The following is a 57671-nucleotide window of genomic DNA, read 5'->3' as shown; positions in this document are numbered from 1 at the left end:
AATCTCTTCTACAGGCTCTACCACACCTTCGAGATAAGGCTGGGTGCTAATGATATCGCACAAGCGGGCACGGCCAAGACCTTGGACAATCGTGGTAATATTTCCATTCGGAAGCGTCAGCAGCTTCATGACTTTAGCATACACGCCATATTCATAAAGATCGTCCTTCATGGGAACTTCTACATCGGGGTCACGCTGGGGAATAACGCAGATGACCGTCCCTTTCTTCTCTGCTTTCTTAACAAGGGCCTTACTTGATTCACGGCCAATGAGAATAGGGGTTACAACACCAGGGAAGAGCACGAGGTTGCGCACAGGCAGTATTGGTGCATTCTCTGGGGTCTGATTGCCTAACAGTGCGCTGAAATCACCGTCGATATCAGCTATCATCTGAAAGGCTGCATTCTTGTTTTGACTACTCATATTATAACTAATACACTATAAAATTCAAACTATACTTAAAAATTGGCTGCAAAGTTACTAATAATAATTAAGAAACAGGCACGATACAGCCAATAATTAACAATTATTGCTATCTTTGCAGCCGAAATGTCAAATAGTTACTTTGAATTTAAACAATTTACTATACATCAGGAGCGTACAGCGATGAAAGTAGGCACTGATGGAACGCTGCTTGGGGCTTGGGCTCAGGTTCCTTCAGAATCATCCGACGGCACTCCTTTAGACAGCCCTTTTATCCTGGATATCGGAACGGGCACAGGACTGATAGCCCTGATGATGGCCCAACGTTTTCCAAAAGCACAAATCACAGCGATCGACATCGATGCAGAAGCTGTGTCTCAGGCTCAGGAGAATGTGCTGGCATCGCCTTTTTCTCAGCACGTCAAAGTGATCATGGCTGATGCTCGTGATTTCCTTTCGTCAGAGGGTTCTCTCTTTGATGCGATTGTCTCAAACCCGCCTTATTTCGTCGATTCGCTTACTTGTCCAGACAATCAGCGAACAATGGCACGCCATAATTCGACGCTCACTTATCGTCAGCTGATGCATACGGCCTTCGGACTGCTTGCGCCTCATGGCATTTTCTCTGTTGTAATTCCTGTAGACTGTTGTGCCCAATTGGAGGCAGAAGCCCATTTGGCGGGGTTCTTTCCAAGTCGTATTTGCATGATAAAAACGACACCCAGAAAAGCGCCTAAGCGATGCTTGATGGAATTCAGTAAGCATTCTGTAAATGAATTAGTTAAGAACGAAGGAATTATAGAGATTTCGCCCAACGTCAGGAGCGATTGGTATCAAGAACTTACAAGAGATTTTTATATCAGATGAAGGTTACAATTCTACAGTTAGACATAGAGTGGGGAAGTCCCCTTGAGAATATCTCCAGAGCAGAGAGTCTGATGGCTCAGGAGCCTGATAGTGATCTGTATGTGTTGCCAGAAATGTGGAGCACGGGCTTTGCCACAGAACCTCATGGACTTGCTGAGTCGGAGACTACAAATGTTGCCCTTAAATGGATGCGCGATACAGCTAAAGAACGTCAATGTGCAATATCTGGTACGCTTGCCATTATAACTGAGGATCACAAGTATCTTAATCGTCATTATTTTATAGACGGGAGAAATGGTATCGAATCATATTATGATAAACACCATTTGTTCAGATACGGACATGAAGACCGTTACTACGAATCAGGAAATAATCATACAATAGTAGAGTATAACGGTTTCCGCATCTTGTTGCTGACTTGTTATGACCTGCGTTTCCCTGTATGGAGCCGTTATGCTGACGCACTTCAGTATGATGCCATTATCTGTGCGGCTAATTGGCCGGAAAGTCGCCAGAATGCATGGCAGATTCTAACCAGAGCCAGGGCTATTGAGAATCAGGCTTATCTGATTGGATGTAATCGTGTTGGCGATGATAAATATTGTCATTATAAAGGTATGAGTGCTATTATCAGTCCCATAGGCAAAACACTCGCATCTTGTCAGGCAGACAAGCAAACATCAGTTTCTTTTTCGCTAAATCTAGAAGCACTAAACCATCAACGTCAGAAATTCCAGGTTTTAGACGATCGCGATATCAGATGAAGTTTCTCGTAATGAAACTAGCAGTTAGTCGTAATATAACTATAGGTTTGTCGTAATGAAACCCAGGCTTTACTCCGGGCAAAGTCAGGGTTTATACGGCATTATCCTATATTTTACCACTTTATACTAGAATCAGTATTATGATAAATAACATAAATAAGAGTTCTCTCCTATAAAATAATATTTGCCCCCCGGATTTCTTGATCCAGAGGGCAAACTTCTATAATGATCATCTTATGCTTAGAATGGCAGATCGTCAGCAGAACCTTCTGCTACAGGCTCCTGTGCAGGAGGAAAAGCTGCATTAGCGCCGCCTGCTGGAGGAAATGGTGCTGCTGCACCACTCATTGGTGTAGCTACGGGCTGCTGACCACGAATAACATTATAAGCACGAATATCGTTAAACCAACGACCATTAAACTCGTGGGCATCAATATCAAACTGAACTGTGAGATCCTCGCCCTGCTGAATATTGAACTGTTTGATTCTATCCTCGCCAAAGATGCGGAAAAGACACTTGCGGGGATACTGACCAGGAACCTCAATCACATAATCCTGAGACATCCAGCTGTTTCCCGTACGTGCAGAAACTCCACTTTGTGCTGCCATAACAGCAATGATTTTACCTGTTAATTCCATGACTTAATTTGTTTTTATTTGTTGAATTTGTCGTTTTCAAGTGGCGAAATTACTAAAAATAGTTTGAATAGCGCAATTTTCTGCCGAAAATTTTGTTCAATACAACGTTTTTTTGTAATTTTGTGCTCAATTATATAATATGTATTTAAGAACAAAATAACTATAAAACTATGCGATTTACATTATCAAGTACAGCGCTGAGCACTAAGCTCGCTGCCCTCTCAAAAGTGATTAACAGTAAGAACGCCCTGCCTATTCTGGGTGACTTCGTGTTTGAAATCAACGACAACGTACTGTATCTGACTGCGTCAGACAGCGAAAACCTGATGAAGACACAGATGCCATTGACAGAAAGCGACAGCAACGGACGTTTCGCCATTGGTAATCACGATTTACTTGAAGCAGTAAAGGGTTTCTCTGAGCAGCCCATCACGTTCGACGTGAATCAGGAGCAGAACACCGTAAAGATATCCTATCAGAATGGTATGTTCTCTCTCCCCATCGAGAATGCTGACGAGTTCCCCATGCCCCAGCCTATCAGCGATTACGCTAATACGATAACCATTCCGAACGCTATTCTGGCTGAGAATATCAATCGTTCAATTTTTGCTACGGCTCAGGATGAGCTGCGTCCTGTAATGAACGGTATCTATTTCGATCTCACCACCGATTGCCTGGCTGTTGTTGCAAGTGATGGCCATAAGCTGGTTCGCAATAAGATCTTCACGATTAAAGGTGAGCAGCCTGCTGCATTCATCCTGCCGAAGAAGCCCGCTGGACTGCTGAAGAATCTGCTTGGAAAAGACGGTGGCGACGTAGTTATCCGTTTCGATGAGCGCAATGCAGAGATCAGCTATGGCGACGGAATCATTCAGTGTCGTCTGATCGAAGGCCGTTATCCCAACTATAACAGCGTCATTCCACAGGCTAATCCGAATGAGTTGCGTGTAGATCGTCTGTCACTCTTGGCTGCACTTCGCCGTGTACAGCCTTTCGCTAACGATTCAAGCAACCTGATTCGCTTCCACGTTGAAGGAACCACGCTCCAGCTTGATGCAGAGGATTACGATTTCTCAAAGACGGCTACAGAACGTATGACCTGTGAGTATAACGGTCAGCCGATGTCTATCGGATTCAAGGGCGCATCATTTATCGAGGTGCTCAACAACTTCGATTGCGCAGAGGTCATCATTCAGCTCGCTGACCCAAGCCGTGCCGGTCTTGTAATTCCTTCAGAGCAGCCGGAGAATCAGGATGTGCTGATGCTGATGATGCCAATGCTGATCAACGATTAAAGACTGATATAGATGAAGCTGAATCTTACCAAACCCCTTGTCATCTTCGACCTGGAGACAACAGGTCTTGACTTGGTTAAGGATCGTATCATACAGATTTCATATATAAAAGTCAATCCTAATGGCGTTGAGGAACGAGGCAATGAGCTGGTGAATCCGGAAAAGCCGATTCCTGAGGATGTGGCAGCCCTGACAGGCATCTCGAATGAGGATGTGAAGGACAAGCCCACCTTTAAGCAACTTGGTCAGCAACTGGCACAGAAGTTCACGGGATGCGACTTTGCAGGCTTCAACTCTAACCATTTCGATATACCTCTGCTGGCAGAGGAATTCCTAAGAGCTGGTATTGACTTCGACTTCTCGAAATGCCGTCTGATAGATGCCCAGACCATCTTCCACAGAATGGAACGTCGCAATCTGGCAGCAGCCTACAAATTCTATTGTGGCCGTAAGATGGAAGAAGACTTCGAGGCTCACCGGGCCGATCAGGATACAGAAGCGACCTATAGGGTGCTGATGGGAGAACTGGACAAATATGCTCCAGGCGCCAATGAGGATCCCGAGAAAGTGTTGGAAAACAATATGGACCAGCTGGCAGAGTTCTCTAAGATGAATAATAATGTGGACTTTGCTGGCCGTATTGTATGGGGCGAGGTAAAAGACCGTTCTGGGAAGCCTGTACTCGACAAGGATGGGAAACCTCAGATGACGGAGGTCTTCAACTTTGGTAAGCACAGAGGATTGCCTGTAGCAGATGTTCTGCACATTGATCCAGGTTACTATAGTTGGATCTTGGCTGGTGACTTCACGTACAACACGAAACAAGTACTGACGAGAATTCGTCTGCGCGAGGCTCAGAGAGGCTAATGAGAGTATTGAGGACTAACATATTAATTTTGTTTATGCTTGCAGTTTCTGGTTTAAAAGCCCAGGAGCTGCAAGTTAAGGTTAATGTGAACCATAGTCAGATACAAGGTACGGATGTAAGCGTGTTCGAGAATCTTCAGCAGACAATAGAGCAGTTCATGAATGAACGCCAGTGGACAGAACTTCAGTTTCAGAGAAACGAGCGTATTCAGTGTAGTCTGAATCTGACTGTTACCAAATATGTCAGAGAAGAAAACCGCTTTGAATGTACTGCACTTATCCAAGCCAATCGCCCAGTGTTCAATTCAGCCTATACCTCCACCTTATATAATAATAGAGACGGCAGCTTTAATTTCGAATTCCAGCAGTTCGATCAGTTGAATTTCTCGGATGAGAATATAGACAATCAACTCACTGCCCTACTCGCCTATTATGCCTATCTGATGATAGGTCTCGACCTTGACAGTTTCAGTCCAATGGGAGGTAGCGATATTCTGCAGCGTTGTATGTATCTTGTCAATAACGCTCAGAATCTGGGTTTCCCTGGCTGGAAATCCTTTGAAGACAGCCGTAACCGTTTTGCAATCATCAATGATTATCTCGACGAGGCATTGACACCTTTCCGTCAGTTGCAATACGATTATTATCGCAAGGGACTTGACGAGATGGCCAACAATCCTGAACGTGGACGAATAGAGATAACTACGGCTTTAGAGACACATCTTCAGAAAGCTCATAGTGACAAACCGCTCAGTCTGCTTCCGCAGATCTGGACCGATTACAAGAAAGATGAGCTGGTGAGTATCTACAAAGGCAAAGGTACGCAAAAAGAGAAAGAGCGGATTTACGAACTGCTCATGAGTATCAATGCCTCGCAAAGCAACAGTTGGGACCAAATAAAGAACTGATATGCTTAAACATTTATATATTAAGAACTTTACGCTGATCGATGAACTCGACATCGACCTGTTTCAAGGCTTCTCAGTGATTACAGGTGAGACGGGAGCCGGTAAAAGCATCATTCTTGGTGCCATCGGTCTTCTCCTTGGCCAGCGGGCAGACTCGAAGTCCATCAAACAAGGATGCGAGAAATGCGTGATAGAAGCTCTCTTCAATCTCTCACGATATGATATGGAAGACTTCTTCAGCGAGAACGACATAGAATACGATCCTGAAGAAACCATTATACGTCGTGAGCTGACGGCCTCAGGCAAAAGCCGTGCTTTTATCAATGATACGCCTGTTCAACTCTCAATGCTTAAAGAGCTTGGGGAACGATTGGTCGACGTGCATTCACAACATCAGAATCTCCTGCTCAATAAGCAGGACTTCCAGTTGAGCGTTGTCGATGTGATAGCCAATGATGCAAAGGAACTGGCAAAGTATCAGCAGACCTATCAGGCTTATCAGACTGTCAAGAAAGAACTCGACATGATGAAGGCGGATATTGAGCGTAATCGCCAGAATCTGGATTTCCTACAGTTCCAATGCAACGAACTCTCAGAAGCCAACCTGCAGTCTGGAGAGCAAGAAGAACTGGAACAAAAGAGCGAGACGATGGCACACTCGGAGGACATCAAGAGCGCTCTGTATACGGCCGACAATGCCTTATCGGCAGAAGATAATGGCGTTGTGGTGTCGTTGCGTAATTCTTTGTCGTCACTCAAGGCTGTTGAACATGTTTTCCCTGATGTCAGTGAATATGTACAGCGTATCGAGGAAAGTTATATTGAGTTGAAAGACCTTGCGCAAGACATCAACACCCAGTTAGAGAACATCGATTTCGATCCGTCTGAACTGGATATCATCAACAACCGTCTTGATCGCTTATATGATCTTGAGAAAAAATATCATGTTGAGACTGTTGATGAACTGATTGAGAAGCGCGACGAACTCAAGCGTCAGCTCAGTAATATCGAGAATAGCGACGAAGCCTTGACTGACTTGGAGTTGCGAATGGAGAAACTGGAGAAACAAGCCAGACAGGAAGCCGACATCCTCACGAAACTGCGAGTCAAGGCATCCAAACAGATAGAGAAAGAGATGCAGGCAAAGCTCGTTCCATTAGGAATGCCTAATGTCAGATTCAGTACAGAGATTGTAGAAACAGAGTTAGGTCATAGCGGACAGGATAAGGTTGCTTTCCTGTTCAGTGCCAATACCTCCACCCCACTCCAGCCAGTCTCACAGGTTGCTTCTGGAGGTGAGATTGCTCGTGTGATGCTATCCCTGAAGGCTATGATCAGCGGTGCAGTCAAGTTGCCTACCATCATCTTCGACGAGATCGATACAGGTGTCAGTGGTAAGATTGCAGAGCAGATGGCTCAGATTATGCAGGAGATGGGGCAACACGAGCGTCAGGTTATCAGCATTACTCATCTGCCCCAGATTGCCGCACTTGGCACTTCCCATTATAAAGTGGAGAAAGAAGAGACCGCCTCTGGTACAAAGAGTAGCATGAGACTTCTGACTACTGATGAACGAATAAAGGAAATAGCGCAGATGCTCAGTGGAAGCGAAGTGAGCGATGCTGCTATCCAAAATGCCAAACAATTATTAAGATTATGAAGAAAATGATTATGATATTCTGTCTGCTCATGATGGCAGGCAGTGCCTTTGCCCAACCAAGTTGGGTTAAGAAGGCCACTAAGTCCGTCTTCACACTGAAAACCTTCTCAGGCGACGGATCGTTGATAGCCAGCAGCAATGGCTATTTCGTAGGTTCTGATGGTGAAGCTGTCAGCAATTACACACCATTTAAGGGAGCTTCGCGTGCCGTCGTCATCGATTCGCAGGGCAAAGAGATGAATGTCGTCAGCATCCTTGGAGCCAATGACATGTATGACGTCGTCAAGTTTCGCGTCGACGGGAAGACACAGCCGCTTATTGTCAGTTCGTCAGTAGCCCCTGTAGGTAGTCTGGCGTGGCTGTTGCCCTATCGTGAGACAAAGAACATATCAAGTGGAGCCATTCGTAAAGCAGAGACGTTCCAAGAGGACTATGCCTATTATACCGTTGCTTTGAGTATGCCCCACAATACCATCAGCTGTCCGTTAATTAACGAGGCGGGCGAGGTGATTGGAATGATGCAGCAACCGGCAAACGATAAGGACACATTGAACTATGCCATCAGTGCCCGCTTTGTTGATTCATTGAAGATCTCTGCTTTCGGTATGAATGAGGCTACATTGAAGCTTACGAAAATCAAGAAAGAGTTGCCTGGCAGTCTGAAGGATGCCGTGTTAGCCCTGTTCCTTTCAGCGAGTCAGATGGATTCTGCCGAATATGTCACACTGGTTAACGATTTCATTCAGAAGTTCCCAAAGGCTCCCGATGGCTTTATGCAGCGCGCCCAGATGGCTGTGGTTGACGGAAACTTTGCCGATGCAGAGAAAGATATGGAGACTGCTCTGAAACTGGCAGAGAAGAAGGACGAAGCACATTACGCCTACGCCCGTATGATATATAACAAGGAGATATTCCAGAGTGCTCAGCCCTATGCCAATTGGAGTCTTGACAAGGCCTTGACGGAAATCCAGTCTGCCAATGCCCTCAACCCCCAGCCCTCATATCGTCAGCTGGAAGCCAACATCCTGTATGCTCAGCAGAAATTTGATCCTGCCTATACCATCTACGACGAACTGGCACAAAACGGACAGAAAACCGCCGAGGTGTTCTATGCAGCTGCTAAATGCAAGGAAATGCTGAAGGATACCACCGCTATGCTTGCCCTGTTGGATTCAACCATGAACACCTTCTCCAAGCCCTATCTGAAAGACGCGGCTCCTTATCTGCTGGCACGTGCAGAAGCTCGTAGAGCAGCAGGAAAGTCTCGTGATGCCGTGAATGATCTCAATGATTACGAAGCACTGATGCAAGCCGAAATCAATGATAACTTCTACTATCTGCGTCATCAGGTAGAAATCGAAGGCCGACTCTATCAGCAGGCATTGAACGACATCAACCGTGCCATCCAGATGGCTCCACAGGAGACATTCTATTATGCCGAGAAAGCATCGTTACAGGTACGTGTCGGTCTTCTCGACGACGCAATAGATACAGCTAATGAGATGATAGGTATCGATTCTAATGATAGCGACGCCTATATGTTCCTTGGTCTGGCACAGTGTCTGAAAGGAAATAAGAAGGATGGCATAGCCAACCTGCAGAAAGCCAAAGACATGGGAAATCTTCAGGCCGACACTCTAATACAGAAATATCAATAGAAATAAAAATCCCCGCCAGAACAGCGGGGATTTATTATTTTTAGAATGGTAACGGACCGTCTGCTGGTGGAGGTGGCAGCGGTGCATCGCCAAATGGGCTCATATCTCCGGCACTGCCCGAACCGTTGATTTTAGAGCCGAGAATCTCACCTCCTGACGAAGATCCACCACTACTCAAACTGCCTCTGTCATCAGGATTCTCAAAACGTGTGAACTCACCACGGAATGTCAACAGCACATCACCTGTCGCACCCTTACGGTGCTTAGCAATGATAATCTGCGCCATGCCATGCAAGTCACGTCCGTTGTCATCCTGATAGATATGATAATATTCCGGACGATGCACAAACAACACCATATCGGCATCCTGCTCGATGGCTCCCGACTCACGCAAGTCAGACAACTGCGGACGCTTACCCTCCAGTCCTTCACGACTCTCAACACCACGGTTCAACTGACTCAGTGCCAGAATAGGTATATCAAGTTCCTTTGCCAGTCCTTTCAACGAACGAGAGATGGTCGACACCTCTTCCTGTCGTGACGAGAAACGCATACCGTTGGCATTCATCAGCTGCAGATAGTCAATCATGATCAGTTTAACGCCATGCTCACGTACCAGTCGGCGTGCTTTTGTACGAAGTTCAAACACAGACAAGCCTGGTGTGTCATCAACATACAGCGGTGCTCCCAGCAGATTATTGATTCGTCTGTCCAGTCGCTCCCACTCATCACGTTGCAACTGACCGTTCAGAATCTTCGAACCTTGAATCTCACAGGCATTAGATATCAGACGGTTCACCAATTGCACGTTCGACATTTCAAGCGAGAAGAAAGCCATCGGTATTCTGAGGTCTGCTGAAATATTCTTTGCCATCGACAGTGCGAACGACGTCTTACCCATGGCAGGTCGTCCTGCAATGATCACCAGGTCGGAAGGCTGCCAGCCACTGGTAATGTCGTCGAGTTTCGTATATCCCGTCGATACACCCGTCAAACCGTTTGTATTCTTTGCAGCTTGCTGTATGCCCTTAATGGCAAGGTCAATCACAGGGTCGATAGCCGTATAGTCTTTTTTCATGTTGTGCTGCGACAACTCAAACAGTTCACCTTCGGCTTCCTGCATCAGGTCCTCTACATCAATTGTCTCGTCAAACGCCTTAGTCTGAATGCCGCTCGTAAACGAGATCAACTGACGCGCCAGCGACTTCTGCGCAATGATGTTAGCATGATATTCTATGTTAGCCGAAGATGCCACACGCGAGCTCAGCTCTGCTACATAGCCAGGACCACCCACCTCCTCGAGCGTACCCGATTTCGCCAGCTGTTCCGTTACAGTCAACACGTCAACGGGCTTTTCTGCCATGCTCAGGTCTCGGATGGCTGCGTATACCATTTGGTTACGAGGCTCATAGAAGCTCTCAGGGCGTAAGGTCTCACAGACGATGGCATACGCATCCTTGTCAATCATCAGAGCACCCAGAACAGCTTTCTCCACCTCTAACGCCTGAGGCTGTAAATGCCCGTAGGTATTATCCACAGGTTGCTGTTTCCTAACTCTTCGTCGGTTGTTTTTTTCTTGTTCAGGCATATCTTATATTACAATTTACTATTCGTTTCTTTCAGAACTGGGAGTGATATATGGTAGCGAACGGCAAGGAATCTGATGATACAGGTTACGAGAAAGCTGCTGATAGCACTCAGTTCCGTCGATAGTCCTAATGCAGCCATTCCCCAATACACCAGACCGCCCAATACGCAGGCCATTGCATAAATCTCCTTATGGAATATCACGGGCTCGTTGTTCAGCAACACATCACGAATCACACCACCAGCCGAACCTGTTATACATCCCATGATGATAGCCACCCAGAAAGGCTGTCCAAAGGCAAGGCTCTTCTGAATACCCGCTATCGTAAACAGAGCCAGTCCTAATGTATCGAAAACAAACCATGCATTCTTCAGCGGCTCCATCCATTTACCGAAGAAAGCCACTGTCAACAGTGCAACGGCCGTACATATCAGATAGATCGGGGTCGTCATCCAGAAAGGTGTTGTTCCCAGCATCACGTCACGTATTGTACCACCGCCTATAGCCACCGCCACACCGCACACATAACCGCCAAACCAGTCAAACTGCTTGGCAGCAGCATGTCGGATACCGGAAATTGCAAAGGCAAAGGTTCCCAGTAATTCTATGATTTTGATAATCAGTTCCTGATCCATCTGTAATATTATTCTAATCCTCGAATCTCTTTCCCCAGTAGTTCACCATCCGCTGATACAGCTTTTCTTCTGTCGGGTTGTGCTGTCCGTGCCATATCCGCTCATTCACCAAAGCGTCAGGCATATACTGTTGAGGTGTGAAGTGTCCGGGATAGTCGTGCGGATACTTATAACCATCATGATAACCCAGATCTTTCATCAGCTGTGTCGGCGCATTGCGTATGGGCAGCGGCACAGGCTGATTGCCTGTTTGTCTTACCAGTTGCAGGGCTGCATCTACCCCCAGATAGGCACTGTTGCTCTTAGGCGATGTAGCCAGATAGACCGTTGCCTCTGCCAGCGGAATTCTTCCTTCCGGCCAACCGATCTTCATAACGGCATCAAAAGCCGCATTAGCCAGTAAAAGCGCATTCGGATTTGCCAGTCCTATGTCCTCTGCCGCACTGATCACCAGTCTGCGTGCAATGAACTGCGGGTCTTCCCCACCCTCAATCATTCTGGCCAGCCAGTACAAGGCTGCGTCGGGATCCGATCCGCGAATACTTTTGATAAAGGCCGAGATAATGTCATAATGCATCTCACCTTCCTTATCATAAGCCAACGGGTTCTGCTGCAGTCGGTTCACTACGATCTCATCGGTTATCAGAACTTCATCCGACACTTCAGCTTCTACAACTAATTCCAAGATGTTCAACAGCTTACGAGCATCACCTCCACTATATCTCAGCAGAGCGCCCGTCTCCTTCAGCTGTATATTTTTCTCTTTCAGAACACTGTCTTTATGAATGGCTCTGTCAAGTAGTTTCAGCAGATCATCCTTCTCCAGCGACTTCAGCACATACAGCTGACAGCGCGACAGCAATGGTCGGATTACCTCAAACGACGGATTCTCCGTGGTAGCACCAATCAGCGTCACAATGCCTTTCTCTACAGCCCCCAAGAGCGAGTCCTGCTGCGACTTTGAGAAACGGTGTATCTCGTCGATAAATAAAATAGGTGATGCCTCGTTGAAGAATCTTCCCTTCTGGGCTTTCTCTATCACCTCTCTCACATCCTTTACGCCACTGGTCACTGCCGATAGCGTATAGAAAGGTGTTTCCAGCTTGTGGGCTATAATCTGTGCCAACGTGGTCTTTCCCACTCCTGGCGGTCCCCATAGTATAAAAGACGGAATGCGCCCTGCGTCTATCATTTTTCGCAGGACGGCTCCCTCACCTACCAGATGTTCTTGTCCGATATAGTCATCAAGCGTATGAGGACGAAGTCTTTCAGCTAATGGTTGTGCCATATTTGCCTGCAAAGTTACGCTAAAATGCGAAAATTACAAAAAATATCGCCTAAAAACTTGCGAATAAAAAATAAAGTGGTTACATTTGCAGAAAAATTAAGGAAAATATGGCAAGAACAAAACAACAACAACCCGAAAGTAATCCCTCTTTATCAATCAAGTCTATCACCAAGAGCAGCGTATGGGACATCCAGGAGAATGATGTCTTCCGTATGTGGGAAGCCGCTGTCAAAGATGCCGAGGTCAAGGAGAACGTCCAGCACTATCTCGACATCTTCAAGAGTGCCTTCCTGATTGAAGATATGAAAGAAGACGACACAAATGCGAAGAAGAGTTTTGAGAATCGTGGTTATAAGGTAACAACGATTAAGTTCGACGATAACCTGAAATTTCACTGGGCAGTCAAGAAGCGCCCCATCGTCCGTGTAACCGATCTTACCTACGAGAATATCCGCCACATCTCAGCAGCCAAGTTGCTTGAAGTGATCGACCGCAATTTCGGAGGCGGCTGGGATTCCCTGTCTCAGTCTATTCAGGATATCATCCTCAGTGGTTTCGACATCTCTACCACGACCCTTCCCAAAGACCGTTTGCACAAGAAGGGCGGCATGTACGACAAGAAGGTAGAAGACGGTTTTGAAGTGCTTGAGGTGCCTAAAGGCGGATGGGTTGAAGCTATCTTTGCGAAGCTGAAGCCCGAACAGGAGAAGCTCCGCATGCAGTTCTCCAAGTCTGGAGGTACTTCAGACGATGACCTCGAGAACGACGATGAGGATGTAGTAGTAGAAGACAACTACAGTTCACACGACGATATCGACGATGAAGTAGAAGATCCCAACGACGAGGATATAACCGAAGACAACTATTCAACGATGATGGATCTGGGAAGTGAGGATTCCGATGAAGAAGCAAGTGGCCTGATTGACTTTGTAGACGAATAAACAGAAACAAACCATAATTACCAATAATTTAAAAACCTATCTATGAATATTCCTACAGTATTTTGGCTCGTGCCTATCGCATCGGTTGTGGCATTGAGCATGGCATGGTATTTCTTCTCGCGGATGATGAAGGCCGACGAAGGAACGCCCCGCATGAAAGAGATTGCGCTTTATGTTCGTAAAGGTGCTATGGCCTATCTCAAGCAGCAGTACAAAGTCGTAACCATTGTGTTCGTAGTGCTTTGTGCGCTGTTTGCTTTTATGGCCTATGGTTTGAACGTCCAGAACCCCTGGGTTCCGTTTGCCTTTCTCACTGGTGGTTTCTTCTCTGGTCTTGCAGGTTTCTTCGGCATGAAGACAGCCACCTATGCTTCAGCCCGCACGGCTAACGCAGCCCGTGAGAGCCTTAATGCTGGTCTTAAGATAGCCTTCCGTTCAGGTGCCGTCATGGGATTGACTGTAGTAGGTTTAGGTTTGCTCGACATTGCCATCTGGTTCCTCGTGCTCAATCATTTCTATTCAGGCGACGAGATGGCCCTCATCACCATCACCACCACCATGCTTACCTTTGGTATGGGTGCTTCTACGCAGGCCCTCTTTGCCCGTGTAGGCGGCGGTATCTATACCAAGGCAGCCGACGTAGGTGCCGACATCGTGGGTAAGGTTGAGGCCGATATTCCCGAAGACGATCCCCGTAACCCCGCTACTATTGCCGATAACGTAGGCGATAACGTAGGCGACGTGGCAGGTATGGGTGCCGACCTGTATGAGTCATATTGCGGTTCTGTACTCTCTACCGCAGCCCTCGGAGCTGCCGCCTTCGGTGTGGCAGGTCTCGAGATTCAGCTCAAGGCCGTCATCGCCCCCATGCTCATCGCCTCTGTGGGTGTATTTCTCTCGCTCTTAGGTATCTTCCTGGTACGCACCAAGGAAGGCGCCACCATGAAGGATCTGCTGCATTCTCTGTCGCTCGGCACCAATGTCAGCGCCATCCTGATTGCCGTTGCCACCTTCGCTATCCTTTACTTCCTGGGTATCGAGAACTGGCTCGGCCTTTCCTTCTCCGTCATCTCAGGTCTGGCAGCCGGTGTCATCATCGGTCAAGCCACCGAGTATTATACCTCCCATTCCTACAAGCCCACACAGAAGATTTCCGAGGCCGGACAGACAGGTGCTGCTACCGTTATCATCAAGGGTATCGGTACAGGTATGATATCCACCTGCATCCCCGTTATCACCATCGGCGTGGCCATCATGCTCAGCTACCTCTGCGCTAATGGCTTCGACCTCTCCATGTCGTCCGAGTCGCTCTCACATGGTCTTTATGGCATCGGTATCGCCGCCGTAGGTATGCTGTCTACGCTAGGTATCACCCTCGCCACCGACGCATACGGCCCTATCGCCGACAATGCCGGAGGTAATGCAGAGATGTGCTCTCTGGGCGAAGAGGTTCGTCATCGTACCGATGCCCTCGATGCACTGGGCAACACCACAGCCGCCACAGGTAAGGGCTTTGCCATCGGTTCTGCCGCCCTCACCGCTCTGGCCCTGTTGGCATCATATATTGAAGAGATCAAGATTGCCATGACCCGTGCCGGACAGACGCTCACCAACGTGGCAGGCGACGTGATCAACGCCTCGAATGCCACCATCCCCGACTTCATGAACTATTTCCAGATCAACCTCATGAACCCGCGCGTCATCGTAGGTGCCTTCATCGGCGCCATGGCCGCCTTCCTGTTCTGCGGAATGACCATGGAGGCAGTTGGTCGTGCAGCCGAGAAGATGGTACAGGAGGTACGCCGTCAGTTCCGCGAGATTGCCGGCATCCTTGAAGGCACAGGTACGCCCGACTATGGCCGTTGTGTTGAGATCTCTACCCGTGCCGCTCAGCACGAGATGATCATCCCCTCGGTTCTCGCCATCATCATTCCTATCATCGTAGGAATCATCCTTGGTGTCGCCGGTGTTCTTGGACTACTTGTCGGTGGTCTGGCTGGTGGCTTCACGCTGGCAGTCTTCATGGCCAATGCCGGAGGCGCCTGGGACAATGCCAAGAAGAATATAGAAGAAGGCGCATTCGGTGGTAAGGGCTCGTTTGCCCATAAGGCCTGTATCGTTGGCGATACCGTTGGCGATCCCTTCAAGGATACCTCAGGTCCGTCGCTCAACATTCTGATCAAGCTCATGTCTATGGTGAGCATTGTCATGGCCGGTCTCACGGTAGCCTTCTCATAAAATAGTAAAATGAAAAAGAAAGAACTAATATTCATCATCTCAACCGTCCTGTGCATGAACCTCCATGCACAGGATGTTCCCAATGCCCCCGATTTCCTGCCGGGTCCGCCAAGCGAACTGTCCATGTGGTATGTCAACGACTATGCGCAGTACACCTGGGGCAAGAGTGTGCGTAATACCAGTCGGGGCGAACAGGCCATTAGTGATATGTCATTAGACCTGCCGAGCTATCTGACCATGTTCTCAAAAGTGCTGGGTATAGAACTGTCCTATTCCAAGACCCCTCAGATCTATTCCATTCTGGAGTACGGCATGCGCTATGGCGACTTAGCCACACAGGCTGGTCAGACAGCCTTCTTCAGTCGTCGCCCGTATACACGTCTCAACGAGTCCTCGCTCCTCCCGGGCAGTGAGAATCAGTATAGCTCCGTCAGTTCCTATCCCTCGGCTCAGGCACTCACCGGATGGCTCTGCGCCCTCATTCTCACCGAGGTGTGCAACGACCGCCAGGATCAGTTGCTCGCCCGTGGCCTTCAGTTCGGCACCAGTGCCGTCATCTCAGGCTACAGCTGGGACAGCGACACCTATGCAGGCTGTCTCATAGCCAGTGCTGTTCTGTCGCGCCTGCACACGCACGACGGCTTCAGTAAGATGATTACCGCCGCCAAGTCAGAGTACGAACAGATAACAGGCACCAGAACCCCTGCCACCACCCGTGCCGACGATGGTCCGTATATCGACACCAAGGACCTGCCCAGTTCGCTTACCTATCTCCCCGTTCCACCCGATTCGCAGTGCATCCGTTTTGCCTACGACATGATGGCCTATAACGACGGTAAGAGCATACGCTATAACGATCAGCGGGGACAGACGGCCATCGACGATGTAGAATACGATGCCCAGCATTTCTGTGAGATTTATTCCCAGATACTGGGAGTCAACATCTCAGCCTCTACGACCCCCGAGATCTACGAACTCATCAACCGTGTTCACCCCTCTGGCAATGCAGCCACTCAGGAAGCCAAGGCCTATTACATGCGCAAACGTCCCTATGTACAGCTGAACGAAGGCACATCATATCCCGACGATGAGGCCAGTCTTTACGATACAGGCTCTTACCCATCAGGTCACGCCTCAGGAAGCTGGCTCATGGCCCTGGTCATCTCCGAGATCACCCGCACCAGTCAGGATGCCCTTCTCAAGCGCGCCTACCAGTTCGGTCAGGGTCGTGTCATCACAGGCTATCACTGGCAGACCGACGTCGAGGCAGGTCGCCTAGTAGGCAGTGTCGTCTATGCCCGTCTTCACTCCAGCCGTGAGTTCCTCGAGCAGGTCGACAAAGCCGTCAAAGAGTTCAAGGGCCTCTCTTCCGGCATACGTGCCACGAGGGCAGATGAATCTATTAACACCAAATACTACACCATCGACGGCATCCGTCTCGATCAGGAGCCGGTTCGTCATGGTGTCTATATCGAAGGAAACAAAAAAGTAGCAAAATAAATGAGGTTGTACCGTTTATTGCTTTTATATCTATTAACCCTTATCCCTTTCCCTGCGCTCCATGCGCAGGAAGGTTTCACCGCTGAGTCGATTCCCGACAGCATATGGCAGAAGATGCAGGGAAAGACCTACGTGGCCAATCCCTATATCCAGCGCAGCGACCTGCGCTACTTGCGGGTGCTCCATTGGGACTACGACAATCAGCCCCATCAGGGCGAACTCATCTGTAACCGTCTGATAGCCTCCAAGCTGCTGTCCATCTTCCGTGAGCTCTACAAGGCCCACTACCCCATCCAGCGCATCCGTCTGGCCGACGACTACGATGCCGACGACGAGCGCCAGATGCGCGCCAACAACTCCAGCTGCTTCTGTTATCGCACCGTCTCGGGCACTCAGAAGCTGTCCTACCACGCACGTGGTCTCGCCATCGACATCAATCCCCTCTACAACCCCTACATCCGTTACGACAAACGAGGCCGTCAGATAGTAGAACCCGCCACAGGCAAACCCTATGCCGACCGCAGCAAGAGCTATCGCTACAAGATAGAGAAAGGCGACCTCTGCTACCGCCTCTTCCTCAAGCACGGCTTCAGCTGGGGTGGTTCCTGGCGCACGAAGAAAGACTACCAGCACTTCGAATACCATCCCCAATAAAAGATATCAAGACATCATCAATCTATTAACACTTTTAATTAAAAACAATTATGAAAAAGAACCTATTTGTTCTGCAGGCAGTTATCCTGCTGTTTTGCGTGAGTTATTCCCATGCCCAGACACTGCGCGGCACTGTTACCGACGCTATCAGCGGCGAACCCCTCATTGGTGCTACCGTCAAGATTACCGAACTTACCGACAAAGCCGGCATCACCGATATCGACGGCAACTACCACATTGGTAATGTCAGTCCCTCAGGTCGTTATACCGTCGAGGCTACCTATATTGGCTACGAGCCCAGCATCATGAAAGAAGTACTCGTGGCAGGAACCAAGGAGGTCGTCATCGATATAGCCCTGCGTGAGAACAGCCAGGAGCTGGGCGAAGTCATTGTACGTCCCCGTGTCAACAAGGCAGCCACAGTAAACCCCACGGCTCTCGTTGGCGGTGTCATGCTGTCTATGGAAGAGGCCAGCCGTTACGCAGGCGGCTATAATGACCCCGCACGTCTGGTGACCGCCTTTGCTGGTGTGGCAGGCCAAGGCGATGGCAACGGCATCTCCGTCCATGGCAACGCGCCCCAATTCATGCAGTACCGTCTGGAGGGCATCGAGATCTTCACGCCCAACCACTTTTCCGGCCTATACGATGCAGGCTACGGCATGGTAAGTGCACTGAACTCCAATGTCATCGGCAATTCCGATTTCTTCACTTCCACCTTCAATGCCAACTATAACAATGCGCTCAGCGGTGTGTTTGATGTTAAGATGCGCAACGGCAACAGTTCGAAACACGAGCATCTCATTCAGATAGGTACCGTGTCCGAAGAAATCACCTCCGAAGGTCCGCTGTCCAAGAAAAGCAACTCCAGCTACATCTTCAACTTCCGCTATGGTTTCACCAGTCTGGCCAGTAAGTTGGGTCTTATCGACATCGTGGACACCGACTACGACTTCAGCGATTTTTCGCTGAAACTCAACTTCCCAACTAAGCACGCAGGCACCTTCTCGGTCTTCTCCTTGGGTTTCTTCGACAAATCGGACGATACGGATATGGACATCGAGGACACACATACCATCTACGATGCTTCACGCCAGACAGGTCATCTGTATAATATCGTGGCAGGAGCCACCCACAAGATCCATTTCGACAACAAATGGGTCTGGCGCACCACCGTTGCCTATAACATGCAGCATAACAAGGTCGATATGAACTATGTAGGTCTTGTTTTCGATGCCGACAACAAACCAGTCTCTTTCGACGGCAAGGAGTATCCTTTCTACTATCTCAAGCAGAACGAAGACCGTTTAGTCTTCAACACCGAGCTTTCTAAACAAGTCACGCCACGCTGGCTCACCCAAATAGGCGGCGAATACTCACACCGTTTCTTCAACCTCAGCTATCGCACGGCCGAGAACGTCTATGAACCCGTGCCCGCCACGCCGCTCTACGACACCAAGAGCGATACCGGTCTGGCCAGTCTCTATTGGTCCAACCTGTGGAAGCCAGCTGAGGGGTTGAGCATCAACCTCGGTGTTTCCGCCTCCTATTTCCTGCTGTCCGAGGATTTCAGCGTAGAGCCCCGTGTCAGTCTGAAATGGGAGCCCGATGCCAAGAACTCGTTCTCCATCGGCTATGGTCTGCATTCGATGATCGAGAAGCTCGATGCCTATTTCGTACGCGATGCCGCTGGCCGTCTGGTCAATAAAGACCTTGGTCTCTCAAAGGCCCATCACGTGCTGGCCACCTACAGCTACAAGTTCACCGACAACCTCAATCTCCGCTTCAACGCCTACTATCAGTATGGCTTCGACACCCCTGTGGGCATCGACGGTTCCACCTTTTGCACCGTCAACCGCCTGTTCAACTTCATCGACGAGCCACTCGTCAACAAGGGAAACACCCGCAACTACGGCGCCGATGTCACACTCGAGCAATACATGACCCGCGGTTTCTACGGACAGGTCAACGCCTCACTCTTCAAGTCAGAATATCGTGGTCTCGACAAGAAGTGGCGCAATCAGCTCTACGATCGCGGTTATATGATCAAGCTGCTGTGCGGTAAAGAATGGATGATGGGTAAACGCAAGCAGAACGTGTTCAACATCAGTATGAAGTACACCCTTCAGGGCGGTCTGCGCCACACCCCTATCGACTTAGCAGCCATGAAAGCCCGGGTAGCAGCAGGCATCCTCGACGATGAGCCCATCTATAAGGATGACGAGGTCATGACCCTTCAGTTCGACCCCACCAACATCCTCGACCTCACCGTCAGCTACAAGATAACAGGCAAGAAGGTGAGTCACACCATTGCTTTCGAGGGACTGAATATCCTGCAGAACGAGACGCCCTATGCCGAGCGTTACGACCTCAACACCGGCCAGTTGCGCTACGACAAGAGCGGCATCTCCCTGCCCAACTTCTTCTATCGCCTCGATTTCTAGACTCTAGACTTTATGCAGCTCTAAAGCACCTTTAGAGCTGCTATTATTAATGTACAGTCATCTTTGAGAACAGGTTCAGCACCACGACACCCGCGATAATCAAGCTCAGACCGATGATTGCCCCCCAGTCAGGCATTTGCTTGAAAGCGATGACCCCGATCAAGGTAACAAGGACAATCCCCAATGCCGACCAAATGGCATATGCCACCCCTATAGGAATCGTTTTCAAGCACACGCTGAGACAATACAACGACACAAGGTAACACACCAAAGAAGCCGCCGTTGGCAATGGCCGTGTAAATCCCTCCGCCATTTTCAATAGCGAAGTAGCCCCCGTCTCAAAGACTATAGCAAGTAATAGATACAATAAATTATTCATCTGGTTATATATTTATTAGGAAATCCGTTTCTGAGTTTATTAGGAATTTTATTAGGAACTTTATCGTGCAGTTTATCGTGCAGTTCTGTAGTCACCTGCTTTATTTTCCATTCCCCTCATCATTTTTCTCCATTCCCGGATTTTTTCTTTTTCTTCAATGATTTAACTATCTTCTCATCAGCTTTAGCCTTAGCAATCAAATCCGCTTTCTTTGCAGGGTCTTGCTCAGTTTCTGCTAACTTCCGATAACATTTAGCCCGATATTCCAACGTTTCTATACTATTAGGATTATATGATATCGCCTGAGTAAAATCATTTATCGCATCTATATAATTATTCATTGCCATAAAGATCTCACCTCTAGTGACATAAGAATAGAATTCACCACCTAATTCTATTGATTTGTTAGCGTCTTTTAATGCTTCATCCAAGTCTTTTAATCGCAAATATAAATCTGCACGATTGTTATATGAGTCAGCATTATTCGGATCAAGTTCTATTGCTTTATTATAATCCAGAAGAGCGCCTTCTATGTCATCCATCTCCTTTTTTAATATGCCTCGATTGTTATATAAACCAGCATTATTAGGATCAAGTTCTATTGCTTTATTGTAATCCTGAAGTGCACCTTCTAGGTCATTCATTTCCTTTCTTATATTACCACGGTTATTATAGAAAGCAACATTATTCGGATCAAGTTCGATTGCTTTATCGAAATCCTGAAGAGCACCTTCCAGGTCATTCATTCCCCTTCTTAATATCCCTCGATTATAATAGGCATCGCCATCATTAGGATTAAGCTCTATTGCTTTATTATAATCCTGAAGAGCACCTTCCAGGTCATTCATTTCCTTTCTTAATACTCCTCGGTTGAAATATGCATCGCCATCATTCGGAGCAAGTTCTATTACTTTATTGTAATCCTGAAGAGCACCTGCTTGGTCTTTCATTTCCTTTTTCAATATGCCTCGATTATTATAAGCATCGACATAATTCGGATCAAGCTCTATTGCTTTATCGTAGTCCTGAAGAGCGCCTGCCAGGTCATTCATTTCCTTTCTTAAATTACCTCGATTATAATAGGCATCGCCATCATTCGGATTAAGCTCTATTGCTTTATTGTAATCCTGAAGAGCACCTGCTTGATCTTTCATTTCCTCTCTTAATATTCCTCGATTATAATAGGCATCGCCATCATTCGGATTAAATTCTATTGCTTTATCATAATCCTGAAGAGCACCTGCTTGATCTTTCATTTCCTCTCTCAATATCCCTCGATTATAATATACTTCAGCGATATTGGGATTAATTTCTAGAATTTTAGAATACAATTCTATTGCTTTCGTGGAGTTCTTTTCTGATACAGCCTGAGCAAACAGTTTGCTCACCATAGCTCTTTTGGCAGCTCTTTCAGCGTTCTTCTTACTCTTATCTATATCATTTTTAATTGTTTCTATATCATTTTTAAGTTCAGTCACTGCAGATAATGAATCCTTTGCTGATTTCGCATCCTTTCCTACAGAATCAATTTGGATTTTCAACTCTCCAACCATTTTTTCATAACTTTCCTTCAAACGTTTATCATTCCTTGCGTTCAGAACCAAAGGAATAATAACACCAAGTCCAATACCAAGAATAGAAACAATCGCCCCAATTACGATACTCAGCAAAGTCAACCAATGCCCTAGATTATCATTAATTGTAGATTCTTTAGCGAGCACTTCCCCGCGATACAGTTCAACCTCCTTCTCCAGATTCTCCAGTTGCTTCTTCATCGCCTCGTTTTCTGCTTGCAGCTGCGAAACAGATTCTTGTTGATTAACGGTAACAGGCGTTGTTTGTGCCCCAAAAACACTCAGGCATACAAACAGTAGCAATACAACGGTAAACTTTGCTCTCATATTTTTTTAATGTTTAGGTTTCTAAAGTTTTACATTTATGCCACGCCATTATAGTGCTTTCTTCTTGCTTTGTCCATCAATGGTGTTGTCACTATAAATGAACCAATCGAGGAAATCGGCTGTCTTGGGACTTGGAATCACCCTTACCAGATTGATGATATCCTCTTGTGCAAAGCAATCGGTAGCGTAGCGTTTTCCATCGGCTGAAGTCATTTTCAGTTGACTACAGCGTGTAGTCAACTCGTTTCCTGCTTTCTTCAGCCTGGTTTTCAACACGCTCCAATACTTTCGCGGATTGGGGCTTTCGGTAATGGCTGCAACAATATCCACAATAGAAAACCACCACTGGGACTTTTCTTCATCCCAAATGGCTCTAACCTCATGGTCCTTATAGAAGCGGAAAGACATCTTGCTCATTTCAGTTCCTCCCAAGCTTTTTGAATCTCTTCCATCAAAGTATTGGCTTCGCTGTTCAGTTTTCAGCAGATTCCCACAACTCTGCCTCAAGTATTCTCATGTTTATCATTAATCTTTGTTTTTATGATTTGATATTGAATGCAAAGATACAAAAAAGAAATGACAAAAGAGAAATTTTTCGAGGAAAAATGAAAATAATCTTATCACTCACCCCACCCTTCATTACATCAGTCACTTTCAGGCCAGAAAGTGTTCCACCATCGTAGGACGAAGGATCACCTTTTTGCCAAATAGTGTCATATATTTTTTCAAGTTTATTGCGATATTCATTTTTATAGGGATACAAACTACTCTGTTCGGTCACTCCAACGAACAGAATCCTGTCTGCCATTTCACATACATATCTGTTCCTAGTCATTGCAGTCATCTTTGACTGGCGGATGGCATTACTAACAGAGATAATCAACAGCTGGTTCTGAGCCAACGGCTCTTTTAATTCGTCAGGAATAACCTTATACATCTTTCGTGCAAGCACAATGATAATGGGCTGACTGCCCTTCAGCAGGAAGTGAAGCACGTCTTGCTCCAACTTGCTACTGAAGCCGCTGATTACACACGCCCCACGATTGCGCATTTCTGTTGCCCAGTCATACACTTGCAGCACTGTTTCCGAAGAAATGGTACTCGATACCAAGAATGCTGTCTTCCTCAGCTTCAAAAGTTCCCGATTGCCAAGATACTCCATCTTCATTGTCTCTCTCAATTACATCTCTGCATCGTCTTCAATAATTTCCCAGTGACCACTATAACCACTGCCGACATATTTAATATGAGTGAGTTTTGCAATATGGCGTTTGATGGTCGCAAGTCCCTTTTTACTTGTTCTTGCTAATTCTTCAGTAGTAATTTTAGGATTTGTTCTAATCTGTTCTTCAATCCACATATCAAGAGCATTACCTTGAGTATCATCTTGAGTATCACCTTGAGTATCACCTTGGGTATCACCTTGAGTGACATCCACAGTTGAAGGCACAGTCACTTCAAATGCAGTCAACTTTGACACATCGAAAACAGCCTCCTTGTTGCCATTTTCAAGCAGCATATCCTGCACACGCCTTATACCTTGGTTGAACATATTGACATACTTCATCTCCTTCATGGCTTCCGCTATAATAGGATTGCGATAGTCATTTACATTGGGAAAATTCTCAGGACGTGCCTCACCATATAACCCTCCGGCGTTCATAATTTCAATATGGTCGTCAAACTGATATAGCCGGATAGGCATATTCGATTGATAGTCACGATGCATACAGGCATTCATCATCAACTCACGCAATGCATTATTGGGATAGTTGATGACGGTCTTCTCACGGAACAGACTCACAGCGACGGGTCTTTGCGTGATAACAGCATCACTGACAAAGGATTCCAATGCGGGTAGCAACTGGAAAAGCGGACCCTGAAAACGTTTCTCGTTCAGCACCTCCCCGCCAATGGTCTTGCCTGCAAAGCGTACAAACTGAACGTAAGCCCCTGGCAGATAATACCGCGGATTTTTGCCAAACAAGATGAGAGCTGCGTATGTAGGGCAACCATGAATGCGGTCATACAGACGGACCGAAGCCAATTGCTCCTTGATGTCCCGTTTGTCATCTGCCAACACTTCTGGGGTTACCACAGAAGGCAGATACTCCTTCTTAATATACTCCAGATTCAAGTCGTCCAATGTTGCCCCAAGACAAGGTGTAGCATCAAAGGTTGCCATATATGCCATACGTCGTTCCGTTAATATCCGCTCTTCCGCTTCACTGGCTATGTCACGTCTGGGACCGATACGCACGAACACCCTTCCACGATACCGCACAGGAGGCAGCAGCGAAGGGGAAACCTCTGCTACCAGCAAATCACCATCAGGAAACTCCACCCGCTCTACCGTCATCACAGGCAATGGCAGGATGTTGCCATCCGAGCGGATGCCAGAAATCTTTTTCAGCAGAGCATCGTCCACCTTTAGTCCCGACAGCCGTCCGTCATCATGGGCACCTATCAGCAGATAACCCTTTTGCCGAGAGTCTGGCAAATCATTGGAGAAGGCACAAATGGCTTCACAGAATTTGTCCATGTTCGTCGTGGATACCGTTCGCTCTACCCGAAAATTCTCCGTGCTGTGCAGCAATGCCTGTATTTCTTCTTTTGATATCATATACTTATTTTCAATTGAACGATTATATATTTTGCTCCGACATCATCGGGTTATGCCCTAAACCAGATATAATGTCATGCAAGTCTTGCCTGACTTGCGACAAGTCATAGCATGTAGAATTTATAAATATATTAACGTCTGCCATAATTCTTATTTTATAATAAGCACCTCTTTTCGAGTTTCCCACTCGCTCGACTTTGTCGCTTGGCTCGTCCAAGAAGTGTATTATAGTTACCCACTAACTTGTGAGAGTTAACCAGTAACTTGAAATGATTATATGAGCAGTCCCCCTCGATTTATTAATATAAACATGGAACACTAGAATCTTTACCATGTGCATATGCATTGGCGAGAGCAACTCCTACAGGGGTGATAATGAAATGGCACGGTAACTCATTCCACCATTCTTTCACTAATTTGAGGTTTGGATATGTATCCCATATTTCCATTAGTTTGTTCTTCAAAGATATATTGTTTGATTCATCTTTCTTTAAAATGGAGATGGCCTTGCTCATAGTTTCTTTTTGCTGCTCATTCAATTTCATTTTCAATATAATACCATTGCCAAGTTCCTTTGTTATTGTTATATCCTCTAACTTACTTGTTACATTAAGATAAACATAATTTTGCTTTAGAGGATATGGAACAATGCAATTTTGTGGAATTCCGCATTGCATAAAGTCATGTTTGATTTCCGTAAGTTTCTCTGAATTATCCTCCAAGCCAGAAACCAAATAATAGGAAAGCATAGATGGCATATATTCTTCAAGTTTTTTAAAGGTATTGATCCCTTTAGTTCCTAAACGAACAGCAGACAAAAGATCTAAATGCTCCATCCAATTTTCACCTACAGGTAACTTGTTTCCATCCAATATTTTACCATATAAATTATCTAAGACAGACATTCCTATTTTTACATCTAGTGAAACTGGCGAGAATTTTGAAATGACATATACCATTGTTAATCCTATTAATGCTTCGTCCGTTATTTGGTTTACAACTTCTATTGCTTTGCGTATACCTAATCTTCGTTCTCTATTATCTCCTTGTTCCACTCTATGAAGCAGTAGTTCTGAAAGCATCTCGTAATCAGATTCTCTTTCTGACGATGCTGCAGATATTTGAGCCTGCCGCAATGTAAATTGGAAATCAGGATCTGCAAAGATTTTTAGTGTGTTATCATATGCAATCATTTTGGGCATCAGTTTGTCTTCTAATTGATGCACACGATTGTCGGCTATAGCGGTGGCTTCGCTTGTCCAGTTTTGACGAGCAATAGCATATTCTTCCTGACAAATCATTCGGGCGCGTGCCTCATCAATTCCAGTAACAGTCGTATAATAATTATTTATAGTGCCTGCTTGCATTTGGGTAGAATTATCCCCTGCATTTTGAGATTGTTTACTTATTTCCATTGTTTACAATTTGACCAATTTGATTTTGATTTGAATTGTCTCCAGCTTTTTGCTTTTGTCTAATATTGCTGCGTATTCCAATTTTATAACCTGTAACACCACCAAAGATAAAGCCAATAATGGCACTCAACAATGATGTTCCTATACCACTAAATATCCATTCTACTGCTTCCATATCACTTGTATTTTTAGTTATTCTTCATTTAATTCATCACCCATTCGATATTTGATGTCGTAGTTGATGATGAAGTCTAATTCTTCTTCGGTGAAACCGTAATGAGAGGCGAGGAGTTTGTCTATCTCGTCCAATATATCTTTAGATTTTGCAGGACAAAAAGAATCAAATTGTGTTAATATACCATTAGAAACACGTCTATATACAACGCTATTATCTCTATAATCTTTCATTAGTGAATCACATAGTCTTTTAACAGAATCATAAATTGTTTGTTGGTCATTCCCTTCTCTGCAAGTACCACCTTCAGGCGGTTAATTCGTTTGCGTTCCATTCCATAACTATATTTGGCTACAAATTTACACAAAAAATCTCAAAATCATTGCTCGTTAATTAAAAAAGTTGTAATTGCAAGTAAAAAAAATGTGTTTGCATTCAATTAATCTTGCCAATTTGACGATTTTCATACCTGTTTTGTTAGTTCTACGGCCTCATGCATCTTTTTATGGTGTTTCTTGGGGGGATGGAGGGAAAGGCGGGACATGAATTTTTGGGTTTGGACCGTGTTTTAGGGAAAAAAAGCAAAGAATGTTTGCTCATATAGTTCTTTATTACTAATTTTGTAGGCACAATGTAAACAAAAACAACATAGGCAAGGGGACGTGTTGACTAGACTTTCGGCACAAATCTAAGCCAACAAAAACAACAAGAAAAAAAATGGAGAATAACAGAAAAAAGGCCAACACCTTTTTAAAACTCTTCGTGCCGGAATTCAGGAACGAAGCAATGAGAATCGTGAGGGATTGTGATCAGGTTAGCGAGGCTACGAAGTCCACAAATCCTAGAGATTTAATTAAATTAGAGTTTAAATTTAAGCCCGGAATGAAATGGAAAGTGTACCAACATTTTGTTTGGGTCATCGCCAAGGGATATCTATCCGTCAGTCAGCCTGAACTGATTGCTTATCTGGCAGAAAACACCAATCTGGCTTCTAACGAAAACATCAAAACGAGGAAGGACACGATCAAGCGCGCACTCAATAGACGTAAAAATATTTACCATCAATAACTATGTTTAATCATCAATTATCACTACTAAGTCACAGTAAGGACACTTGCCCGCAACGGATGACCATTCAGCAAGTGGCCGAGAACATTAAAAACGGTGAATGGCCGCCGGGCTACCAGCCTGTACTGATGGTACAGGGCGTATATGAAGGTGGCATCCATCAGAAAGACCTCACGTGTTTATCACAGCTCTCAGCAGCCGTGTTCAGTCATTTAGACAACGACAGTATGGCGAAGCTCCGTGAAGAGGCGCGTGACGACCCGCACACTCTGATGCTGTTCACGGTAGCCGACAGTCTCGTTATCCTCTACCCTTACGAACTCGATCAGGGTTACGAACTCCGGCTCCAGTGTCAGTTCTACAGGAAGGCCTTTCTCTACGGCAACGATTACTATGAGCAGCTGTTGGGCGCACAGTCGGTAAAGAAGGGCAAGGATGCCAGCAGGTGTATTCCCCTGGCCCGCGACGGTGACGCCTATTACAACCCTATGGCCGACCCTTTCCTGGTTTGGGAGATCAAGGAAGGCTGCAGGCGGCAGACCAGTCGGGTCAAGAGCCGGGAGGGGCTGAGAGAACGCAAGGAGAACTACAGGGAGATGTATATGAGCTCTGAGGAGATTGAAGAATGGCTGAGTCGCCATATAGAGCTGCGCCATAACCTGATTACACGACGGCGGGAATACCGCTGGCTGGAGGACGGCGCCGTGGAAGGCAGCGGGGCGTGGCTCAACTTCGATGACAAAACGCTCAACACCCTCTATCGGCACATCAGCAAGGTGAAGAATGTGAAGCGCGACGTGATAGACCATCTGGTGGGCTCTGACTTCGTGAAAGACTTCAACCCGTTCCAGGCTTATTTCGACAGTCTGCCGTCGTACGACGGCGATGACTATATCCTCAGCACTGCTGCAGGTGTGAGCATTGAGGGCGACTTCGACGACTGGCGCATCTTCGTGGAGTGTTTCCGTAAGTGGCTCGTCGCGATGGTGGCGTCGTGGCTCAATCCCGAAGTCGTGAACCACATGATACTGGTGTTTATCGGTAAGCAGGGCATCTACAAGACCACTTGGATGAACCATCTGCTGCCTCCCGAACTGCGCAGCTACTTCAGCACCCAGATGGGAATAGGTCGTACCGACAAGGATGCGTTGTTGGCCATGTCGCAATATGGTCTGATATGCTGTGAGGAGCTCGACACCATGAGCAGGCGCGAGATGAACGAGATGAAGCGTGCCATCACGCTCTCGTACATCGACGCACGCCCTGCCTACGGCCGTTACGTAGAGCACCGTCCGCACATCGCATCGTTCTGCGGCACGGGCAACAACGAGAAGTTCCTGAACGACCCTACGGGCACCCGTCGTTGGCTGGCCTTCAAGGTCGAGCACATCGAGTCGCCTATACGTCAGCCCTTCAACTACGAGGGCATCTATGCACAGGCTTACTATCTGTACCGCAACAGATTCCAGTACTGGTTCTCCGACAACGACACCGTGGCCATCGACAAGCGTAACAACCGCTTCAAGGTGGCTAACATCGAGAAGCAGCTGGTATATCGCTACTATCGTCTGCCAAGTGGCGGCGACACCGGTGAGTTTATCGATACCGGCACAGCCCTGCAGCAGATGTCGGGTAACATCGCCCATAAGCTGCACATCGAGGCGCTCGATCAGGCTTTTCTCGAACTGGGATTCCAGAGTGTCGAGTGCGACGGCATGCACGGCTATCTGGCTGTCAGACGCATGCCCGAGGAGATCAACGCCCTGGGGCGTCAGATGGCTCACATGATAAAGACGGATACCGATTCTGCAGAGCCGTTCTGAAAAACAGCCAAACTTTCTCCTGCGTACGTACGTGAACTCAGTCAGTAGCAGAAAAGTTCCTGTACGTACGCGCGGAAAGTTTTTCAAAAAACCTAAATGACACAACAGATTATGAAAGCAATGACTAAAAGTGAACTGGCCTATAAGGCAGGCGTGAGCGTCGACACGCTGAGGGAGTGGCTGAAGCCTCATGCAGAGCAGCTGGAGGCCATGGGACTGAAAGCAAATGCCCGTGTGCTGCCACCAAACGTTGTGATGTTTCTCGCTGAGAAATACTGTATCGACATCGACGATTAACATGGGTTATCTCGACTTATGCGGTTTATCTCGACCTGCGTGGCCTAAAGCCGGAAGCGCCCTCCGAAATGTTGTAACTTTGCCGTTGCAAACAAGGAGAGAGTCGCAACCCGACCGACAGTAAGGCGCCGACTGAGTGAGGGTTTCATTACGACTAAGTGGTAGTTTCATTACGACAATCCCATAGTTTCATTACGACAATCTCTGAGTCACTGCACTCAAGTTTCTAAGTTTTTTAATTCTAAATTCAAAAATCATGGCAGTAAAGAATCCTCAGTTCGGAATCAACCTCAGAAAGAACGAAAACCCGCTGAACGCCGCTTACGGCAAGTACTATCCTAAACCTCAGGAGAAGGAGACCATCTCGCTCGACGGTCTGACCCGTCACATGGCAGAGCACAACAGCATCTACGGTGCCGACGTGATCGAGGGCGTGCTCAAGAAGATGTCGGGATGCATCGTCGAGCTCCTGTCGCAGGGCAACCCCGTGAAGATTGACGGGCTCGGCACGTTCATGCCTACCATCGAGGCAGAAAAGAACGGCATCAGCAGGGAGGAGCTGTTGGCAGGCAAATGGAACGCTTCGGTTTACATCAAGGGCGTCCATATCCGATTTATCCCCGAGGGCACTGGCGAGGCTAATATCACGTCACGCGTGTTCAAGAGCAAGTGTGCCCTTGCGACCTATGGTGTGGAGGAGAAGATCGACCTCACACCCAGTGAGACGAATCCGAAGAACAAGAAGTATGGTAAGAAGGTAACGCCGCTGGCTGACTGGATTCTCCAGCAGCAGTCAGCCACCTCTTCCGGAGAGTAGTGTTTCAAGGGACCTACCCTGCAAAAAAGAAGAATGTTTAATTTAAGAATTTCAGCTTTATGATTAAATTGAAGAAAACGCAGATCGGGAAGATCCTGAAGTTCATCGGATCGATGATTGCCCTGGTGATAACAACCTTCTTTGCACAGTCGTGCATCAAATGATGAGAACCATCACTCTGATTGTGATTCACTGTTCGGCAGTGAGACCCGACCAGACTTCTTCGGCCGCTCAGATCGACACATGGCACCGCCAGCGGGGTTTCCACCTCGGCATCGGCTACCACTACGTGGTCCGTCGTAACGGACAGATTGAGACCGGTCGTCCGGAATACATGGTGGGCGCGCACTGCCAGAACCACAACAGCCACTCCATCGGCGTGTGCTACGAGGGCGGGCTCGACGCCCGAGGTCAACCCGCCGACACCCGCACGGAGGAGCAGAAAGTAGCGCTGCGCAGGTTGCTTAAAGACCTGCGCGGGCGCTACCCCCGGGCGCTCATCGTGGGTCATCACGACCTGAACCCGCACAAGGCCTGTCCGTGTATCGAGAATGTAGTTGGTGAATATCTCAACTGTTAAAGAATCATAATTCATACTCAGGGCATGCAGTATTCAGCAGGGCTGAGAGGTTATAAAGATAGTAGTAAACCCCTAAAACTTAACAGAATATGAGAAAAATTATGATGATCCTGAAAACGTGCCGACGCTTATGGCAGGCACTTCCGATGATTGTTGGTTTGACGCTCTTCGTTGGTTGTTCAAGCGACGACGACCCTGAGTGGTCTAATGCAGAGAACGGTTATATCCACGCTTACGGCATTGACGAGGACGTGGCTGTGAACCTGGTACCTACAAATCAGTTGCCCGCCTGGTTGATCGAACACATCAATAAGAAACTGGAAGTCCGCCCTGTAAACGATTGGGATAAGGTCTACAAGGGCACTCTGAATGACAAGACCGTCTATTACATCTATGACATGTTAAGTTCATGCATGAACTGTGAATTCTATTATGAGGACGGAAGTACGGTACCCGAAAGGGAACTCTATAATGTCAGAAACTGGACCTGCGTCTATTCTGTTACACCATACGTTGAAGGTCTCACTGGTACGCTGCACTACATACCACAGTCTCCCTATGTACAGACGGCTCAGGATGCCCGCGACCACTATATCGAGATTGACAGTGCACGCTACTATATCTGGGGAATCCACAACAGTAATAAACTGAAGAAGTTCGACGGGAAAACGGTAACGTTCGGCGGTTTCAATTATGGCGACATCACCAGCGATGTGACCGACGCGCCCCCAGGCGTGACCTGTTACGGCTTTGAAGCAACGTACATCCGATAACAAAAAAAAGCCCCACCGATTCGGCGGGGCTTTTTTATTTGATTATTCTGATTATTAGAAGAACAGATAGCGGTTGTCTACCACGCCTGCCTTCTGATACAGTTCCTGAATGAATACGCGGGCAGCCTGAGTAGCCTGCATCTGCAGCTGAGCTTCAACCTGCTTAGCGTCGAACTTCACACCCTCACGGTTGCTCTTCTTCAGCACCTTGAACAGGTATGCACCACCGTTACCCTTGACAACGGCCTTGCTGAAGTCGCCAGCCTTAACAGCTGAGACAGCACCTGCCAGAGCGGGCTCGCTGGCACCTGTAGACTGTACGAATACAGGAGCACCGAAAGTGATCTGGTTGACAGAGTCGATCTTAGCACCCTTGGCCTGAGCAGCGGCGATGTCCTTCACACCTTCCAGCTTAGCCTTGATCTGCTCGAACTTCTTGTCGCGGAGAACCTCGCTCTTCAGCATGTCCTTCACGCCGTCGAGTGAACGGTAGCCTACGGGGTTAACCTTTGTCAGGGCTACTACCAGCAGGTGGTCGTTGTTGCCGCACTCGTAGAGAGGACTAACCTCACCCTCCTTGGCAGCGAAGATCCACTTCATGGTCTCGCGGGTGGCGCGCAGGCCAGCCACGTTGTGCTCTGAGTTGTAGAGGTCCTTGCGGGGAGAAACGGTGAAACCGAACTTAGCGGCGTTCTTCTCCATATCCTCGATGGTCTTGTTCTCGCTTACGAACTGGCTGAACTTGTTGTAAGCCTCAGAATATGTAGACTTAGAGAAATCGATGGTGTGCTTGATAACGGCTACGTCGTACTTGTCGACCATGGCCTTACGAGCGGTTACCTGAAGGATGATGTTGCCCTGAGCGAACTCAAGGTTCTTCAGCTCGCCGGCACCGAGGCTGTTGATGGCGTTGAGGTAGTTCTTCGACTCCTCGTCCATGGTGGTAGAGTTCTCATACATAGCTGAGGTGAGCCACTGCTTCTGAGCGGTCTGACCGTACTTCTGGGCAAGAGCCTCGAAGTCGGCACCGGCCTTCAGCGCGTTGTAGATGCTATCAGCGGTCTTCTTAGCAGCCTCTACGGTAGCGCCGCCAACCTGGATCTGACGATACTCGATTGAGTCGGGCATCTGAGTCTTAGAGATGAGCTTCACTACGTTGAGGGTGTTGTCGAACTTGGTCTCGAAAGGAGCTGTGGTCTGACCTACGGCCATAGAGTCGAGCTTAGCGGCGATATCAGAGGGATAAGCGCGCTTGGTAGCTGCGATACCAGTGTAGGGGAACTGTGACTGAGCCTTGCGAACAACCTCAGAAGGTGTAGCACCGCTCTGCAGCTTGTTGCTGGCGTCGTTCATGGTCTTCTCCAGAGCCTTGCGGTCGGCTGCAGAAGCAACTACCTGGAAGTCTACGTACTTGATGTCGCGGGTCTCTACCTCCTGCTTGAACATCTCCTTCTTCTCGTCGTACTTTGCCTTGAGGTCGCTATCGTCGATCTTCACGTCGTTGTCGTTGATTGAGCTGTAGGCAATAGAAGCCAGCTGAATGTCGCTCTCCTGGTTCTGACCCTCGAAAGCCATCTTGGCTGAGATGGGGTTAGAGATAAGACAGTTGGCCATCAGAGCCTGATACTTCTGAGCCAGGGTCTGCTGACGGATCTGCTTCTCGATGAACTGCCAGTACTTGTAGATGCTCTGGTAAGACTCGGCTACCTGAGGATTGGTTGATGCCTTCTTGTAGTCGTCGAGGAACTTGGTGAGCATGGTCACGTCGAAGCGACCGGTCTGCTGGTTCACGAAAGGAGTCTGCAACAACATGGGGTTGGTGCCCTCCTTGAGCATGTTCTGAAGCTCCTGGTCGGTCACGGTCAGACCGAGCTTCTCAGCCTCGTTCTGGATGATCTGCTCGTTGATGTAAGAACTCCATACCTCATCCTTGATGCTGTTGAGCTCTTCCTCCGTGAAGTTGTCACGGTTCTGAGTGATCTTCAGAACGTCCTGATACTCGTCGACGAGAGCCTGGAACTCCTGAACATTGATTTTGTTACCTAACACTTCGCCAATCTGCTGACGCTGCTGGTTCTTGGTTGCTTCGCAAGAACGGAAAGCTTCTTCAGCAATGAAGGCGAACAGGCCGAGGCCTATGATACAAACGAGGGCTACCCCTCTTTTGCGGATTTTTCCTAATGCTGCCATTTTATTTTTTAATTTTAAGTTTATTCATAAAAACGGGTGCAAAATTAAGCTTTTTCTTTGAATTAGCCAAAATTTCCTTGAATTATTTTCGCTATCCGACAACGTTTAAATGCACCAATTCGATCTTAGTGGCTGTATTCTTTACAATTTTAAATTCATAACACCCTACCCTGACGATTTCGTTGAGCTTGGGGAACGACTGATATTCATGCAGTATCAGTCCGCTGACGGTCATATATTCGTCGCTCTCGGGCAGGTCGAGGTCGAACATCTCGTTCACCTTCTCGATCTCAAGACGGGCCGACAGGATATACTCATGCTCGCCCAGCTGCTTGGCCACGAGGTTGGTGTTATCGTGTTCGTCTTCTATCTCGCCCGTGATCTCTTCCATGATGTCCTCGAGCGACACCAGGCCGCTGGTACCGCCGAACTCGTCGATGACCACGGCCAGCGAGCGCTTCTGCTGCATGAGCTGCTGCATGAGCTTCGAGGCCTGCATGGTCTCGGGCACAAACGATATCTCTCTGATGAGCTGTGACTCGACAATCGTCAGCTGGTAGTTATGGATGCGGAACATGTCGGACGAATGGACGTAGCCGATCACGTGGTCGATGTCTTCGTGATAGACCAGAATCTTACTGTGGCCGCTCTCGATGAACACCTGCATCAGCTGTTCGATGGTAGACGTATCTTCTACGGCGTCGATCTCAGTACGCGGCACCATACAGTCACGTATTTTCGTCTCCGAGAACTCCAGCGCGTTCTGGAAGATTCTCACCTCCTCGCCGATATCGTCTTCATTGTCGGCATTGTCGATGCTGGCCTGCACCAGATAGTCGAGGTCGACCTTCGTGAACTCCCTTTCCTCAGCGCCTTTCTTCATCCTGATGCCTACCAGGCGCAGCAGGCCCTTCGACAGGAATGTGGCGAAACGCGAGATGGGATAAAGCACGACATAGCAGATCCATGCCGGAACGGCAAAGAAAGTCAATAAAGTGTTAGGATTATTTTTGAAGATAGTCTTCGGCAGGAACTCGCCCGTGAAGAGTACCACGAGGGTCGACAGCAGCGTGTCGGCCGTCACTCGGACGCCATCGCTGAACGGCGCGAAGAGCGTGGCATCAAAGATGCGGGCAAACAGGATGCCGTAGATGACGAGCGAGATGTTATTGCCTACCAGCATGGTAGACACGAAATTGTTGGGATGCTGGTAGAACTTAGCGATAGCCTTCTGAGAGAGACCGTTCTTCTCGCGGTCCATCTCAGCACGCAGGCGGTTGCTCGCCACAAAGGCTATCTCCATGCCTGAGAAAAAGGCGGAGAAGAGCATTGAAACCAGCAGCCAGATAATTATCTCATAATCCATATCTCACAGGGTTAGTAGGCTGTTCGGGCGTGTTTCGTGGTCTGAGGACGCAATATGGGCTCCGTCTTCGCGGTGTCGGCGGGTGCCTTCTGGCCGTCCTTGGTCTCTTCGCCCGTCATGTCAGACCGCTCGAACGAACCCTTCGAGTTGCTGACGGTATAGTGGGTCATCTGCTCGTTGCTCAGGAAGTAGGTGCCCTCCATCGAGCGTTCGGGTGTGGTGACCTTAGAGTACACGTTGGAATAGAGTTCATGGCGCATGCCATCCCAGAAGAGTTCTTCGCTCTCGTAGAGCAGGCCGTTGTTGTTGCGTATGCGAACCCTGCCGCGCAGGTGCCAGAGCTTCTTCTTGTCGTAATACCACGCAGAGTCGGCCTGAATATAGGCCTCGACGTGCAGCTTCTCATCGAACTGCTCGAAGAACACGCCTTTGTCGAAGGTCCAGCAAGAAGGGTTCTTGACGTCGTTCACGTCCCAGCGTTCGGTCACGATCTTGTATTTGATGACGCCCGAATCGCTGATCAGCGTGTTGACGCCATAAGACGTCATCACGGAGACGGAGTCACGGTCGTGGATGGCAGGGGCAGTATGCTCCGTTGCCTTGTTGCACGACCATAACATCGCAGCGAAAGCGACTGTCGCGACTAGTTTACCTTCCACTTTGCAAACCATCTCTCGTTGAATGTGAAGCCGATATTGATGCGGAAGGTATTCTCCTTGATCAGATTGTCGGCAGAGCGGTTAACCCACTGGAAGCCGATGTTCAGCACCGAGGCACTGTGGACAGAACGGTTAGCATAGTATCCGTTGAAGATGGGGATACCGAAACCAAGGCTGGCACTATACTCCTTAGGGCCTTCCTGACCGCTAATATAATAATAAGGTGTAGCATAGCCCACACCGAAACGGTAATGCACGCGACTGAGGAACTGACGGCTTGCAGGACGTGGCGTCCACTCGGCACCGAGGTTCATGCGGTAACTGTCTTTCAGCATGTCGGAACGAAGGGTGTAGCTGGTTCCGTCGTAATGAGGGAAGTCTACACTACCCCACTTCTGCATGGTTAAATCGGCGCCTGCACGGAAGTTGTTGGCGTGGCTGTAGGCCAGACCGATACCATAGGCGTCGGGCAGCGTCAGACCGTCGGTAAGGCTGACGGTGGTGGTATCCGACTTGCCGATAGTGGTGTTTCTGTTGATGAGCAGGCACTCGGGATCTGACTTCAGGCTGTGACCTGGCGACCATGTGAGACCTACGGTCACGAAGTCGTTCTTGCCCAGCTTCTGCTGGTACTGCATACCGAAGTCGAGCTTGTAGCTGCTGATGTCGGCGGTGTACTGCTTAGACAGCGTGTTGATGGCCGACGAGCTGGCGGTGGTGATGCTGCGGTTGTACTCGCCCCAGAGATACGACAGGTTGAAACCGACAGACAGGGGCTTGAAGATTCTCCAGCCGGCACCGATATAGAGCTGGTGAAGACCGCCGGAGCCTTCATAGTTGCTCGCCACACGGGTCTGCATCTCAGTCAGTGTGGTGGATGAAGAATACTTATAACCGATATTAGAATATGGCATGACACCGAACGACACGCCCACGTTCTTCATGAGGCGGAACATACCGACGGCATAGTCGAAGCCACCGCTCTTGGCATTGAGGCTGACACCGTTCTCCTTCATATTCGTGGTCTGACCGGAAAGACCGGCATCGAAGATCATTGTCAGCGAGTCGACGGCGCTATACGATGCGGGGTTCATGGGGTTCACCTCATTTCCCTTGCGCATGGCCAGGCCGACGCCGTTCATACCTTTATTGAAACCTACGCTTTGATCGGTCAAGTCGCCCAAGCCGAACTGGCTGTAGGGTGAATTCGTGTTACTCTGAGCAATAGCCGTTGTCGTGATGGTTGCCAAAACGAGGCCGGCGAGAATTTTATTCATATTTTGTACTTTATTTCTATAGAAAAACATTTCAGCGTGCAAAATTATCGAAAAAAATCGAGAAAAACGCTTTTTACTGAAAAATATAGAGTAATTTTGCATCGTGAAACATTTAAAAAAGAAATTTAAGAGGTTCTTAGCTGCATCTTTCCTGCTGACAGCATGCAGCGTAAGCCCTACTTTTGCGCAAGACATGGACTCCGTCGAGGTGAGCCTGATTACCTGTTCGCCTCACGAAGAGATATATAGTCTGTATGGTCACTCTGCCATCCGCTGGCACGACGGCGACCAGGATCTGGTGTTCAACTGGGGTATGTTCAGCTTCAGCAAGCCTTACTTCGCCCTGAGGTTCGTGTTCGGACTGACCGACTATGAGTTGGCGGCCTACCCCTTCGACGTGTTCTGGCCCTACTATCAGCAATGGGGCAGCAGCGTGACCGAACAGGTGCTGAACCTGACGGCCGACGAGAAGCGACTGTTACAGGAGGCCCTGGCGAAGAACCTGGAGCCCGGGAACCGTGTCTACCGCTATAACTTCTTCTACAACAACTGCTCTACCAAGCCCCGAGACGTGATTGAGAGTTGCGTGAAGGGACAGGTGGTGTATGAGGCGCGTGAAGACTACAATCCGACCTTCAGGGATATGGTGCGCGAGTGTAACCGCAACCACCTGTGGTCGAAGTGCGGCAACGACATGCTGCTGGGACTGAAGGCCGACTTCAAGACCAGTCGCACGGAGCAGGAGTTCCTGCCGATGAACCTGATGCACGACTTTGCAAGGGCAAGGATATATGCCAATGGCGAATACCGTCCGCTGGTGAAGGAGCAGCGCCTGATCGTTGCACCGGGTGTGCAGCGGATAGAGCCCGACTTCATCTTGTCGCCCACGGAAGTGGCGCTGCTGCTCTTGCTGCTGTCGATAGGCATCGCCCTCTATGAGTGGAAGCGCAAGAAGACCATGAAATGGTGGGACGTGACGCTCATGACCATACAGTCGCTGGCGGGTATCGTGCTGACGGTGATGATCTTCTCGCAGCATCCTACGACATCCGTCAATCTGAACATCCTGCTGTTCAACCCGCTGCCGCTGGTGTTTATCCCCGCTATCATCAAGGGGAAACGACGCAAGTGGGGATGGGTGCTGCTCACGATGCTCATGCTGTTTGCCATCGCAGGGGTGTTCCAGAGCTATGCCGAGGGTATCTCAATTGTGGCATTATGTTTGCTGATAAGAGCGATAGTAAACCTGAAGATAAAAGAGTAAAAAGGTAAAACAGTAAAAGACAAACGGTGAGGAATCGTTATCTCTATATCACACTTCTGTCGATTCTGGCATGGCATGCCGAGGCACAGGGACAGGCAGGAACCAAACAGGTTCCAAGGCTTGTCGTGAATGTCACCGTCGACCAGCTGAGAAGCGACCTGCTCGACCTCTACGCGCCTGCGTTCTCGTCGAGGGAGGGGCTGCAGAAGCTGTTGGCCGAAGGACTGGTGTTCGAGAATGCCCGCTATCCGTTTGCAGATGTTGACAGGGCTTCTGCCATTTCGTCAGTAGTCACTGGTACCACGCCGTTCTATCACACCATTACGGGTAGTCAGTGGATAGACCGTCAGTCGCTGCGCCCTGTATCGCCGACACCAGGCGACATGGCGGCTTCGACCATCGGCGACGAGCTGAAACGCGCCACCCAGGGACAGGGAAAGGTGTTTGCCGTGGCTCCTACCAAGGAGGTGGCGATGCTGGCGGCAGGGCATACTGCCGACGGAACGGTATGGAACGACACGCCGAAGAAAGGCTGGACGGCAGCCGACATTACCGACCGGGCGCTGAGATGCATGGCAGACCATGCGCTGGGACAAGACTCGATTGCCGACCTGCTGCTGCTGACCTACGACGCCAGCGGCAATGACCGACAGACCTACATACAGCTGGACCAGGAGATTGCACGTCTGTTGCAGCAGACAGAGGCACAGGTGGGTAAAGACCAGGCGCTATTCCTGATAACCAGTACGGGATATACCGAGGAGAAACGTGCCGACCTGGAGCGCTTCAACATACCGGCAGGTACATTCTACATCAACCGCACAGCCAACCTGCTGAACATGTATTTCGGAGGTCTGTGGGGACAGGGCAAGTATGTTGAAGCACACTTCAAGAATCAGTTGTATATCAACAGGCAACTGATAGATAATAAGCGTCTTACGACAAACGAAGTATTGCAGCGAGCCAAGGAGTTCCTGCTGCAGATGTCGGGCGTGAAAGCTGTTGAGAACCACCTCTATGAAGCACATACGGGCGACCTCGTCATTGAGCTGAATCCCGGTTGGCAGATTGAGAATGAAGACACCCACGAGCAGTCGCCCGTGAAGACCCAATTGGCTTATTTTCCCATTATCATATATGGTTCGGGCATCATGTCTGAAACCATTAAAACACCCGTTTCCATCGAACGGATAGCCCCCTCTATTGCCAAGGCCATCCGTATCAGGGCACCCAACGCGTGCAAATCAGAGCCATTGTTCTGAACAATATCCGACAAATATTTGGTGTTTCGGCCAATTATTTGTATCTTTGCACCCGTTTTATAAACATTAATAGGAAAAAAATATATTAAGATATGAATTTTAACAAGATTCTGAAGTCGCTGTTCGGTGATAAGTCCACCCGCGACATGAAACTCATTCAACCCCTTGTGGAGAAGGTGAAGGCCGTGTCTCCACAGATCGAGAGTCTGGACAACGATGCGCTCCGTGAGCGTACCAAGGTATTACAGAAGCAGGTACAGGACTCTGCCAACGAGCAGAAGGCACGTATCGCCGAACTGAAGGCAACGATCGAGAACACGCCGATTGACGAGCGTGCCGACATCTTCGCCCAGATCGACAAGATCGAGAAGGAAGTGCTCGAGATCTACGAGGACGCCCTCAACGAGGTGATGCCTGAGGTGTTTGCCATCGTCAAGGAGACGGCACGCCGCTTTGCACAGAACGAGGAGACGGTGGTTACCGCTACCGACTTCGACCGCGAGCTGGCCGCTGACCCACGTAAGGACTTCATCACCATCGATGGCGACAAGGCCATCTACCACAACCACTGGACTGCCGGTGGCAACGACCTGAAGTGGGAAATGATTCACTACGACGTACAGCTGTTCGGTGGCGTGGTTCTGCATCAGGGTAAGATTGCCGAGATGGCAACGGGTGAAGGTAAGACCCTCGTGGCTACCCTGCCCGTCTTCCTGAACGCACTGACCGGCAACGGCGTACACGTGGTAACCGTGAACGACTATCTGGCTAAGCGTGACTCTGAGTGGATGGGACCGCTCTACATGTTCCATGGACTGAGCGTTGACTGTATCGACAAGCACCAGCCTAACTCTGAGGAGCGTCGTAAGGCCTATCAGGCTGATATCACCTTCGGTACGAACAATGAGTTCGGTTTCGACTACCTGCGTGACAACATGGCCATCTCGCCTGCCGACCTGGTACAGCGCGCACATAACTACGCCATCGTCGACGAGGTTGACTCGGTATTGATCGACGATGCCCGTACACCGCTGATTATCTCTGGTCCTATCCCCAAGGGCGACGACCAGATGTTCGAGGAGTATCAGCCGCTGGTAGAGAAGCTGGTGGGTGTGCAGCGCCAGTTGGCCACCCAGTATCTGGCCGATGCCAAGGCACTGATCACCGAGGGTAACAAGCTGGTAGAGGCTGGCAACAAGAAGGATGGTCAGGAGAAGCTCGACGCCGGTTTCCTGTCGCTCTACCGTTCTCACAAGGCTATGCCGAAGAACAAGCCGCTGATCAAGTTCCTCTCTGAAGAGGGTATCAAGGCAGGCATGCAGAACACAGAGAATATCTACATGGAGAACAACAACCGTCGTATGCCTGAGTGCGTGGAGCCCCTTTACTTCGTGGTTGACGAGAAACTGAACTCTTGCGACCTGACCGATAAGGGTACGGCATGGCTGGCTAACGAGGTGAAAGATAACGAGCTGTTCGTGCTGCCCGACATCACATCGGAGATGTCAGCACTCGAGGCAGAGACTGGTCTGACAGACCAGGAGCGTCTCGACAAGAAAGACGAGCTGCTGAACCACTACGCCGTACAGAGTGAGCGCGTACATACCCTGCAGCAGTTGCTGAAGGCTTACTGTATGTTCAACAAGGACGACGAGTATGTGGTTATCGACGGCGAGGTGAAGATCGTGGATGAGCAGACCGGCCGTATCATGGAAGGTCGCCGCTGGAGCGACGGACTGCACCAGGCTGTAGAGGCCAAGGAGCACGTGAAGGTAGAGGCTGCCACACAGACATTCGCCACCATCACCCTGCAGAACTACTTCCGTATGTATCACAAGCTGGCAGGTATGACCGGTACCGCTTCGACCGAGGCTGGTGAGTTCTGGGATATCTACAAGCTCGACGTGGTGGAGATTCCTACCAACCGTCCTGTGATCCGTAACGACCAGGATGACCGTGTCTATAAGACTGCACGTGAGAAATACAACGCCGTGATCGAGGAGATCGAGAAGATGCGTAACGCAGGACGTCCTACCCTCGTCGGTACAACGTCGGTCGAGATCTCTGAGTTGCTGTCGAAGATGCTGTCGATGCGAAAGATTCCTCATCAGGTGCTGAACGCTAAGCTGCACCAGAAGGAGGCCGACATCGTGGCTCTGGCAGGTCAGTCGACCAACGGACTGGGTGCCGTGACCATCGCTACCAACATGGCAGGTCGTGGTACCGATATCAAGCTGTCGCCCGAGGTAAAGGCTGCAGGCGGTCTGGCCATCATCGGTACAGAGCGTCATGAGAGCCGCCGTGTAGACCGTCAGCTGCGTGGTCGTGCCGGTCGTCAGGGTGACCCGGGTTCTTCAGTGTTCTATGTATCTCTGGAAGATAAGCTGATGCGTCTGTTCGCCTCTGAGCGTATCGCCTCTGTGATGGACCGTCTGGGCTTCAAGGAGGGTGAGATGATTGAGAGCCCCATGATCTCGAGAAGCATCGAGCGTGCGCAGAAGAAGGTTGAGGAGAACAACTTCGGTATCCGTAAGCGCCTGATCGAGTACGACGATGTGATGAACAAGCAGCGTACCGTGATCTACGAGAAGCGCCGTCACGCCCTGATGGGTGAGCGTATCGGTATGGATATCGCCAACATCATCTGGGACCGCGTGGTGAACATCATCGAGAACAACGACTACGAGGGCTGCAAGGAAGAGTTCCTGCACGTACTGTCGATGGAGGTGCCTTTCACAAGCGAGGAGTTCATCAACCAGCAGCGTGAGGTGCTGACAGAGAATGCCTTCCAGGCAGCTATCGGCAACTTCAACCGTAAGACCGAGCGCATTCAGAACGTGGCTCTGCCCGTTATCAAGAATGTATATGAGAACCAGGGCCAGATGTATGAGCGCATCATGGTGCCCATCACCGACGGCCGTAAGATGTACAACATCCCCTGTAACCTGAAGGAGGCCTACGAGAGCGAGGCCAAGAGCGTGGTGAAGGAGTTTGAGAAGGCAATCCTGCTGCATATCATCGACGATTCATGGAAGGAGAACCTGCGCCAGCTCGACGAGCTGAAGCACTCTGTACAGAACGCCTCGTACGAGCAGAAGGATCCGCTTCTGATCTTCAAACTCGAGAGCGCCAAGGTTTGGGACGATATGATCAACGAGATGTATAACCGCATCTGCTCTATCCTGACTCGCGGACAGATTCCTGAGCTGCAGCAGCAGGTACAGGAGGCCGCTCCTGAACAGCGCACACAGCGCCAGCAGTACACAGAGTCGAAACAGCAGGTAGGCGAAGAGCAGTTGACTGATCCTAATCAGAGAGCAGCCGCACAGCACGACACCCGTGCCCAGCAGCACGCTCCCATCGTGAAGGATAAGCTGCCCGGACGTAACGATCCATGTCCCTGCGGTTCTGGTAAGAAGTTCAAGAACTGTCACGGAAAGGGTATTGTCTAATCCCCCAAACCAATGAAGATATGATTAAGATTGAAAACCTTAAAAAGAGTTTCGGACAGAATATAGCATGTGATATTCCCGCGTTGACCATCAACGACGGGGATATCCTTGGTCTTGTAGGTAACAACGGTGCAGGTAAGACAACGCTCTTCCGCATGCTGCTTGATCTGCTCAAGCCCGACGAGGGACAGGTATTCATCGACGGCATGAACCCCGCACAAGGTGAGGAATGGAAAGCTACCACCGGTTCGTATATCGATGAGGGATTCCTGATTGACTTCCTGACACCTGAGGAGTATTTCGCCTTCATCGGCAAGATTACCGACATGACACCCGAGGCCGTGGACGAGCGGTTGAAGGATTTCGAGCGACTGTCGAACGGTGAGGTGTTCGGACAAAAGAAGCTGATTCGCAACCTCTCTGCAGGTAACAAGCAGAAGGTGGGTATCATCTCAGCCCTGTTCAATCGTCCGAAACTGGTGATTCTCGACGAGCCGTTCAACTTCCTGGATCCTTCGTCGCAGAACATCCTGAAGCACGAGCTGACGGAATACAACCGTCAGACGGGTGCTACCATCCTTATTTCCAGTCACAACCTGCAGCACACGATTGACATCTCAACACGTATCACACTGCTTGAGAAGGGACATATCATCAACGACATGCCCAACACCGACGGATCGGCCCGTGCTGAACTGGAAAACTATTTCGAAACTAAGTAATACCGCGTATGCTGCAATTCAAAGAACTGAAGAAGAAGACCAAAAACATCCCAGAAGGACTGCCCTCGTTTAAGGTTGCCCTTGTAGGAGACACAGCTACCCAGTTCTTAGCCACAGCCATCAGAGGTGTCGGCGTTGAGTGCGGATACAACATTAACCTCTTCGAGGCTGAGTATAATCAGGTAGAGCGTCAGTTTCTCGACCCTTCAAGCGAGCTGTATCAGTTTGATGCAGACTTCATCGTCTTATTCCAGTCAACCCATAAACTCGGAGAGAAGCATGCCCTGCTGACTGTTGCAGAACAGGAGAACCTGGCTAAAGAGCGAACCGACTTCGTCGCATCGGTCTGCAGCAATCCTGCCTTTGCCAACAAGAAAATCATCTGTCTCAACTATCCGGAGATCGACGATACCGTGTTCGGCAGCTATGCCACCAAGGTCACATCGTCGCTGACCTATCAGGTGCGCAGTCTGAACATGGCACTGATGGATCTCTCACAGCAATACCCGAACCTGTATGTCTGTGACATAGCCGGTTTGCAGAACAAGTTCGGAAGAGACTTCATGTTTGCTCCCAATGTATATGTGAGTACAGAGATGGTGCTGAGTATCGACGCACTGCCTTATGTGGCCAGTCGCGTGATGGACATCATCTGTGCTGTCAAGGGACAGTTCAAGAAGTGTCTGATTCTGGATCTCGACAATACGGTATGGGGAGGCGTGATCGGTGATGACGGCATCGAAGGCATACAGCTCGGACACGGACTGGGCATCGGTAAGGCTTTCACCGAATTCCAGATGTGGATTAAGAAACTGAAGCAGCGAGGCATCATTATCTGTGTGGCTTCAAAGAACAATGAAGACACCGCCAAAGAGCCGTTTGAGAAGCATCCGGACATGGTGTTGAAGTTGAGCGACATCGCCGTATTCCAGGCAAACTGGGAAACCAAGGTCGACAATATACGAACCATACAAAGCATTCTGAACATCGGATTCGACTCGATGGTGTTCCTCGATGACAATCCCTTTGAAAGAAACATGGTCCGCGAGAACATACCAGGCATCACAGTGCCTGAGCTGCCCGAGGATCCGGGAGAATATCTGGAATACCTGTATTCGCTGAACCTCTTTGAGACGGCATCGTACAGTCAGGCCGACAAGGACCGCACCAAGCAGTATCAGGTGGAAGCCCAGCGCGTGTCGCTGCAGAAGACTTTCAGCAACGAAGCTGATTTCCTGAAATCGCTCAACATGGTATCGACTGTCAGCGGATTCACCAAGTTCAACACGCCACGTGTGGCACAGCTCTCGCAGCGGAGCAATCAGTTTAACCTGAGAACCGTCCGCTACACAGAAGCCGACATCGAGGCACTGGCACAGGATCCTGACGTGATAGACCTGAGCTTCACGCTTGAAGACAAGTTTGGCGATAACGGACTTATTGCGGTTATCATCATGAAGAAACAAGACGTGGAGACGCTTTTTGTCGACACATGGTTTATGAGCTGCCGCGTGCTGAAGAGAGGCATGGAGAACTTCACCCTGAACACGATGGTGAGATATGCCAAAGAGCAGGGGTACAAGAGGATTGTCGGAGAATATCTGCCTACCTTAAAGAACAAGATGGTAGAGCGCCATTACCCGGAACTTGGTTTCAAGCTTCTTCAAGAGACACCTACCACTCAGTACGTACTGGATGTAGACCAGTATGTGGAGAGGGAATGCTATATTGAAACGGAAAAAGCATAAAAAGACTTCTTCGAGATGACAATAACAGAACTCGCAGAACAGACGGCTCATATAGAGCAAGTCTATCAGGTGACACAAGAGGTGTACGATAGCTTTCAGCGCTGCAGTCGGGATATGAACCCACTGCACACTGATGAGACTTTCGCCCGCGAAAAGGGTTTCAAGGGATGTGTGATGTACGGGAATATCCTCAATGCCTTCATCTCGCACTTTGTCGGGATGTGCCTCCCCACTCCACACGTCATGATCCAGTCGCAGGATATCAGTTTCCACAAGCCGGTATTCCTGAACGATCAGATTACGCTGCAGGCCAGTATCGATACCGTATCTGAGGCTGTGAATATCATCAATTACAAACTGAAGTTCTATAAGATGGACGAAGCAGGCAAGCAATTGGTTGCGAAAGGTCATGTACAAATAGGACTCTTAGCTCATTAAGCCTATGAACATATTGATTACAGGTGGTTCCACCGGATTAGGAAAAGCATTGGTAGAGAGATGTGCGGCTGACGCCAGTCACAACATTATCTTCACATATTGCAGGCATGAGGCTGACGCTCAAGCCCTTGCAGACAGCTATAAGAACGTGAAAGCCGTTCAGGTGGACTTCTGCGACGAGGCCAGTGTCAATCAGTTTGTCGAGAACCTCGAGGCAGAAAGCATTGACGTACTTATCAATAATGCCTATGCAGGCAATCCCCAAGGCACACATTTCTTCAAGACAGACCCTGAGGCGTTCTCAGAGTCGTTCAGATGTAATGTCATGCCGCTCATCAAGATCTCGCAAGCTTGTATTGCAGGGATGAGAAAACGTAAGTTCGGTAAGATTATCAATATCATTACCTCTTATGTGATGGACGTGCCGCCAACAGGCTTTTCCGTCTATACTGCGACAAAGGCCTATATCCGTCAGCTGTCAAAGAGCATGAGCAAGGAACTGGGGCGTTTTAATATCACTTCGAACTGCATCCTTCCCGACTACATGCAGACAGACTTCGGACAAGTGGAGGACTTCCAGTTGGAACAGATGAAGAATGCCCATCCGCTGAAAGAGCTCCTGAAGCCACAGGAGGTTGCAGAGGTCGTGTGCCAGTTGCTGAATACCACTCAGCAGCTGAATGGCGTTGAGATACCTATTAACGCGGCTCAACACATGTTTTAAAATAAAAAGGAAAACAAGTAAAAAGAATCATACAATGGAAAGAAAAGAAATCTTTAACAAGCTTAGCGAAATCTTTATTGACGTACTCGATCTGGACGAAGTGGAACTGACAGACGAGACCAGTGCCAATGACATTGAAGAATGGGACTCGCTGAGTCATATTCAGCTGATCGTGGCTATTGAGAAGGCTTTCGGTATTAAGTTCACATCTCTTGAGATCATGAAGTGGAAGAATGTCGGAGAGATGGTTAATACAATGGAAGAGAAAATCAAATAACACCGATGGTTGTTAATTCCTTCAGTTTCCTGATATTCTTCGTCGTAGTATTCATCGTATACTACCTGCCAGTCTGTCGGAGTAACCCGCGTTTTCAGAACGTCTGGCTGTTACTGGTCAGCTTCTTTTTCTACGGTTATACAGACTGGCGCATGACGGCCCTGCTTCTGGGAGCTATTCTGGTGTTCTATTACCTTGGTCTTTGGCTGCGTCATGAGATGGACCAGGAACACACACGCAAAGCCTCGCACATCACGACGTTCAGCGTCGTCCTGGGCATTGCCGTGCTGTTCTACTTCAAGTATCTGAATTTCTTCGCCGACTCTATCGCCAGCGTGCTGCAGGCTATAGGGTTCAACGTGAACTGGAGTACGCTGAACATCATATTGCCTATCGGCGTCAGCTTCTTCACGTTCAAGCTCATCAGCTATATCATTGAGATACATCGCGAACATATTCAGCCGAGTGGCTTGTTAGAGTTTGCCGACTACATATCCTTCTTCCCGACGATCCTGTCGGGACCTATCGACCGTCCTAACCAGTTCCTGCCTCAGTTGCAGCGGGTTCATACGCTCAACTATGCGCTGGCAGCAGACGGATGCCGACAGATCCTGTGGGGTATGTTTACGAAGATGTGCATTGCCGACAACCTGGCCATGATCACCAACCAGGCATGGGCCAGCTACTCGTCATTGTCATCGGTGACACTGCTGATAGCTGCCTTGATCTATCCCCTGCAGCTATATGCCGACTTTGACGGTTATTCCAATATGGCCATTGGTGTAGGTAAGCTGTTAGGATTCGACATTGCCAGGAACTTCAATCATCCCTTCCTGGCACGTAACATGGCTGAATTCTGGCGACGCTGGCATATGTCGCTCACCAGTTGGATTACCGACTATGTGTTTATGCCATTGAACATCGCCTTCCGCGAGATAGGAAACTGGGGTATCGCCTTTGCAGCCATCATCAATCTGCTTGTTATCGGATTCTGGCATGGCGCCAACTGGACATACGGATTCTTCGGTCTCTATCACGGATTACTGTTCATCCCTCTGGTCTTCTCAGGCGCTTTCGGCAAGAGAAAGAAACTGAAGGCCAACAGCCACGGTCTGCCTTTTGCCAAGGACCTTTGGAAGATGGTAGCCACCTACGGATTAGTGACCATCGGTCTGACCGTCTTTCGTGCGCCCTCTATCGGACAAGCCTATGAGTATTTCTCATGCCTCGTAACCAACGGTTTCGATGGGCCATCGATCATCGACAGTTACAGCAAGCTCTTCTGTCTGTTCGCCATCATCCTGTTGGCCCTTGAGTGGATTCAGCGTGACAAACAGCATGCGCTGCAGTTCTCGGACACCCCGCTGTTCAACAACAGAATCATACGCTGGGGACTCTATCTGTTTCTGATTCTGCTCATCATCACCTTTACCGGTCAGAGCCAGGCTTTCATTTATTTCCAATTCTAAAGAAAGATGAAAAAGTTTATCATATCACTCTCTTGTTTCGCGACATTGCTCGTACTCATGATTGCTATCATAGAGGTGGCACTTCTTTACAGGCCCAACATCTATGCTTATAAGCATCAGTACATGGAGGCGCATCTGAACGACATCAAGGTGCTGCTTCTGGGCAGTTCGCATATAGAGGAAGCGGTAAAGCCGGAAATGATTGGTGAGGGGACTTTTAATCTGGCCATTTCTGCCCGTTTGAAAGAATACGATGCCGCCTTAGCAGAGATGTATGTTCCGCGGATGGACAGTCTGAAGGTGCTGGTGATGCCTGTCGACTATACCAACTTCTTCTTCAACCGAGAGATTCAGGAGCATCAGAACGGTCAAGGGCCCGTCAGTCTGGTAGGCACCTGCCGATGCATGCATACAAAATACATGGGTACCCGTATCGACCCTATCTGGTACTGGTCTGAGATACTGAACTCAAAACTGAACTTCATGTCGCGTTTCTGGAACAACACGCAGGTATTGCAGGAATGCGACTCGTTAGGCTATGTGAGACTCGACATCAAGGACCGTAACAGCGGATGGGAGACGAAGGCACGACCAGCCTTACTGTCGCCTGACCTGGAGATTGACAAAGAGGCCTATCAGGAGATGTGGCAGGTCTATGACGACATCGCTCAGGTGACTCAGAAGAAAGGCGTACGTTTCCTCTTGGTGACAACCCCTGTTTACGAGACCTATAAAGACCGTATTACAGAGACGATGTATCGCGACATGATGGAGTTCATAGAAAAGCTTCAGAAGAAATACCCGCATATCGAATTCTACAATTTCATTTATGCAGAAGGCTTTGTGGCCGACGACTTCAACGACTCGAGTCATCTCACAGATACAGGAGCAGAGAAGTTTTCACAAATGCTTTCCGAGGTCATCTATCCTCATAAGTAGGTATTTTAGTTAACTTGCAATCGGATGCAACTGAGTTGCAAGATTATTTTCGTACCTTTGCAGCGGATTTAAGAAGTAAGATTATCATATGAAACTGTCGGAACTGAAGACTGGTGAGAAAGGTGTTATAGTAAAGGTGCAGGGCCATGGCGGATTCCGCAAACGTATCATTGAGATGGGATTCGTCAAGGGCAAGGAAGTGGAAGTGCTGTTGAACGCGCCATTGCAAGATCCTGTCAAATATAAGCTGATGGGTTATGAGGTGTCATTGCGACATCAGGAAGCTGACAATATCGAGGTTGTGTCGGCAGAAACACCCATGGAAGCCACCACCTTCAGTATCAACCCCGACGACCATCGACATGAAGACGATTATATCCACCACGAGGCCATGAAGGAGCGTCGTATCATCAATGTGGCACTGGTGGGTAATCCTAACTGTGGTAAGACTTCACTTTTCAATTTCGCCTCAGGAGCGCACGGACACGTGGGCAACTACTCCGGTGTGACCGTTGATGCCACCGAAGCACATGCCTCCATGTTCGGTTATGAGTTCAACCTGACTGATCTGCCAGGTACTTACTCGTTGTCATGCTATTCACCCGAGGAGCTCTATGTGAGAGAACACCTGACGGAGAAGATGCCTGACGTGGTGATTAACGTGATCGACTCGTCTAACCTGGAGCGTAACCTGTACCTGACTACCCAGCTGGTGGACATGAACATACGCATGGTGTGTGCCCTCAACATGTATGACGAGTTTGAACGTCGTGGCGACCATGTGAACCTCGATACGCTCAGCACACTGTTCGGTATGCCTATGATTCCTACTTCATTCAAGAACGGAATGGGCGTGAAAGAGCTGTTCAAGGCAGTGATTCAGGTTTACGAGGGAGCCAGTAAGTTCTCGCGACACCTGCACATCAACTACGGGCATGAGATAGAAGACGGTATCACCCGCATTCAGAAATACCTGAAGGCCGACGAGCATATCACCCAGCACTACTCTACCCGATATCTTGCGCTGAAACTGTTGGAACACGACAGTCAGGTGCTCGACTATCTGGGAAAACACATGTCGAGTGAACAGCGCATGAAAGACTTCCAAACGCTGACCAATGAGCGTGACAAGGCGTCGGCACGTGTGAAAGAAGAGACAGGCGACGACTCAGAGACAGCGATCATGGATGCCAAATACGGTTTTATACAAGGTGCGCTGAAAGAGGCTGAGTTCAAGACCGGCACGAAGAAAGACACTTATAAGACGACCCACCTGATTGATCGCGTCTTGTCGCACAAGTATCTGGGTTTCCCGATCTTCTTCCTGCTGCTCTATATCATGTTTGAGACGACATTCACCTTGGGACAGTATCCCATGGACTGGATTGAGGAAGGTGTGGCATGGTTGGGCGAGAAACTCACGGAAACGATGCCCGACGGACCACTGAAGGCCATGCTTGTAGATGGTGTCATCGGTGGTGTGGGCTCAGTGATCGTGTTCCTGCCTCAGATTCTTATCCTCTACTTCTTCATCTCGCTGATGGAAGACTCGGGCTATATGGCACGTGCCGCCTTTATCATGGACAAGCTGATGCACAAGATGGGACTTCACGGTAAGTCGTTTATCCCCCTGATCATGGGCTTCGGATGTAATGTACCGGCAGTGATGGCCACCCGTACCATCGAGAGCCGACGCTCACGAATCATTACCATGATGATACTACCCTTTATGAGCTGTTCGGCACGTCTGCCTATTTACATCATGATAGCCGGCACGTTCTTCTCATTACAATACCGTTCATGGGTATTGCTGTCGCTGTATGCCATCGGTATCCTCGTGGCAGTCATCGTCAGCAAACTGATGGCTACCCTGGTCATCAAGGGCGAGGACACGCCGTTCGTGATGGAACTGCCTCCCTATCGCTGGCCTACGGCTAAAGCCATCTGGCGTCACACTTGGGAAAAAGGTAAGGAGTATCTGAAGAAGATGGGTGGTATCATACTCGTGGCTTCGATCATCGTGTGGGCACTGGGCTACTTCCCCCACAACGACGAGCTCTCCAGCGAACAGCAGCAGGAACAGAGCTACATAGGACGCATGGGTAAGAGCATCGAGCCTATCTTCACGCCTCAGGGCTTTAACTGGAAACTCGATGTGAGCCTGTTGGCTGGTGTAGGCGCAAAAGAGATCGTGGCATCTACCATCGGTGTGCTTTACTCAGGCGATGATTCTTTTGGTGACGACGACAGCTTCAGCGACGATACAGAGAAATATACACGACTTCGCCAGCAGATGATCAAGGAGGGTATCACCCCTGTGGCAGCATACGCCTATCTGATATTCATTCTGCTCTACTTCCCTTGTATCGCCACCATAGCAGCCATCAAGAACGAAACCAGCTCATGGCGCTGGGCACTCTTCGCAGCCTTATACACAACGGCTGTCGCCTGGATTGCTTCTGCGCTGGTCTACCAGATAGGCAGTCTGATGGCATAACCCCTTACAACCGACAGTGTAAGCGTAAAAAAGGGAATAGTGTAAACTTTTTCCTTATAAATTCTATTATCACCGATTAAATTCGTATCTTTGCACACAAATCAATAAAACATAGACGCTCTTTATGAATGAAAAAAAACTAAAGTATGAGAAACCTTCGGTGAAGGCCTATCAGTTTAATCAACAGCAGCCACTCCTGACTGGCAGCGGAGAAGTTCCGGACATGCCGTATGACTGGAATGGTAATCCTCTGGAATTCTAACTAAAAACGCTTGAAAGATGAAACGCATAATAAATATCCTCACAATGGCAGCCTTTGCGGTCGTGTTTCTGAACAGTTGTCAGGACTCGCAGATTCCTGAGGAGAAAAAAGGTAAGCCACTGACCATTCACGCATCTATAGATACACCGCAAAACACCAGAACCGCTTACGCCCTTACATCTACTGGCATGACTATCTCCTGGAACGAAGAAGAAGCCATCACAGTGATATCCTTCGATGAAAGCGGCATCACGGCCGTAGATAAGTTTTTTTCCACAGGAGAGGATGGCCGTAAGAAGGCGGACTTTTCCGGAACGTGGACAGGAAATGAGGGCGACCAGATCATCTGCCTCTATCCGAACATCGATAGTTACGCAGGAACTTCACTCTTTGACAATGTGGATGTCGGCTCCCCATTTATCGTCCTGAGGGAACTCACTACACCTCTTGGGCCACTGGAGCATGAGAATCCAAGCACCCTTAAAGACGCTGACGTGATGATTGGCGAGGTGACCATCCATGGAGATTTCGCCTCCGTGAACCTGAAGCACCAGATCAGCATATTCGAGATAGAGGCTACCTGCAAGAATCTGGGTTGGACTTCTAATAGTGAAAAAATCAATACAATCAAGATTTCTGCCAAGCCCAATGACGACGAAGAAGATGAAGATAATAATGTGGTATTTGCCAGGAGAGGCATGCTCCATGTAACGACCAAAGAATACACCGGGAATTTCTTCGCGACGGAATTCGGCTCTTTAAGCTATTATCTTAACGATAGTGGACACAATAGTGATTTCAATATGTCGGATGGTGAGATCACGCAGACTTTCTATGCTCCCGTCTTCTTCGAAGGAGATCTTGAAGAAGGTTATACGCTGAAGTTCCAGTTCGGAGGCAACGCTTACATAGAGGAGATAAGTGGAAGGGACCAAATAGATGTCTTTGAAGTGGGCGACAAGGCCATAAAACTGACGGAAAAATATCCGCTTGAAAGAGGAAAGATCTACCGCTTTAAGGTGACAATATAAGCGATGGAGAAAGTGATATTAGGCATCGATCCCGGTACAACGATCATGGGATACGGTCTGCTGAAGGTGGTGGACGGAAAGGCACAGATGATGACGATGGGTGTCATCGACCTGCGTAAGTTCCCTGACGCCTACCTGAAACTGGGCCATATCTTCGAGCGTGTGACCAGCATCATCGACGGTTACCTGCCAGACGAAATGGCCATCGAGGCGCCTTTCTTCGGCAAGAACGTGCAGTCGATGCTGAAGCTCGGCAGAGCTCAGGGAACAGCCATTGCAGCAGCCATACGCCATGGTGTGCCCATCCACGAATATGCCCCTATGAAGATCAAGATGGCCATTACAGGTAATGGTAATGCATCGAAGGAACAGGTGGCAGGTATGTTACAGCGACTACTGAAGATTCCTCAGGACGAGATGGGTAAGTTTATGGATGCCACCGATGCGCTGGGAGCAGCCTATTGTCACTACCTGCAGATGGGGCGTCCCGTAAGTGATGTGAAGTATCGGGGATGGAAGGACTTTGTGAATAAGAACCAAGACAAAGTGTCTAAGCGTAAGACAAAAGATGAAGACGATTGAAATCATAGCCGGAAGGACGAAGAAACCCGACTGGGCGATGGCGGAACCTGTAGACTTCTGTCTCGACGAAGGGGAACATATAGCTATCACAGGACGTAACGGTGCGGGCAAGTCGATGCTGGTGGACATGATAACGGGGAGACATCCTGTGTTTCCCGATATGGTAAGATATGCCTTCGATGCGCCATATAACAACATACGACACATATCCTTCCGAGATACCTACGGCGGCGATAACGACCGCACGTACTTCTTACAGCAGCGCTGGAATCAGATGGAGATTGACGAGGAGACACCTACTGTAGGAAGCAAGCTTGAAGAAGCATTCCAACTGGCTGGTGAGGACACGCCTGAACGTAGGACGTTGCAACAGCACATCTATCAGCTGTTTCATCTGGAGCCTCTGCTCGACAAGTATATCATCCTGCTGTCGAGTGGTGAGTTGCGTAAGTTCAAACTGGCTTCGTCGCTGTTCAGTCATCCCAAGGTGCTCATTATGGACAATCCCTTCATCGGTCTCGACGCTCAGACACGTGAGCAACTGAGAGATCTTCTCGACACGCTCTCACGCGAGCAGGGGCTGCAAATCATTCTTGTATTGGCCAAGACCGATGAGATACCTGACTTCATTACACATATCGTAGAGGTTAGGGATATGCATGTGATGCCCAAAAAGCCTCACATACCAAAGCAGACAGAAGATGCGGTAAAGCAGAACCCGACACGATTAGGCTTGTCGACAGCGACTCCAGAGGTCATCAGGTTTAACAAGGTAAGCATACGCTATGGCGCAAGGACAATACTAAAAGACCTGGACTGGACGGTTCATCAAGGCGAACACTGGTCGCTCTCTGGTCAGAACGGCTCAGGTAAGTCTACCCTACTCTCGCTGGTATGTGCCGACAATCCCCAGAGTTATGCCTGCGACATATCGCTCTTTGGTCATAAACGCGGTAGTGGCGAAAGCATCTGGGATATAAAACGCCACATAGGCTATGTGTCGCCAGAGATGCATCGCAGTTATAAGCAAAACATCCCTGCCTTGCAGATTGTGGCCAGCGGACTGAAAGATACGGTTGGTCTGTATGTGAGGGCTAACGAGGAAGAAAAAGCCCGATGCCGTAAATGGCTTGAGGTGTTTGGTGCAGGCCATCTGGCGGAACGTAAGTTCATGGAGATGTCGAGTGGCGAACAGCGACTGGTGTTGTTGGCCCGTGCGTTTGTAAAGGAGCCCGACCTGCTGATTCTAGACGAGCCACTTCACGGTCTCGACGATGAGAACCGCAGAATGGTAAAGCATATTGTTGACGACTATTGCAAAGACGGCAATAAGACGCTTATCTACGTCACGCACTATCAGAACGAGCTGCCCGGTTGTATAGACCACGCTCTGTTTCTCGAGCGTCACTGAATAATAAAAGCTCCTCATTACTGAGAAGCTTTTATTTTTATTTTCCTTCCATCAGCGCTGCTGTTCTAACGCGCGAGAGAGTCTCTGGTGTCATCTGCAGATAACTTGCGATGTAGACCAGCGGTGCTCGCAGTACCAGCTGTGGCTGATTCTTAACCAACTTCATATAGCGATCCTGAGCGCTCTCAAAACGTAACATGTCAGCATGATGCTGACTCAGAATGAGCGACTCTTCCAGAATCTTACGATACAGGATCTGGATGTTCACACTCTTCATGGCCACAGCCTCGAGGTCGGCCTTAGGCATGGCGATGAGGATGGTCGGCTCAAGCGCCTTGATTTGCAGATATGTAGGCACTTCGTGAAACAAGCTCTCAATACACATAACGATAGAATTCTCTGTCGCCATATATTCTGTGAGTTCTTTATCGTTCTTATAATAGAACTGGCGAACCAGTCCTTTCACCACCCAATAGATGTTAGTGCATACATCGCCCTCTTTGAGAATCATCTCATTCTTGGCGAACTTCATGGGTACAAGGATACTCTCCAGAAGGTCCAACTCATCATGCGTCATCGTAGAATAACGACGAGCAAGCTCTCGGGCCACATCTCTGGTTGTAATACTAATGTTAGGCATAGGTCTTATATTATTCTTTTATTATTGTTCTAAACTAATCTAACTTCAACACGGCAAGGAAAGCTTTCTGCGGCACTTCCACATTACCGATTTGCTTCATGCGCTTCTTACCACGCTTCTGCTTTTCAAGCAACTTACGCTTACGGCTCACGTCACCACCATAACACTTGGCTGTCACGTCTTTACGAACCTGCTTCACCGTCTCTCTCGCAATGATCTTCGCACCGATAGCTGCCTGGATGGCAATATCGAACTGCTGACGTGGAATAAGCTCTTTTAACTTCTCACACATACGACGTCCGAAAGTCACGGCGTTATCCTGATGGGTCAGCGTAGACAAGGCATCAACAGGTTCACCATTCAACAGGATGTCAAGCTTAGCAAGTTTTGAGGGACGGAAGCCATCGATATGATAGTCGAATGAAGCATAGCCCTTTGAGATGCTCTTCAGCTTGTCATAGAAGTCAATCACAATTTCGCCCAATGGAAGCATAAAGTGAAGCTCGACACGATTACCACTAACATACTGCTGATCAATCAGTTCTCCTCGTTTGTCGAGACAGAGCGTCATGATAGGGCCGATATAGTCGGCTGCCGTAATAATCGAAGCTCTGATATAGGGCTCTTCAATATGCTCAATCATCGTCTGGTCGGGAAGTCCTGAAGGGTTGTGTACTTCCTTCACCTCACCCTGTTTGGTATAGCACATATAGCTAACGTTGGGTACTGTGGTAATGACATCCATATCGAACTCTCTGTCAAGTCGTTCCTGTACGATCTCCATGTGAAGTAGTCCCAAGAAACCACAGCGGAAACCAAATCCAAGAGCAATAGACGATTCTGGCATAAAAGTCAATGAGGCATCGTTAAGCTGCAGTTTCTCAAGTGAGGCACGCAGATTCTCATAATCTGTAGGATCGATGGGATAAACACCAGCGAACACCATGGGCTTTACCTCCTGGAAGCCTTCAATGGCTGCGGAACACGGATTAGCGACATGTGTAATCGTATCGCCGACCTTCACCTCCTTAGAGTTTTTGATACCACTGATAATATAGCCGACATCGCCAGTCTTCAGTTCCTTACGGGGAATCATATCCATCTTCAGCACACCAATCTCATCGGCGTCATATTCCATACCAGTGTTGAAGAACTTCACATGGTCACCACTCTTGATTGAACCATTTACAATCTTAAAATATGCGATGATACCACGGAAGGAGTTGAACACTGAGTCGAAA

At 48.7% G+C, this 57671-nt stretch carries 52 protein-coding genes and 1 pseudogene (2 of these 53 running past the window's edge); 32 read left to right on the top strand and 21 right to left on the bottom strand.

The window, feature by feature from the left end:
• Positions 1–423 carry the beginning of an endopeptidase La gene (gene lon, locus BMX82_RS00955; RefSeq protein ID WP_091765291.1) on the bottom strand. The gene continues 2037 nt to the left of window position 1, outside the view, so the window shows 423 of its 2460 coding nt (coding positions 1–423); its start codon is at positions 421–423; its stop codon lies off the left edge, out of view.
• Between the two features lie 183 nt (positions 424–606).
• Here lon and BMX82_RS00950 point away from each other — a divergent pair, with 183 nt between their 5' ends.
• Positions 607–1290: a tRNA1(Val) (adenine(37)-N6)-methyltransferase gene (locus BMX82_RS00950; RefSeq protein WP_410524395.1), complete on the top strand. Its 684-nt coding sequence runs from the start codon at positions 607–609 to the stop codon at positions 1288–1290.
• Positions 1287–2054, top strand: a complete 768-nt coding sequence (locus BMX82_RS00945; protein WP_091765286.1) for a nitrilase-related carbon-nitrogen hydrolase — start codon at positions 1287–1289, stop codon at positions 2052–2054. The genes BMX82_RS00950 and BMX82_RS00945 overlap by 4 nt, the downstream gene beginning before the upstream one ends.
• A gap of 240 nt (positions 2055–2294) precedes the next feature.
• On the opposite strand, the gene BMX82_RS00940 is transcribed toward BMX82_RS00945, so the two are convergent.
• The gene (locus tag BMX82_RS00940) at positions 2295–2693 is read right to left on the bottom strand and encodes a DUF3127 domain-containing protein (protein ID WP_036912233.1); all 399 of its coding nucleotides are present in this window, start codon (positions 2691–2693) and stop codon (positions 2295–2297) included.
• Between the two features lie 170 nt (positions 2694–2863).
• On the opposite strand from BMX82_RS00940, the gene dnaN reads away from it, so the two are divergent.
• Genes dnaN through BMX82_RS00915 form a run of 5 tightly spaced genes read left to right on the top strand, consistent with a single transcriptional unit; the run spans position 2864 to position 9081 of the window.
• Positions 2864–3988 carry a DNA polymerase III subunit beta gene (dnaN, locus tag BMX82_RS00935; RefSeq protein WP_036912230.1) on the top strand — a complete coding sequence of 375 codons (1125 nt, stop codon included), beginning with the start codon at positions 2864–2866 and terminating at the stop codon, positions 3986–3988.
• 12 nt (positions 3989–4000) lie between these two features.
• Positions 4001–4855, top strand: a complete 855-nt coding sequence (locus BMX82_RS00930) for a 3'-5' exonuclease (protein ID WP_091765283.1) — start codon at positions 4001–4003, stop codon at positions 4853–4855.
• Complete coding sequence (locus BMX82_RS00925; protein ID WP_091765281.1) at positions 4855–5763, top strand: type IX secretion system protein PorD; 909 nt, start codon at positions 4855–4857, stop codon at positions 5761–5763. Before BMX82_RS00930 ends, BMX82_RS00925 begins: the two co-directional genes overlap by 1 nt.
• A 1-nt stretch (position 5764) precedes the next feature.
• A complete protein-coding gene (recN, locus tag BMX82_RS00920) occupies positions 5765–7423 on the top strand; it encodes a DNA repair protein RecN (RefSeq protein WP_091765278.1) in 1659 nt (552 codons plus the stop codon).
• Positions 7420–9081 (top strand): tetratricopeptide repeat protein, encoded by a 1662-nt coding sequence (locus tag BMX82_RS00915; RefSeq protein ID WP_091765276.1) that lies wholly within the window; start codon positions 7420–7422, stop codon positions 9079–9081. The genes recN and BMX82_RS00915 overlap by 4 nt, the downstream gene beginning before the upstream one ends.
• A 40-nt stretch (positions 9082–9121) precedes the next feature.
• On the opposite strand, the gene dnaB is transcribed toward BMX82_RS00915, so the two are convergent.
• From dnaB to BMX82_RS00900, 3 genes are read right to left on the bottom strand one after another with little or no spacing between them, the layout of a single operon-like run.
• Positions 9122–10669, bottom strand: coding sequence for a replicative DNA helicase (gene dnaB / locus BMX82_RS00910; protein WP_091765274.1), 1548 nt, complete (start codon positions 10667–10669; stop codon positions 9122–9124).
• An 8-nt stretch (positions 10670–10677) separates the two neighbouring features.
• Positions 10678–11304 carry a trimeric intracellular cation channel family protein gene (locus BMX82_RS00905; protein ID WP_036912215.1) on the bottom strand — a complete coding sequence of 209 codons (627 nt, stop codon included), beginning with the start codon at positions 11302–11304 and terminating at the stop codon, positions 10678–10680.
• A 13-nt stretch (positions 11305–11317) separates the two neighbouring features.
• Positions 11318–12592: a replication-associated recombination protein A gene (locus tag BMX82_RS00900; protein WP_036912213.1), complete on the bottom strand. Its 1275-nt coding sequence runs from the start codon at positions 12590–12592 to the stop codon at positions 11318–11320.
• Positions 12593–12699: 107 nt separating this feature from the next.
• On the opposite strand from BMX82_RS00900, the gene BMX82_RS00895 reads away from it, so the two are divergent.
• The 5 genes from BMX82_RS00895 to BMX82_RS00875 are packed head-to-tail and all read left to right on the top strand — an operon-like array spanning position 12700 to position 20369.
• Entirely contained in the window at positions 12700–13533 is an 834-nt protein-coding gene (locus BMX82_RS00895; RefSeq protein ID WP_255396519.1) for a hypothetical protein, read from the top strand.
• 42 nt (positions 13534–13575) lie between these two features.
• Entirely contained in the window at positions 13576–15771 is a 2196-nt protein-coding gene (locus BMX82_RS00890) for a sodium-translocating pyrophosphatase (RefSeq protein WP_036912207.1), read from the top strand.
• Between the two features lie 9 nt (positions 15772–15780).
• On the top strand, positions 15781–17271 hold the full coding sequence (locus BMX82_RS00885; protein ID WP_091765271.1) for a phosphatase PAP2 family protein: 1491 nt from the start codon (positions 15781–15783) through the stop codon (positions 17269–17271).
• Positions 17272–17925: a M15 family metallopeptidase gene (locus tag BMX82_RS00880; RefSeq protein WP_036912204.1), complete on the top strand. Its 654-nt coding sequence runs from the start codon at positions 17272–17274 to the stop codon at positions 17923–17925.
• A gap of 50 nt (positions 17926–17975) precedes the next feature.
• Positions 17976–20369 (top strand): TonB-dependent receptor, encoded by a 2394-nt coding sequence (locus BMX82_RS00875; RefSeq protein WP_091765269.1) that lies wholly within the window; start codon positions 17976–17978, stop codon positions 20367–20369.
• A gap of 46 nt (positions 20370–20415) precedes the next feature.
• Here BMX82_RS00875 and BMX82_RS00870 read toward each other — a convergent pair whose 3' ends face one another.
• From BMX82_RS00870 to BMX82_RS13265, 10 genes and pseudogenes are all read right to left on the bottom strand, one after another.
• A complete protein-coding gene (locus BMX82_RS00870; RefSeq protein ID WP_091765267.1) occupies positions 20416–20748 on the bottom strand; it encodes a DMT family transporter in 333 nt (110 codons plus the stop codon).
• Positions 20749–20867: 119 nt separating this feature from the next.
• The gene (locus BMX82_RS00865; RefSeq protein WP_091765264.1) at positions 20868–22649 is read right to left on the bottom strand and encodes a tetratricopeptide repeat protein; all 1782 of its coding nucleotides are present in this window, start codon (positions 22647–22649) and stop codon (positions 20868–20870) included.
• Between the two features lie 48 nt (positions 22650–22697).
• Complete coding sequence (locus tag BMX82_RS00860; protein WP_091765262.1) at positions 22698–23066, bottom strand: BRO-N domain-containing protein; 369 nt, start codon at positions 23064–23066, stop codon at positions 22698–22700.
• A gap of 121 nt (positions 23067–23187) precedes the next feature.
• A complete protein-coding gene (locus BMX82_RS00855) occupies positions 23188–23817 on the bottom strand; it encodes a DNA-processing protein DprA (RefSeq protein WP_255396518.1) in 630 nt (209 codons plus the stop codon).
• A 12-nt stretch (positions 23818–23829) separates the two neighbouring features.
• A complete protein-coding gene (locus BMX82_RS00850; RefSeq protein WP_091765260.1) occupies positions 23830–25272 on the bottom strand; it encodes an RNA-binding domain-containing protein in 1443 nt (480 codons plus the stop codon).
• A gap of 22 nt (positions 25273–25294) precedes the next feature.
• Positions 25295–25417: a DUF4062 domain-containing protein gene (locus tag BMX82_RS13305; RefSeq protein ID WP_143058283.1), complete on the bottom strand. Its 123-nt coding sequence runs from the start codon at positions 25415–25417 to the stop codon at positions 25295–25297.
• 154 nt (positions 25418–25571) lie between these two features.
• On the bottom strand, positions 25572–26687 hold the full coding sequence (locus BMX82_RS00845; RefSeq protein ID WP_091765257.1) for an LPO_1073/Vpar_1526 family protein: 1116 nt from the start codon (positions 26685–26687) through the stop codon (positions 25572–25574).
• Positions 26674–26862, bottom strand: a complete 189-nt coding sequence (locus BMX82_RS00840; protein WP_091765255.1) for a hypothetical protein — start codon at positions 26860–26862, stop codon at positions 26674–26676. Before BMX82_RS00840 ends, BMX82_RS00845 begins: the two co-directional genes overlap by 14 nt.
• Before the next feature lie 17 nt (positions 26863–26879).
• Positions 26880–27095, bottom strand: a complete 216-nt coding sequence (locus tag BMX82_RS00835) for a hypothetical protein (protein WP_091765253.1) — start codon at positions 27093–27095, stop codon at positions 26880–26882.
• A 20-nt stretch (positions 27096–27115) separates the two neighbouring features.
• A pseudogene (locus tag BMX82_RS13265) lies at positions 27116–27196 on the bottom strand (XRE family transcriptional regulator); the annotation flags it as partial.
• 383 nt (positions 27197–27579) lie between these two features.
• Here BMX82_RS13265 and BMX82_RS00830 point away from each other — a divergent pair.
• The 6 genes from BMX82_RS00830 (at position 27580) to BMX82_RS00805 (ending at position 32220) form a co-directional block, all read left to right on the top strand.
• Positions 27580–27930, top strand: a complete 351-nt coding sequence (locus tag BMX82_RS00830) for a hypothetical protein (protein ID WP_091765250.1) — start codon at positions 27580–27582, stop codon at positions 27928–27930.
• 2 nt (positions 27931–27932) lie between these two features.
• Positions 27933–29753: a VapE domain-containing protein gene (locus tag BMX82_RS00825; RefSeq protein ID WP_091765247.1), complete on the top strand. Its 1821-nt coding sequence runs from the start codon at positions 27933–27935 to the stop codon at positions 29751–29753.
• A gap of 111 nt (positions 29754–29864) precedes the next feature.
• Positions 29865–30050 carry a DUF4248 domain-containing protein gene (locus tag BMX82_RS00820; RefSeq protein ID WP_143058282.1) on the top strand — a complete coding sequence of 62 codons (186 nt, stop codon included), beginning with the start codon at positions 29865–29867 and terminating at the stop codon, positions 30048–30050.
• 256 nt (positions 30051–30306) lie between these two features.
• Positions 30307–30867 (top strand): HU family DNA-binding protein, encoded by a 561-nt coding sequence (locus tag BMX82_RS00815; protein WP_051949786.1) that lies wholly within the window; start codon positions 30307–30309, stop codon positions 30865–30867.
• A gap of 163 nt (positions 30868–31030) precedes the next feature.
• On the top strand, positions 31031–31447 hold the full coding sequence (locus BMX82_RS00810; protein ID WP_091766192.1) for an N-acetylmuramoyl-L-alanine amidase: 417 nt from the start codon (positions 31031–31033) through the stop codon (positions 31445–31447).
• An 89-nt stretch (positions 31448–31536) separates the two neighbouring features.
• Positions 31537–32220 (top strand): hypothetical protein, encoded by a 684-nt coding sequence (locus tag BMX82_RS00805; RefSeq protein WP_143058281.1) that lies wholly within the window; start codon positions 31537–31539, stop codon positions 32218–32220.
• Between the two features lie 54 nt (positions 32221–32274).
• On the opposite strand, the gene BMX82_RS00800 is transcribed toward BMX82_RS00805, so the two are convergent.
• The 4 genes from BMX82_RS00800 to BMX82_RS00785 all read right to left on the bottom strand — a co-directional run bounded on the left by BMX82_RS00800 (position 32275) and on the right by BMX82_RS00785 (position 37712).
• Positions 32275–34410 (bottom strand): SurA N-terminal domain-containing protein, encoded by a 2136-nt coding sequence (locus BMX82_RS00800; RefSeq protein ID WP_036912185.1) that lies wholly within the window; start codon positions 34408–34410, stop codon positions 32275–32277.
• 91 nt (positions 34411–34501) lie between these two features.
• Positions 34502–35776, bottom strand: a complete 1275-nt coding sequence (locus tag BMX82_RS00795) for a hemolysin family protein (protein WP_036912183.1) — start codon at positions 35774–35776, stop codon at positions 34502–34504.
• A gap of 11 nt (positions 35777–35787) precedes the next feature.
• The gene (lptC, locus tag BMX82_RS00790) at positions 35788–36447 is read right to left on the bottom strand and encodes an LPS export ABC transporter periplasmic protein LptC (protein WP_081911105.1); all 660 of its coding nucleotides are present in this window, start codon (positions 36445–36447) and stop codon (positions 35788–35790) included.
• Positions 36420–37712, bottom strand: a complete 1293-nt coding sequence (locus BMX82_RS00785) for a hypothetical protein (RefSeq protein ID WP_091766189.1) — start codon at positions 37710–37712, stop codon at positions 36420–36422. Before BMX82_RS00785 ends, lptC begins: the two co-directional genes overlap by 28 nt.
• A 193-nt stretch (positions 37713–37905) precedes the next feature.
• Between BMX82_RS00785 and BMX82_RS00780 the strand changes: the two genes are divergently transcribed.
• The 14 genes from BMX82_RS00780 to BMX82_RS00715 all read left to right on the top strand — a co-directional run bounded on the left by BMX82_RS00780 (position 37906) and on the right by BMX82_RS00715 (position 55790).
• Positions 37906–38976 carry an Lnb N-terminal periplasmic domain-containing protein gene (locus BMX82_RS00780; RefSeq protein ID WP_091765241.1) on the top strand — a complete coding sequence of 357 codons (1071 nt, stop codon included), beginning with the start codon at positions 37906–37908 and terminating at the stop codon, positions 38974–38976.
• Positions 38977–39002: 26 nt separating this feature from the next.
• The gene (locus BMX82_RS00775; RefSeq protein WP_091765239.1) at positions 39003–40238 is read left to right on the top strand and encodes an alkaline phosphatase family protein; all 1236 of its coding nucleotides are present in this window, start codon (positions 39003–39005) and stop codon (positions 40236–40238) included.
• A gap of 92 nt (positions 40239–40330) precedes the next feature.
• Positions 40331–43690 (top strand): preprotein translocase subunit SecA, encoded by a 3360-nt coding sequence (gene secA / locus BMX82_RS00770; protein ID WP_036912174.1) that lies wholly within the window; start codon positions 40331–40333, stop codon positions 43688–43690.
• 20 nt (positions 43691–43710) lie between these two features.
• A complete protein-coding gene (locus BMX82_RS00765; RefSeq protein ID WP_036912171.1) occupies positions 43711–44412 on the top strand; it encodes an ABC transporter ATP-binding protein in 702 nt (233 codons plus the stop codon).
• 8 nt (positions 44413–44420) lie between these two features.
• Positions 44421–46160, top strand: a complete 1740-nt coding sequence (locus BMX82_RS00760; protein ID WP_091765236.1) for an HAD-IIIC family phosphatase — start codon at positions 44421–44423, stop codon at positions 46158–46160.
• A gap of 15 nt (positions 46161–46175) precedes the next feature.
• Positions 46176–46598 carry a MaoC/PaaZ C-terminal domain-containing protein gene (locus BMX82_RS00755; RefSeq protein ID WP_036912165.1) on the top strand — a complete coding sequence of 141 codons (423 nt, stop codon included), beginning with the start codon at positions 46176–46178 and terminating at the stop codon, positions 46596–46598.
• A 4-nt stretch (positions 46599–46602) separates the two neighbouring features.
• A complete protein-coding gene (locus tag BMX82_RS00750; RefSeq protein WP_091765233.1) occupies positions 46603–47322 on the top strand; it encodes an SDR family NAD(P)-dependent oxidoreductase in 720 nt (239 codons plus the stop codon).
• 34 nt (positions 47323–47356) lie between these two features.
• A complete protein-coding gene (locus tag BMX82_RS00745) occupies positions 47357–47599 on the top strand; it encodes an acyl carrier protein (protein ID WP_036912161.1) in 243 nt (80 codons plus the stop codon).
• Between the two features lie 5 nt (positions 47600–47604).
• Positions 47605–49068, top strand: coding sequence for an MBOAT family O-acyltransferase (locus BMX82_RS00740; RefSeq protein ID WP_091765230.1), 1464 nt, complete (start codon positions 47605–47607; stop codon positions 49066–49068).
• Positions 49069–49074: 6 nt separating this feature from the next.
• Positions 49075–50007, top strand: coding sequence for a hypothetical protein (locus tag BMX82_RS00735; RefSeq protein ID WP_143058279.1), 933 nt, complete (start codon positions 49075–49077; stop codon positions 50005–50007).
• A gap of 88 nt (positions 50008–50095) precedes the next feature.
• The gene (gene feoB / locus BMX82_RS00730; protein ID WP_091765220.1) at positions 50096–52504 is read left to right on the top strand and encodes a ferrous iron transport protein B; all 2409 of its coding nucleotides are present in this window, start codon (positions 50096–50098) and stop codon (positions 52502–52504) included.
• Positions 52505–52783: 279 nt separating this feature from the next.
• Positions 52784–53797, top strand: a complete 1014-nt coding sequence (locus tag BMX82_RS00725; protein ID WP_143058278.1) for a hypothetical protein — start codon at positions 52784–52786, stop codon at positions 53795–53797.
• A gap of 3 nt (positions 53798–53800) precedes the next feature.
• Positions 53801–54379 carry a crossover junction endodeoxyribonuclease RuvC gene (gene ruvC, locus BMX82_RS00720; RefSeq protein ID WP_091765216.1) on the top strand — a complete coding sequence of 193 codons (579 nt, stop codon included), beginning with the start codon at positions 53801–53803 and terminating at the stop codon, positions 54377–54379.
• Positions 54366–55790, top strand: coding sequence for an ATP-binding cassette domain-containing protein (locus BMX82_RS00715; protein ID WP_091765214.1), 1425 nt, complete (start codon positions 54366–54368; stop codon positions 55788–55790). The genes ruvC and BMX82_RS00715 overlap by 14 nt, the downstream gene beginning before the upstream one ends.
• Positions 55791–55827: 37 nt before the next feature.
• On the opposite strand, the gene BMX82_RS00710 is transcribed toward BMX82_RS00715, so the two are convergent.
• A complete protein-coding gene (locus BMX82_RS00710) occupies positions 55828–56430 on the bottom strand; it encodes a Crp/Fnr family transcriptional regulator (RefSeq protein WP_036912148.1) in 603 nt (200 codons plus the stop codon).
• A 34-nt stretch (positions 56431–56464) separates the two neighbouring features.
• Positions 56465–57671: the 3' portion of a translation elongation factor 4 gene (gene lepA / locus BMX82_RS00705; protein ID WP_036912145.1), read on the bottom strand. The gene runs 575 nt beyond the window's last position; only the last 1207 of its 1782 coding nucleotides appear in the window; its start codon lies off the right edge, out of view; its stop codon occupies positions 56465–56467.

The organism is Prevotella sp. khp7 (assembly GCF_900109055.1).
In the GTDB taxonomy this organism is placed as follows: Bacteria; Bacteroidota; Bacteroidia; order Bacteroidales; family Bacteroidaceae; genus Prevotella.
Note: the sequence above shows the minus strand (reverse complement) of the source record. Positions and strands in the feature narration are given on the sequence as shown.

Bases quoted from the DNA above. Each gene is read 5' to 3' on its own strand.
- BMX82_RS00950 (WP_410524395.1), top strand. From the start codon at position 607: ATGAAAGTAGGCACTGATGGAACGCTGCTTGGGGCTTGGGCTCAGGTT.
- BMX82_RS00945 (WP_091765286.1), top strand. From the start codon at position 1,287: ATGAAGGTTACAATTCTACAGTTAGACATAGAGTGGGGAAGTCCCCTT.
- BMX82_RS00940 (WP_036912233.1), bottom strand. From the start codon at position 2,693: ATGGAATTAACAGGTAAAATCATTGCTGTTATGGCAGCACAAAGTGGA.
- dnaN (WP_036912230.1), top strand. From the start codon at position 2,864: ATGCGATTTACATTATCAAGTACAGCGCTGAGCACTAAGCTCGCTGCC.
- BMX82_RS00930 (WP_091765283.1), top strand. From the start codon at position 4,001: ATGAAGCTGAATCTTACCAAACCCCTTGTCATCTTCGACCTGGAGACA.
- BMX82_RS00925 (WP_091765281.1), top strand. From the start codon at position 4,855: ATGAGAGTATTGAGGACTAACATATTAATTTTGTTTATGCTTGCAGTT.
- recN (WP_091765278.1), top strand. From the start codon at position 5,765: ATGCTTAAACATTTATATATTAAGAACTTTACGCTGATCGATGAACTC.
- BMX82_RS00915 (WP_091765276.1), top strand. From the start codon at position 7,420: ATGAAGAAAATGATTATGATATTCTGTCTGCTCATGATGGCAGGCAGT.
- dnaB (WP_091765274.1), bottom strand. From the start codon at position 10,669: ATGCCTGAACAAGAAAAAAACAACCGACGAAGAGTTAGGAAACAGCAA.
- BMX82_RS00905 (WP_036912215.1), bottom strand. From the start codon at position 11,304: ATGGATCAGGAACTGATTATCAAAATCATAGAATTACTGGGAACCTTT.
- BMX82_RS00900 (WP_036912213.1), bottom strand. From the start codon at position 12,592: ATGGCACAACCATTAGCTGAAAGACTTCGTCCTCATACGCTTGATGAC.
- BMX82_RS00895 (WP_255396519.1), top strand. From the start codon at position 12,700: ATGGCAAGAACAAAACAACAACAACCCGAAAGTAATCCCTCTTTATCA.
- BMX82_RS00890 (WP_036912207.1), top strand. From the start codon at position 13,576: ATGAATATTCCTACAGTATTTTGGCTCGTGCCTATCGCATCGGTTGTG.
- BMX82_RS00885 (WP_091765271.1), top strand. From the start codon at position 15,781: ATGAAAAAGAAAGAACTAATATTCATCATCTCAACCGTCCTGTGCATG.
- BMX82_RS00880 (WP_036912204.1), top strand. From the start codon at position 17,272: ATGAGGTTGTACCGTTTATTGCTTTTATATCTATTAACCCTTATCCCT.
- BMX82_RS00875 (WP_091765269.1), top strand. From the start codon at position 17,976: ATGAAAAAGAACCTATTTGTTCTGCAGGCAGTTATCCTGCTGTTTTGC.
- BMX82_RS00870 (WP_091765267.1), bottom strand. From the start codon at position 20,748: ATGAATAATTTATTGTATCTATTACTTGCTATAGTCTTTGAGACGGGG.
- BMX82_RS00865 (WP_091765264.1), bottom strand. From the start codon at position 22,649: ATGAGAGCAAAGTTTACCGTTGTATTGCTACTGTTTGTATGCCTGAGT.
- BMX82_RS00860 (WP_091765262.1), bottom strand. From the start codon at position 23,066: ATGAGCAAGATGTCTTTCCGCTTCTATAAGGACCATGAGGTTAGAGCC.
- BMX82_RS00855 (WP_255396518.1), bottom strand. From the start codon at position 23,817: ATGAAGATGGAGTATCTTGGCAATCGGGAACTTTTGAAGCTGAGGAAG.
- BMX82_RS00850 (WP_091765260.1), bottom strand. From the start codon at position 25,272: ATGATATCAAAAGAAGAAATACAGGCATTGCTGCACAGCACGGAGAAT.
- BMX82_RS13305 (WP_143058283.1), bottom strand. From the start codon at position 25,417: ATGGCAGACGTTAATATATTTATAAATTCTACATGCTATGACTTGTCG.
- BMX82_RS00845 (WP_091765257.1), bottom strand. From the start codon at position 26,687: ATGGAAATAAGTAAACAATCTCAAAATGCAGGGGATAATTCTACCCAA.
- BMX82_RS00840 (WP_091765255.1), bottom strand. From the start codon at position 26,862: ATGGAAGCAGTAGAATGGATATTTAGTGGTATAGGAACATCATTGTTG.
- BMX82_RS00835 (WP_091765253.1), bottom strand. From the start codon at position 27,095: ATGAAAGATTATAGAGATAATAGCGTTGTATATAGACGTGTTTCTAAT.
- BMX82_RS00830 (WP_091765250.1), top strand. From the start codon at position 27,580: ATGGAGAATAACAGAAAAAAGGCCAACACCTTTTTAAAACTCTTCGTG.
- BMX82_RS00825 (WP_091765247.1), top strand. From the start codon at position 27,933: ATGTTTAATCATCAATTATCACTACTAAGTCACAGTAAGGACACTTGC.
- BMX82_RS00820 (WP_143058282.1), top strand. From the start codon at position 29,865: ATGAAAGCAATGACTAAAAGTGAACTGGCCTATAAGGCAGGCGTGAGC.
- BMX82_RS00815 (WP_051949786.1), top strand. From the start codon at position 30,307: ATGGCAGTAAAGAATCCTCAGTTCGGAATCAACCTCAGAAAGAACGAA.
- BMX82_RS00810 (WP_091766192.1), top strand. From the start codon at position 31,031: ATGAGAACCATCACTCTGATTGTGATTCACTGTTCGGCAGTGAGACCC.
- BMX82_RS00805 (WP_143058281.1), top strand. From the start codon at position 31,537: ATGAGAAAAATTATGATGATCCTGAAAACGTGCCGACGCTTATGGCAG.
- BMX82_RS00800 (WP_036912185.1), bottom strand. From the start codon at position 34,410: ATGGCAGCATTAGGAAAAATCCGCAAAAGAGGGGTAGCCCTCGTTTGT.
- BMX82_RS00795 (WP_036912183.1), bottom strand. From the start codon at position 35,776: ATGGATTATGAGATAATTATCTGGCTGCTGGTTTCAATGCTCTTCTCC.
- lptC (WP_081911105.1), bottom strand. From the start codon at position 36,447: ATGGTTTGCAAAGTGGAAGGTAAACTAGTCGCGACAGTCGCTTTCGCT.
- BMX82_RS00785 (WP_091766189.1), bottom strand. From the start codon at position 37,712: ATGAATAAAATTCTCGCCGGCCTCGTTTTGGCAACCATCACGACAACG.
- BMX82_RS00780 (WP_091765241.1), top strand. From the start codon at position 37,906: ATGGACTCCGTCGAGGTGAGCCTGATTACCTGTTCGCCTCACGAAGAG.
- secA (WP_036912174.1), top strand. From the start codon at position 40,331: ATGAATTTTAACAAGATTCTGAAGTCGCTGTTCGGTGATAAGTCCACC.
- BMX82_RS00765 (WP_036912171.1), top strand. From the start codon at position 43,711: ATGATTAAGATTGAAAACCTTAAAAAGAGTTTCGGACAGAATATAGCA.
- BMX82_RS00760 (WP_091765236.1), top strand. From the start codon at position 44,421: ATGCTGCAATTCAAAGAACTGAAGAAGAAGACCAAAAACATCCCAGAA.
- BMX82_RS00755 (WP_036912165.1), top strand. From the start codon at position 46,176: ATGACAATAACAGAACTCGCAGAACAGACGGCTCATATAGAGCAAGTC.
- BMX82_RS00750 (WP_091765233.1), top strand. From the start codon at position 46,603: ATGAACATATTGATTACAGGTGGTTCCACCGGATTAGGAAAAGCATTG.
- BMX82_RS00745 (WP_036912161.1), top strand. From the start codon at position 47,357: ATGGAAAGAAAAGAAATCTTTAACAAGCTTAGCGAAATCTTTATTGAC.
- BMX82_RS00740 (WP_091765230.1), top strand. From the start codon at position 47,605: ATGGTTGTTAATTCCTTCAGTTTCCTGATATTCTTCGTCGTAGTATTC.
- BMX82_RS00735 (WP_143058279.1), top strand. From the start codon at position 49,075: ATGAAAAAGTTTATCATATCACTCTCTTGTTTCGCGACATTGCTCGTA.
- feoB (WP_091765220.1), top strand. From the start codon at position 50,096: ATGAAACTGTCGGAACTGAAGACTGGTGAGAAAGGTGTTATAGTAAAG.
- BMX82_RS00725 (WP_143058278.1), top strand. From the start codon at position 52,784: ATGAAACGCATAATAAATATCCTCACAATGGCAGCCTTTGCGGTCGTG.
- ruvC (WP_091765216.1), top strand. From the start codon at position 53,801: ATGGAGAAAGTGATATTAGGCATCGATCCCGGTACAACGATCATGGGA.
- BMX82_RS00715 (WP_091765214.1), top strand. From the start codon at position 54,366: ATGAAGACGATTGAAATCATAGCCGGAAGGACGAAGAAACCCGACTGG.
- BMX82_RS00710 (WP_036912148.1), bottom strand. From the start codon at position 56,430: ATGCCTAACATTAGTATTACAACCAGAGATGTGGCCCGAGAGCTTGCT.